At 71.1% G+C, this 54,733-nt stretch carries 58 protein-coding genes and 1 pseudogene (1 of these 59 cut by a window edge); 27 read left to right on the top strand and 32 right to left on the bottom strand.

The window, feature by feature from the left end:
* The 5 genes from AB0F81_RS14925 to AB0F81_RS14945 form a co-directional block, all read right to left on the bottom strand.
* Window positions 1-979 (bottom strand): AAA family ATPase (locus tag AB0F81_RS14925; protein ID WP_360196641.1); only part of this gene is annotated, 979 nt, incomplete at its 3' end.
* 52 nt (window positions 980-1,031) lie between these two features.
* The gene (locus AB0F81_RS14930) at window positions 1,032-2,054 is read right to left on the bottom strand and encodes a 5'-3' exonuclease H3TH domain-containing protein (RefSeq protein WP_360196644.1); all 1,023 of its coding nucleotides are present in this window, start codon (window positions 2,052-2,054) and stop codon (window positions 1,032-1,034) included.
* A gap of 48 nt (window positions 2,055-2,102) precedes the next feature.
* Complete coding sequence (locus AB0F81_RS14935; protein ID WP_360196647.1) at window positions 2,103-3,233, bottom strand: zinc-binding dehydrogenase; 1,131 nt, start codon at window positions 3,231-3,233, stop codon at window positions 2,103-2,105.
* A complete protein-coding gene (locus AB0F81_RS14940; protein ID WP_360196650.1) occupies window positions 3,230-4,642 on the bottom strand; it encodes an aldehyde dehydrogenase family protein in 1,413 nt (470 codons plus the stop codon). Before AB0F81_RS14940 ends, AB0F81_RS14935 begins: the two co-directional genes overlap by 4 nt.
* Window positions 4,639-5,271, bottom strand: a complete 633-nt coding sequence (locus tag AB0F81_RS14945) for a TetR/AcrR family transcriptional regulator (protein ID WP_360196653.1) — start codon at window positions 5,269-5,271, stop codon at window positions 4,639-4,641. The genes AB0F81_RS14940 and AB0F81_RS14945 overlap by 4 nt, the downstream gene beginning before the upstream one ends.
* A gap of 113 nt (window positions 5,272-5,384) precedes the next feature.
* Between AB0F81_RS14945 and AB0F81_RS14950 the strand changes: the two genes are divergently transcribed.
* Window positions 5,385-6,926 (top strand): long-chain fatty acid--CoA ligase, encoded by a 1,542-nt coding sequence (locus AB0F81_RS14950; RefSeq protein ID WP_360196656.1) that lies wholly within the window; start codon window positions 5,385-5,387, stop codon window positions 6,924-6,926.
* On the opposite strand, the gene AB0F81_RS14955 is transcribed toward AB0F81_RS14950, so the two are convergent.
* Window positions 6,915-7,337, bottom strand: a complete 423-nt coding sequence (locus AB0F81_RS14955; protein WP_360196659.1) for a (deoxy)nucleoside triphosphate pyrophosphohydrolase — start codon at window positions 7,335-7,337, stop codon at window positions 6,915-6,917. The two genes, AB0F81_RS14950 and AB0F81_RS14955, sit on opposite strands and share 12 nt — an antisense overlap.
* Window positions 7,338-7,522: 185 nt before the next feature.
* Here AB0F81_RS14955 and AB0F81_RS14960 point away from each other — a divergent pair, with 185 nt between their 5' ends.
* Both AB0F81_RS14960 and AB0F81_RS14965 read left to right on the top strand, forming a co-directional pair.
* Complete coding sequence (locus AB0F81_RS14960) at window positions 7,523-7,834, top strand: pterin dehydratase (protein WP_360196859.1); 312 nt, start codon at window positions 7,523-7,525, stop codon at window positions 7,832-7,834.
* A gap of 25 nt (window positions 7,835-7,859) precedes the next feature.
* A complete protein-coding gene (locus AB0F81_RS14965; protein WP_360196661.1) occupies window positions 7,860-8,222 on the top strand; it encodes a PH domain-containing protein in 363 nt (120 codons plus the stop codon).
* Here AB0F81_RS14965 and AB0F81_RS14970 read toward each other — a convergent pair.
* Window positions 8,206-9,111, bottom strand: coding sequence for a hypothetical protein (locus tag AB0F81_RS14970; protein ID WP_360196664.1), 906 nt, complete (start codon window positions 9,109-9,111; stop codon window positions 8,206-8,208). The genes AB0F81_RS14965 and AB0F81_RS14970 overlap by 17 nt on opposite strands.
* 274 nt (window positions 9,112-9,385) lie before the next feature.
* Between AB0F81_RS14970 and AB0F81_RS14975 the strand changes: the two genes are divergently transcribed.
* On the top strand, window positions 9,386-9,553 hold the full coding sequence (locus AB0F81_RS14975; protein WP_360196666.1) for a hypothetical protein: 168 nt from the start codon (window positions 9,386-9,388) through the stop codon (window positions 9,551-9,553).
* 166 nt (window positions 9,554-9,719) lie between these two features.
* Here the strand turns inward: AB0F81_RS14975 and AB0F81_RS14980 are convergent, their stop codons facing one another.
* The 3 genes from AB0F81_RS14980 to AB0F81_RS14990 form a co-directional block, all read right to left on the bottom strand.
* A complete protein-coding gene (locus AB0F81_RS14980; RefSeq protein ID WP_360196862.1) occupies window positions 9,720-10,400 on the bottom strand; it encodes a peptidase E in 681 nt (226 codons plus the stop codon).
* A 62-nt stretch (window positions 10,401-10,462) separates the two neighbouring features.
* On the bottom strand, window positions 10,463-11,296 hold the full coding sequence (locus AB0F81_RS14985) for a nucleotidyltransferase domain-containing protein (RefSeq protein WP_360196669.1): 834 nt from the start codon (window positions 11,294-11,296) through the stop codon (window positions 10,463-10,465).
* Window positions 11,297-11,345: 49 nt separating this feature from the next.
* Window positions 11,346-12,236, bottom strand: coding sequence for a G5 domain-containing protein (locus tag AB0F81_RS14990; protein ID WP_360196671.1), 891 nt, complete (start codon window positions 12,234-12,236; stop codon window positions 11,346-11,348).
* 212 nt (window positions 12,237-12,448) lie between these two features.
* Between AB0F81_RS14990 and AB0F81_RS14995 the strand changes: the two genes are divergently transcribed.
* Together AB0F81_RS14995 and AB0F81_RS15000 are read left to right on the top strand one after the other, a co-directional pair.
* Window positions 12,449-12,922 (top strand): MarR family transcriptional regulator, encoded by a 474-nt coding sequence (locus tag AB0F81_RS14995; RefSeq protein WP_360196674.1) that lies wholly within the window; start codon window positions 12,449-12,451, stop codon window positions 12,920-12,922.
* A 43-nt stretch (window positions 12,923-12,965) separates the two neighbouring features.
* Window positions 12,966-13,559 (top strand): phosphoesterase PA-phosphatase, encoded by a 594-nt coding sequence (locus tag AB0F81_RS15000; RefSeq protein ID WP_360196677.1) that lies wholly within the window; start codon window positions 12,966-12,968, stop codon window positions 13,557-13,559.
* A 65-nt stretch (window positions 13,560-13,624) separates the two neighbouring features.
* Here the strand turns inward: AB0F81_RS15000 and AB0F81_RS15005 are convergent, their stop codons facing one another.
* Window positions 13,625-14,215, bottom strand: a complete 591-nt coding sequence (locus tag AB0F81_RS15005; RefSeq protein WP_360196680.1) for a TetR/AcrR family transcriptional regulator — start codon at window positions 14,213-14,215, stop codon at window positions 13,625-13,627.
* Between the two features lie 63 nt (window positions 14,216-14,278).
* Between AB0F81_RS15005 and AB0F81_RS15010 the strand changes: the two genes are divergently transcribed.
* Window positions 14,279-14,770: a GNAT family N-acetyltransferase gene (locus AB0F81_RS15010; protein WP_360196682.1), complete on the top strand. Its 492-nt coding sequence runs from the start codon at window positions 14,279-14,281 to the stop codon at window positions 14,768-14,770.
* Here AB0F81_RS15010 and AB0F81_RS15015 read toward each other — a convergent pair.
* From AB0F81_RS15015 to AB0F81_RS15030, 4 genes are read right to left on the bottom strand one after another with little or no spacing between them, the layout of a single operon-like run.
* Entirely contained in the window at window positions 14,710-15,165 is a 456-nt protein-coding gene (locus AB0F81_RS15015) for a nucleoside 2-deoxyribosyltransferase domain-containing protein (RefSeq protein WP_360196684.1), read from the bottom strand. The genes AB0F81_RS15010 and AB0F81_RS15015 overlap by 61 nt on opposite strands.
* Window positions 15,162-15,458 carry a DUF1905 domain-containing protein gene (locus AB0F81_RS15020; RefSeq protein WP_360196687.1) on the bottom strand — a complete coding sequence of 99 codons (297 nt, stop codon included), beginning with the start codon at window positions 15,456-15,458 and terminating at the stop codon, window positions 15,162-15,164. Before AB0F81_RS15020 ends, AB0F81_RS15015 begins: the two co-directional genes overlap by 4 nt.
* 27 nt (window positions 15,459-15,485) lie before the next feature.
* A complete protein-coding gene (gene ychF, locus AB0F81_RS15025; RefSeq protein ID WP_360196697.1) occupies window positions 15,486-16,571 on the bottom strand; it encodes a redox-regulated ATPase YchF in 1,086 nt (361 codons plus the stop codon).
* 11 nt (window positions 16,572-16,582) lie between these two features.
* Window positions 16,583-17,380, bottom strand: coding sequence for an alpha/beta hydrolase (locus AB0F81_RS15030; protein WP_360196702.1), 798 nt, complete (start codon window positions 17,378-17,380; stop codon window positions 16,583-16,585).
* A 110-nt stretch (window positions 17,381-17,490) separates the two neighbouring features.
* On the opposite strand from AB0F81_RS15030, the gene AB0F81_RS15035 reads away from it, so the two are divergent.
* The 5 genes from AB0F81_RS15035 to AB0F81_RS15055 all read left to right on the top strand — a co-directional run bounded on the left by AB0F81_RS15035 (window position 17,491) and on the right by AB0F81_RS15055 (window position 23,721).
* Window positions 17,491-18,984, top strand: coding sequence for an AlkA N-terminal domain-containing protein (locus AB0F81_RS15035; protein WP_360196704.1), 1,494 nt, complete (start codon window positions 17,491-17,493; stop codon window positions 18,982-18,984).
* 122 nt (window positions 18,985-19,106) lie between these two features.
* Window positions 19,107-19,604, top strand: a complete 498-nt coding sequence (locus AB0F81_RS15040) for a methylated-DNA--[protein]-cysteine S-methyltransferase (RefSeq protein WP_360196707.1) — start codon at window positions 19,107-19,109, stop codon at window positions 19,602-19,604.
* A gap of 244 nt (window positions 19,605-19,848) precedes the next feature.
* The gene (locus tag AB0F81_RS15045; protein ID WP_360196710.1) at window positions 19,849-20,517 is read left to right on the top strand and encodes a Pr6Pr family membrane protein; all 669 of its coding nucleotides are present in this window, start codon (window positions 19,849-19,851) and stop codon (window positions 20,515-20,517) included.
* Between the two features lie 43 nt (window positions 20,518-20,560).
* Window positions 20,561-23,098: a valine--tRNA ligase gene (valS, locus tag AB0F81_RS15050; protein WP_360196713.1), complete on the top strand. Its 2,538-nt coding sequence runs from the start codon at window positions 20,561-20,563 to the stop codon at window positions 23,096-23,098.
* Window positions 23,099-23,169: 71 nt separating this feature from the next.
* On the top strand, window positions 23,170-23,721 hold the full coding sequence (locus tag AB0F81_RS15055) for a hypothetical protein (protein WP_360196715.1): 552 nt from the start codon (window positions 23,170-23,172) through the stop codon (window positions 23,719-23,721).
* 221 nt (window positions 23,722-23,942) lie between these two features.
* Here AB0F81_RS15055 and AB0F81_RS15060 read toward each other — a convergent pair whose 3' ends face one another.
* Window positions 23,943-24,638, bottom strand: coding sequence for a hypothetical protein (locus AB0F81_RS15060; protein ID WP_360196718.1), 696 nt, complete (start codon window positions 24,636-24,638; stop codon window positions 23,943-23,945).
* Window positions 24,639-24,692: 54 nt separating this feature from the next.
* On the opposite strand from AB0F81_RS15060, the gene AB0F81_RS15065 reads away from it, so the two are divergent.
* Window positions 24,693-25,826 (top strand): DNA recombination protein RmuC, encoded by a 1,134-nt coding sequence (locus AB0F81_RS15065; RefSeq protein ID WP_360196721.1) that lies wholly within the window; start codon window positions 24,693-24,695, stop codon window positions 25,824-25,826.
* On the opposite strand, the gene AB0F81_RS15070 is transcribed toward AB0F81_RS15065, so the two are convergent.
* The gene (locus AB0F81_RS15070) at window positions 25,819-26,793 is read right to left on the bottom strand and encodes a 4-hydroxy-3-methylbut-2-enyl diphosphate reductase (protein WP_360196724.1); all 975 of its coding nucleotides are present in this window, start codon (window positions 26,791-26,793) and stop codon (window positions 25,819-25,821) included. The genes AB0F81_RS15065 and AB0F81_RS15070 overlap by 8 nt on opposite strands.
* A 116-nt stretch (window positions 26,794-26,909) precedes the next feature.
* Here AB0F81_RS15070 and AB0F81_RS15075 point away from each other — a divergent pair, with 116 nt between their 5' ends.
* Genes AB0F81_RS15075 through AB0F81_RS15085 form a run of 3 tightly spaced genes read left to right on the top strand, consistent with a single transcriptional unit; the run spans window position 26,910 to window position 28,918 of the window.
* The gene (locus tag AB0F81_RS15075) at window positions 26,910-27,470 is read left to right on the top strand and encodes a hypothetical protein (protein ID WP_360196727.1); all 561 of its coding nucleotides are present in this window, start codon (window positions 26,910-26,912) and stop codon (window positions 27,468-27,470) included.
* A gap of 9 nt (window positions 27,471-27,479) precedes the next feature.
* Entirely contained in the window at window positions 27,480-28,721 is a 1,242-nt protein-coding gene (gene xseA / locus AB0F81_RS15080; RefSeq protein ID WP_360196730.1) for an exodeoxyribonuclease VII large subunit, read from the top strand.
* Window positions 28,718-28,918, top strand: a complete 201-nt coding sequence (locus AB0F81_RS15085) for an exodeoxyribonuclease VII small subunit (protein WP_360196733.1) — start codon at window positions 28,718-28,720, stop codon at window positions 28,916-28,918. The genes xseA and AB0F81_RS15085 overlap by 4 nt, the downstream gene beginning before the upstream one ends.
* Before the next feature lie 176 nt (window positions 28,919-29,094).
* Here the strand turns inward: AB0F81_RS15085 and AB0F81_RS15090 are convergent, their stop codons facing one another.
* Window positions 29,095-29,667, bottom strand: a complete 573-nt coding sequence (locus AB0F81_RS15090; RefSeq protein WP_360196736.1) for a DUF4245 domain-containing protein — start codon at window positions 29,665-29,667, stop codon at window positions 29,095-29,097.
* 100 nt (window positions 29,668-29,767) lie between these two features.
* Here AB0F81_RS15090 and glpX point away from each other — a divergent pair, with 100 nt between their 5' ends.
* Window positions 29,768-30,805 carry a class II fructose-bisphosphatase gene (gene glpX, locus AB0F81_RS15095; protein ID WP_360196739.1) on the top strand — a complete coding sequence of 346 codons (1,038 nt, stop codon included), beginning with the start codon at window positions 29,768-29,770 and terminating at the stop codon, window positions 30,803-30,805.
* Between the two features lie 42 nt (window positions 30,806-30,847).
* Here the strand turns inward: glpX and AB0F81_RS15100 are convergent, their stop codons facing one another.
* The 4 genes from AB0F81_RS15100 to AB0F81_RS15115 all read right to left on the bottom strand — a co-directional run bounded on the left by AB0F81_RS15100 (window position 30,848) and on the right by AB0F81_RS15115 (window position 34,724).
* Complete coding sequence (locus tag AB0F81_RS15100; protein WP_360196742.1) at window positions 30,848-31,465, bottom strand: rhomboid family intramembrane serine protease; 618 nt, start codon at window positions 31,463-31,465, stop codon at window positions 30,848-30,850.
* Between the two features lie 49 nt (window positions 31,466-31,514).
* Window positions 31,515-32,306 carry a serine protease gene (locus tag AB0F81_RS15105; protein WP_360196745.1) on the bottom strand — a complete coding sequence of 264 codons (792 nt, stop codon included), beginning with the start codon at window positions 32,304-32,306 and terminating at the stop codon, window positions 31,515-31,517.
* A 64-nt stretch (window positions 32,307-32,370) separates the two neighbouring features.
* Window positions 32,371-33,072, bottom strand: a complete 702-nt coding sequence (locus AB0F81_RS15110) for a transglycosylase SLT domain-containing protein (protein ID WP_360196748.1) — start codon at window positions 33,070-33,072, stop codon at window positions 32,371-32,373.
* A gap of 239 nt (window positions 33,073-33,311) precedes the next feature.
* Window positions 33,312-34,724, bottom strand: a complete 1,413-nt coding sequence (locus tag AB0F81_RS15115) for a PhoH family protein (RefSeq protein WP_360196751.1) — start codon at window positions 34,722-34,724, stop codon at window positions 33,312-33,314.
* Between the two features lie 274 nt (window positions 34,725-34,998).
* Here AB0F81_RS15115 and otsB point away from each other — a divergent pair, with 274 nt between their 5' ends.
* Window positions 34,999-35,805 carry a trehalose-phosphatase gene (otsB, locus tag AB0F81_RS15120; protein WP_360196753.1) on the top strand — a complete coding sequence of 269 codons (807 nt, stop codon included), beginning with the start codon at window positions 34,999-35,001 and terminating at the stop codon, window positions 35,803-35,805.
* Between the two features lie 172 nt (window positions 35,806-35,977).
* On the opposite strand, the gene AB0F81_RS15125 is transcribed toward otsB, so the two are convergent.
* From AB0F81_RS15125 to AB0F81_RS15135, 3 genes are read right to left on the bottom strand one after another with little or no spacing between them, the layout of a single operon-like run.
* Window positions 35,978-36,748, bottom strand: coding sequence for an isoprenyl transferase (locus tag AB0F81_RS15125; protein WP_360196756.1), 771 nt, complete (start codon window positions 36,746-36,748; stop codon window positions 35,978-35,980).
* Window positions 36,749-36,780: 32 nt separating this feature from the next.
* Complete coding sequence (locus AB0F81_RS15130; protein WP_360196759.1) at window positions 36,781-37,908, bottom strand: geranylgeranyl reductase family protein; 1,128 nt, start codon at window positions 37,906-37,908, stop codon at window positions 36,781-36,783.
* A gap of 17 nt (window positions 37,909-37,925) precedes the next feature.
* Window positions 37,926-39,731: a phosphoenolpyruvate carboxykinase (GTP) gene (locus AB0F81_RS15135; protein ID WP_360196762.1), complete on the bottom strand. Its 1,806-nt coding sequence runs from the start codon at window positions 39,729-39,731 to the stop codon at window positions 37,926-37,928.
* 311 nt (window positions 39,732-40,042) lie between these two features.
* On the opposite strand from AB0F81_RS15135, the gene AB0F81_RS15140 reads away from it, so the two are divergent.
* From AB0F81_RS15140 to AB0F81_RS15150, 3 genes are read left to right on the top strand one after another with little or no spacing between them, the layout of a single operon-like run.
* Window positions 40,043-40,786, top strand: a complete 744-nt coding sequence (locus AB0F81_RS15140; protein ID WP_360196765.1) for a sigma-70 family RNA polymerase sigma factor — start codon at window positions 40,043-40,045, stop codon at window positions 40,784-40,786.
* Between the two features lie 52 nt (window positions 40,787-40,838).
* Window positions 40,839-41,339 (top strand): GtrA family protein, encoded by a 501-nt coding sequence (locus AB0F81_RS15145; protein WP_360196768.1) that lies wholly within the window; start codon window positions 40,839-40,841, stop codon window positions 41,337-41,339.
* Window positions 41,340-41,376: 37 nt separating this feature from the next.
* Window positions 41,377-41,934 (top strand): GtrA family protein, encoded by a 558-nt coding sequence (locus AB0F81_RS15150; protein ID WP_360196771.1) that lies wholly within the window; start codon window positions 41,377-41,379, stop codon window positions 41,932-41,934.
* Here the strand turns inward: AB0F81_RS15150 and AB0F81_RS15155 are convergent.
* From AB0F81_RS15155 to AB0F81_RS15165, 3 genes are read right to left on the bottom strand one after another with little or no spacing between them, the layout of a single operon-like run.
* Entirely contained in the window at window positions 41,931-42,452 is a 522-nt protein-coding gene (locus AB0F81_RS15155; RefSeq protein ID WP_360196774.1) for a PH domain-containing protein, read from the bottom strand. The two genes, AB0F81_RS15150 and AB0F81_RS15155, sit on opposite strands and share 4 nt — an antisense overlap.
* Before the next feature lie 4 nt (window positions 42,453-42,456).
* Window positions 42,457-43,311 (bottom strand): biotin--[acetyl-CoA-carboxylase] ligase, encoded by an 855-nt coding sequence (locus AB0F81_RS15160; RefSeq protein WP_360196777.1) that lies wholly within the window; start codon window positions 43,309-43,311, stop codon window positions 42,457-42,459.
* Between the two features lie 13 nt (window positions 43,312-43,324).
* Window positions 43,325-44,092: a hypothetical protein gene (locus AB0F81_RS15165; protein ID WP_360196780.1), complete on the bottom strand. Its 768-nt coding sequence runs from the start codon at window positions 44,090-44,092 to the stop codon at window positions 43,325-43,327.
* Window positions 44,093-44,229: 137 nt separating this feature from the next.
* Between AB0F81_RS15165 and AB0F81_RS15170 the strand changes: the two genes are divergently transcribed.
* Window positions 44,230-45,801 (top strand): acyl-CoA carboxylase subunit beta, encoded by a 1,572-nt coding sequence (locus AB0F81_RS15170; protein ID WP_360196783.1) that lies wholly within the window; start codon window positions 44,230-44,232, stop codon window positions 45,799-45,801.
* 51 nt (window positions 45,802-45,852) lie between these two features.
* Here AB0F81_RS15170 and AB0F81_RS15175 read toward each other — a convergent pair whose 3' ends face one another.
* The 3 genes and pseudogenes from AB0F81_RS15175 to AB0F81_RS15185 all read right to left on the bottom strand — a co-directional run.
* Window positions 45,853-46,596 carry a M50 family metallopeptidase gene (locus tag AB0F81_RS15175; RefSeq protein ID WP_360196786.1) on the bottom strand — a complete coding sequence of 248 codons (744 nt, stop codon included), beginning with the start codon at window positions 46,594-46,596 and terminating at the stop codon, window positions 45,853-45,855.
* Window positions 46,597-46,619: 23 nt separating this feature from the next.
* The gene (locus tag AB0F81_RS15180) at window positions 46,620-46,835 is read right to left on the bottom strand and encodes a hypothetical protein (RefSeq protein ID WP_360196789.1); all 216 of its coding nucleotides are present in this window, start codon (window positions 46,833-46,835) and stop codon (window positions 46,620-46,622) included.
* Window positions 46,836-48,763: 1,928 nt separating this feature from the next.
* Window positions 48,764-50,197: pseudogene (locus AB0F81_RS15185) on the bottom strand (protein kinase); the annotation flags it as partial.
* A gap of 101 nt (window positions 50,198-50,298) precedes the next feature.
* Between AB0F81_RS15185 and AB0F81_RS15190 the strand changes: the two are divergent.
* The 5 genes from AB0F81_RS15190 (at window position 50,299) to AB0F81_RS15210 (ending at window position 54,208) form a co-directional block, all read left to right on the top strand.
* Window positions 50,299-50,496 carry an acyl-CoA carboxylase epsilon subunit gene (locus tag AB0F81_RS15190; protein ID WP_360196792.1) on the top strand — a complete coding sequence of 66 codons (198 nt, stop codon included), beginning with the start codon at window positions 50,299-50,301 and terminating at the stop codon, window positions 50,494-50,496.
* 85 nt (window positions 50,497-50,581) lie between these two features.
* Window positions 50,582-51,007 (top strand): hypothetical protein, encoded by a 426-nt coding sequence (locus AB0F81_RS15195; protein WP_360196795.1) that lies wholly within the window; start codon window positions 50,582-50,584, stop codon window positions 51,005-51,007.
* Entirely contained in the window at window positions 51,004-52,302 is a 1,299-nt protein-coding gene (locus AB0F81_RS15200; RefSeq protein ID WP_360196798.1) for a hypothetical protein, read from the top strand. Before AB0F81_RS15195 ends, AB0F81_RS15200 begins: the two co-directional genes overlap by 4 nt.
* A gap of 62 nt (window positions 52,303-52,364) precedes the next feature.
* Window positions 52,365-53,435 carry a S8 family serine peptidase gene (locus AB0F81_RS15205; protein WP_360196801.1) on the top strand — a complete coding sequence of 357 codons (1,071 nt, stop codon included), beginning with the start codon at window positions 52,365-52,367 and terminating at the stop codon, window positions 53,433-53,435.
* A 158-nt stretch (window positions 53,436-53,593) separates the two neighbouring features.
* Window positions 53,594-54,208, top strand: coding sequence for a Maf family protein (locus AB0F81_RS15210; protein WP_360196804.1), 615 nt, complete (start codon window positions 53,594-53,596; stop codon window positions 54,206-54,208).
* An 8-nt stretch (window positions 54,209-54,216) separates the two neighbouring features.
* On the opposite strand, the gene AB0F81_RS15215 is transcribed toward AB0F81_RS15210, so the two are convergent.
* Window positions 54,217-54,733, bottom strand: the 3' portion of a protein-coding gene (locus AB0F81_RS15215) for an ABC transporter permease (protein ID WP_360196807.1). The gene runs 239 nt beyond the window's last position; the window shows 517 of its 756 coding nt (coding positions 240-756); the start codon falls outside the window, past its right edge — the gene reads right to left on this strand; it ends in the stop codon at window positions 54,217-54,219.

The following is a 54,733-nucleotide window of genomic DNA, read 5'->3' on the forward strand; positions in this document are numbered from 1 at the left end:
GGCGTTCTTGGCCATGGCCGACTCCTGTTCGTGGCGCTTTACTCGGTGCAGATCGTAATGGGCGCGTCCTGTGGCGCGGGTGAGTCCCGGGCGGGTCGGCGTCACCGGGCTGTTCGAGCAGTGATCGCAGCACGGATCGGTGCAGCTGGAGCCGTCGATGCGGGGCGAGTGACTCCTCGACGGCGAGCCGGGCCAGCTCGTGCCGGAACGCCACGCCGCCGGGCACGCTCTCCAGCATTCCGGCGTGCAGCGCCTCGTCCAGGCCGCCGGGGTACGGCGGCTCGGCGTACGGCACGGCGACCGACACCGCCTCCAGTGCGGCCGTCGCCGCCGGACTCAGCCGCGCGGTACGGGACAGCACCGCGTCCCGTACGGTCAACGGCAGCTGCTCGCCGGCGCCGGCCAGCACCTCGGTGACGAAGAACGGGTTTCCCCCGGTGATCCGGTGCAGAGCGGCCCCGCCCCGCCCGGCCAGCCGGCCCACCGCCTCCCGGGACAGCGGCTCGACGCGCAGCCGGCACACCGGTTCGCCGTGCAGCTCGCCGAGGACCCGGCGCAGCGGGTGGCCGCGGTCCAGCTCGTCGTCGCGATAGCTGGCGACGACCAGGGCCGGGATGCCCTCGATCCGGCGGCCGAGCAGGCTGAGCACGTCCAGGGTGGCCTCGTCGGCCCAGTGCAGGTCTTCCAGGACCAGGATCAGTCCCGGCCGGTCCCGGGCGTCGCCGGTGATCGCCGCGGCGACCTCGTGCGGCCGCGCCCCCGGCACGATCCCCTGGAACGGCCCGAGCGGCCGTGGGGTGAACAGCGGATCGCAGGCGCCCCAGCGGAACCGCCCGCGGTCACCGCGCTCCGCCCGGAACTGCCGCAGCAGCGCGGTCTTGCCCCCGCCGGCCTCACCGGCGAGCAGGACGAGGGTTCCGCCCGGCCGGTCCGCGGCCGCGTGCAGGGCGGTCAGGTGCTCCGAGCGTTCGAGCAGCACGGCTCACCATGACAGCCCTCGCCGGCCGGGCTCCATCAGTTACCCGACAGGCTCAGAACAGGGCCAGCTGGCCGGGGGTCGGGTCGCGGCGCGCGCTCAGCCCGCTGCGGAACACCCAGGGGCGTGCCTCCGGCGCCGGGTCCTCCCCGGCCAGCGGTTCGGCCCCGCCGACCAGCGCCCACAGTGACGGCCCGAAGTTGATGCCCCGGGCGCGCAGCGCCTTGCGGATCGTCAGATAGTCCAGCGGCAGCCGGGCCCGGTCCAGCGACGGCACCGGCAGGTCGTCGCGCATCCGCATGAGCCGCCGGTTGCGCTCGAACGCCTCCCGGGCAGCCGCCCGGGCCAGCTCCTCGGCGGCCTGGGCACCGACCACCTCGCGGACCGCGTCCCGGTCACCGTCGTCGAGCGCTTTCCAGGCCGCCTCGACGGTGCCGAACGCGGCGAGCAGCCGGGCCGCCCGGGTCGTGCCGAAGCGGCGGACGCCGTGCAGGTTGTCCGACGGGTCGCCGCGCAGGGCGGCGAAGTCCCGGTACTGCCCGGGGTGGACGCCGTAGAGGGCGGACAGGCCGGCGCCGTCGACGAGCACCGCCTCGTCCATGCCGCCGTTGCGCACCCGCAGCACCGAGGTGGTCTCGTCGATCAGGGCGAACGCGTCCCGGTCGCTGGTCATCAGCACCGACCGCCAGCCCTGGTCACGGGCGTGCCGGGCGCTGCTGGCCAGCACGTCGTCGGCCTCCCAGGCCGGCGGCACGACAGTGCAGACTCCGGCGGCCCGCAGCAGGCCCGGCGCACCGGCGATCTGCTCGGTGAGGTCGGCCGGCTTGTCCGGCCGGTGCGCCTTGTAACCGGGATAGTCCTGGCGGCGCGCCGACTGCTCCGGGCAGTCGAACGCGACGATCAGCGCGTCCGGCCGCAGGTGTGCGGCGGCCCGGGCGACGAAGCCGACCAGGCCGCGCAGCGCCCACACCGGCCGGCCGTCGTCGTCGAGGAACCCCTCCGCCGCGGCGGCATGATAGGCCCGGTGCAGCAGGCTGTTGCCGTCGAGGACGAGCAGCAGGGGGGCACCGGACGACACCCGACGAGTGTGGCCCACCGAACGCCGCAGCCGCCAGCCCTCGAACCGTCAGAGAACCACCACCGAGCGGGCGCCCTCGCCGCGGGCCATCCGGTCGAAGGCGGCCGGCACGTCGGCCAGGCCGATCCGGTCGGTGATCAGGTGGTCCAGCGAGAGCTTGCCGTCGAGCACGTCGCGGGCCAGGGACGGCACCTCCAGGTCGGTGTCGGCCTGCCCGTACACCGAGGCGCGCAGGATGCGCGCCGAGCTGAAGATCTCCAGCGCGCTGAGCTGGACCATGTCGTCGGCCGCGCCCATCCCGACCACGGTGACCTGCCCGCCGGTGCGGGTGGCGCGCCAGGCGGCGCGGATGGTCGAGGCGCGGCCGACGCACTCGATCGCGTGGTCGGCGCCGAGCCTGTTCGTGCGGGACCGGATGTCCTTCGACAGGTTCTCCGAGGAGACCACGAAGTCGGTGGCGCCGGCCGCCTCGGCCAGGCCCTTCTTCGCCTCGCTGACGTCCACCGCGATCACCTGCGCGGCGCCAGCGGCGCGGGCCGCGGAGACCACCGACAGGCCGACCCCGCCGAGGCCGATCACCACCACGGACTCGCCGGGCTGCACCCGGGCGGTGTTGCGCACCGCGCCGGTGCCGGTCAGCACCGCGCAGCCGAGCAGCGCGGCAGAGTCAAAATCAAGATCCGAGGGTACGCGGATGAGCGCGTTCTCCGGCACCACGACCTGCTCGGCCAGCGCCCCCACGCCGAGCGTCACGTGCACCGGGGCGCCGTCGAGGGTGATCCCGTTCTCCAGGGCGGCCACCCCGTGCGAGGTGCTGCACAGCCACGGCTCGCCGTGCTCGCAGAACCAGCAGTTACGGCAGGCCGGCTGCCAGTTGAGCACCACCCGGTCACCGACCGCGGCCCGTCTTCCATCGGGGTTACTTCGGTTTTCCGCCGCGGGGCCGGCACTGCCGTGGTCGCCGATCTCGAGCACCTCACCGGCCGCCTCGTGCCCGAGGATCAGCGGGTGCGGCGGGCGCAGCGTGCCGTTGACCATGGAGAGGTCGGAGTGGCAGACCCCGGCCGCCCGGATCCGCACCCGCACCTGGCCGGGGCCGATCTCGGGCAGCCGCAGTTCGACGATCTCGGCCGGCACGCCCTCGGCGCGGACGACCAGGCCGTTCATGTAGTGACTCATCGCTGGATCGCCTTCACCTGCTGGAACTCCGCCAGGCCGTACGCGCCCAGCTCCCGGCCGATGCCGGACTGCTTGTAACCACCGAACGGCGCGAACGGGTTGAACGCGCCGCCGTTGACGTCGACCGCTCCGGTGCGGATCCGCCGGGCCACCGCGAGGGCCCGCTCGTCGCTGCCCCAGACCGCGCCGGCCAGGCCGTACCTGGAGTCGTTGGCGATCGCCACGGCCTCGTCGTCGTCGCCGAACGGGATGATCGACAGCACCGGGCCGAAGATCTCCTCCTGGGCCAACTCGCTGCCGGGGTCGACGTCGGCGAAGACGGTCGGCGCGACGAAGTGGCCGGTGGCCGGCACCGGCGCGTCCAGGCCACCGGCGACCAGCCGGGCCGAGGCCCGCTCGACGAAGCCGCGGACCCGCTCGCGCTGCCCGGCGGAGGCCAGCGGCCCGAGCCGGGTGGCCGGGTCGAACGGGTCACCCACGGTGTAGCCGGCCGCGGTCTTGGCGGCCAGCTCCACCGCCTCGTCGTAGTGACTGCGGTGCACCAGCATCCGGGTCCACGCGGTGCAGGTCTGCCCGGAGTTGAGGAACGCGTTGCCGACCCCGACCTTGACCGCCTTGACCAGGTCGGCGTCCTCCAGGATCACGTTGGCGGACTTGCCGCCCAGCTCCAGCGAGACGCGGGCGATCCGGTCGGCGGCGGCGTGCGAGATGGCCCGGCCGGTCGCGGTGGAGCCGGTGAACGACACCATGTCGATGTCCGGGTGCCCGGCGATGGCCGCGCCGACCTCCGGCCCGGTGCCGGTGACCAGGTTGAGCACCCCGGCCGGCAGGCCCGACTCGTGCGCCGCGTCGGCCAGCAGGTACGCCACCAGCGGGGTCAGCTCGCTCGGCTTGAGCACCACGGTGCAGCCGGCGGCCAGGGCGGCGCCGACCTTCGCCACCACCTGGTGCAGCGGGTAGTTCCACGGGGTGATCGCGCCGACCACACCGACCGGTTCGTGGACCACCAGCGAGTTGCCGATGGTCTCCTCCGTCACGGGGCGGGCGGCCAGTTCGGCGTACCCCGCCAGCACGGTGAGCGGCAGGCCCGCCTGGATCGCCTTGGCGATCTTGAGCGGGGTGCCCAGCTCGAGGCCCACGGTGTGCGCGATCTCGTCGGCGCGAGCCGCGAGGGCCTGGTGCAGGCGGCCGAGGGCGGCCCCGCGCTCGGCCGGTGGCATGACCGCCCAGCTGTCGAGCGCCTGGCGGGCGGCGGAGACGGCGAGGTTGACGTCCTCGGCGGTGCCGGCCGGCACGTGACCGAAGACCTCCTCGGTGTACGGGTTCTCCACCGGGATCCGCTCGCTCGAGTCCGGCGGCACCCACGCGCCTCCGATGTAGAGCTGGTCACGGAATACCGACGTCGTCATCGGCGTACCCCCTGGTCATAGCGGTCGGACAGGCCGGCGATCAACAGATCCAGCCCGAGTTCGAAGGCGCCCTCGTCCACGGCGTCGCGGTGGGCCGCCAGCTCGTGGGCGCGGTGCAGGTGCGGATAGCGCTCGTCGTAGAGGGCCGGGTCGGCCTCGAAGCCGAGCGCGAAGGAGCCCAGCGCGGACCCGGTGATGAGGTAGCGCATCAGCGCGCCGATGTGGGTGGCGCGGGCCCGGGACCAGCCGGCGTCGATCAGCGCGCCGTAGACGGCCTCGGCCATCGCCAGGCCGGCCGGGCGCCGGCCCGGGCCGGTGGCCAGCACCGGCACGATGTTCGGGTGGGCGGCGAGGACGGCGTGGTAGGACTTCGCCCAGAGCCGCAGCCCCTCCCGCCAGTCGCTGTCGGCGAAGCCGGAGATGTCCACCTCGGCCACCACCGCCTCGGCCACCGCGTCGACGATCTCCGCCTTGGTGGCGAAGTGGTTGTAGAGCGACGGGCCCTGCACACCCAGCTCGGTGGCGAGCCGTCGCATGGAGAGCGCGTCGAGGCCTTCCGCGTCGATCAGCGCGGCAGCCGCCTCGACGATCCGCTCACGGGTGAGCAGCGCCTGCCGGGGCCGGGCCATGGGGGACTCCTGCATTTCGAGAAATCAGCACTGGACGCGCAAAAACTTACGCCGCTAGTTTAAGCACAGCTGCGACGCACATCACTCCCCCGAGCTTACGAAGGAGGCTCAGCATGACGACGCTGTCCCTCGCGACAATCCTTGCCGAGTCCGCGCGCCGTTACCCGGACAAGGTCGCGGTGGTCGACGCCGGCGGCGCCCGGATCACCTACCCGGAGCTCTGGGAGCAGACCCGGTCGTACGCGGCCGGGCTGCGCGAACTGGGCATCAAGCGGGGTGACACGGTCGCCGTGATGATCCCGAACGTGGCCGACTTCCCCCGGGTCTACTACGCGGCCCTGGCCCTCGGCGCCCGCGTCGTGCCGGTCTCGCTGCTGCTCAACGCCGAGGAGGTGGGTTACGTGCTCACCGACAGCGGCGCCGACCTGCTGGTCACCCACTCGGCCTTCCTCGCGGCCGGGGCGGGCGCGGCCCGGGCGACCGGCACGAAGCTGGTCAACGTCGGCCCGCTGCCGGCCGACCTGCCGAACCCGCCGGCCCGGCTGGAGGAGGTGTCGAGCCGGGTCACGCCGATCCGGACCTACGCGACGACCGAGGCCGAGGACGTCGCGGTGATCCTCTACACCAGCGGGACCACCGGCAGCCCCAAGGGCGCCATGCTGACCCACCTCAACCTGGTGATGAACGCCGCGGTCAACGTCTTCGACGTGCACCCGCTCACCGGCGACGACGTGGTGCTGGGCTGCCTGCCGCTGTTCCACACGTTCGGCCAGACGGTCGGCATGAACGCGACCTTCCGGCTGGGCGGCACGCTGGTGCTGCTGCCGCGCTTCTCCGGCGAGGCGGCGATCGAGCTGATGCTCAAGGAGCAGGTGACGATCTTCCACGGCGTGCCGACGATGTACATCGGGCTGTTGGAGGCCGCGGCCAAGGCGGACCAGCTGCCGCAGCTCAAGCTCTGCGTCTCCGGCGGCGCGTCGCTGCCGGTGGCGGTGCTGGAGAAGTTCGCCGCCGCGTTCGGCTCGACCATCTGGGAGGGTTACGGCCTGTCCGAGACCTCCCCGACGGCCACCACCAACCAGCCGGCGTTCGGCGCCAGGCCGGGTACGGTCGGCCACCCCATCTGGGGCGTCGAGGTGGAGATCGCCCGGCCGGAGGTGCCGGAGGCGATCGAGTTCGTGCCCGACGGCGAGCTCGGCGAGATCGTGATCCGCGGGCACAACGTCTTCGCCGGCTATCTGAACCGGCCGGAGGCGACCGCGGAGGCCCTGGTCGACGGCTGGTTCCGCACCGGCGACCTGGGGGTGCGCGACGCCGAGGGCTTCATCAGCATCGTCGACCGCACCAAGGACCTGATCATCCGCGGCGGCTTCAACGTCTATCCCCGCGAGGTGGAGGAGGTCATCGCCCGGCACCCCGCGGTGCAGCAGGTCGCGGTGATCGGCGTGGCCGACGAGGTGCAGGGCGAGGAGGTCTGCGCGGTGGTGGTCCTGGCCGACCAGGGGCTCACCGAGGAGGAGCTCATCGAGTGGTCGCGCGAGCACCTCGGCAAGCACAAGTACCCGCGTCAGGTGCGGTTCGCCGAGTCGCTGCCGCTGGGCCCGAGCATGAAGGTCCTCAAGCGCGAGCTGCGGGCGCAGTACTCAGGCAAGTAGCGCCGGGAGTTCCGCGACGATCGGTTTGTCGGCCGGCAGCCACGGGACGCTGCCCAGCTGGTCCACGGTCAGCCAGCGCATGGAGGTGTGCTCCAGCGCGGCCGGGACGTCGCCGTCGAGCAGGGTGACGGCGTAGACCCGGAGCACGGCCCGGCCGTGGGCCAGCGGCACGTCCGGGCCGACCCGGTCGCCGACCTTCACCCGCACGCCCAGCTCCTCGACGCATTCGCGGGCCAGCGCCTCGTGCTCGGTCTCGCCCGGCTCCACCTTGCCGCCCGGGAACTCCCACTTGCCCGCCGCCTCGGGCGGGGCGCTGCGCTGACAGGCGAGCACCCGCCCCGCGGTGATGATCACAGCCGCGACGATCACCCTGGGTGATGACGTGCGCCTGACGTACTGTTCCGACGGCATGGATTCAAAGATCCCACAAAAGTTCACCGATCAGGTTGCCCGTTGCTGCCCTGATCGTCACGCAAACACGGATATGTGGGCGTGGACATGACTGTCCCAACGGACGAAACTGTGGGGCACCGACCATGACGACACGGCGACAGTTCGGCCACAAGCCGGCAACGACGCTAAGGGGGGTGCGGCAAGTGCGGGCTAGACGACGCCGGAGCACCGGCACCGATTATCTGAGCGACGCCCTCGCGCTTCTGGGTGGATGGACCCGCGACGGCGTGCAGATCCGCCGGGATCTCGCCTGCGACGACAGTCAGCACGCGGCATTGACCGAACGCATCAAAGTCGCAGCGGACACACTGCACATTCGGCCGAACATCCGGCGGATCGACGGTCACACTCAGATCTGCCTGGGTCCGCAGGACGGCACCGCGATTACCGATGGTGAGGTAACGCTCGCGGCCCGGATCGAGGATTTCTACCGCACCGTGGTCGAGCGGCCGTAAGCGGCCGGGCGCTACGCTGCGCCGCATGACTGACGTGGTGTACGACAACAAGGGTCAGCTCGAACAGGTGCGCAGCGGCCTGCTGGACGGCGAGGAGATCCTCGCGGTCTACGACGCCATCGGCGCCGGCACCGGCTTCATCGGCCTGACCACCCGCCGCATCATCATCCAGGACCGGTCCTTCGTCGGGAAGCGGTTCGCGATCACCAGCATCCCGTACTCCAAGGTCAGCAGCGTCAGCGTGGTCAGCAACAAGAGCTGGGCGGGCCAGTTCTTCTCCTCCGGCACCATCGCGATCACGGTCGGCACGCACGTCTACGAGGTCGAGTTCCGCGGCTCGGACAAGGCCCACTACGTGCACAACGTGATCCTCAGCCGCGCCAGCTGACCGCCTGGGTGAGATCCCAGACGTAACGGCGGCCGGCCGGCTTCTCGTCGCGCCACACCACCTCCCACCGGCCGCGCGGGTCCCGGGTGGGCTCGCCCATCCACCCGTACCCCTGCCGTTCCTTGACGCTCGGCGGCTGGTCGCTCTCCGGGAAGCTGAAGGTGACCTGGAACCGGGTGAAGGCCGACGGCGTGCCGCTGGCGGTGGGCAACCGGTCCTCCCAGACGAGCTGGTCCCAGCCGCGTTCGCGCAGCGGCCGCCACAGGCCCTTCGGGCGGTACTCGACCTGCCACTCGGTCGGCGTGGTCATCGCCGGGTCGAAGATCAGCCACACCCGCAGCAGGCGGGTCTGCTCCAGCGGCAGCGCGGTGATCGTGCCGGCCACCGGGCGGATCGTCTTGAACCCGATGTCCTCGACGCGGATCAGCCGGTCGTCGTCGGTGGGCACGATCGGCCGCATGGTCCGGTGGGTGACCAGCGGCTCCGGGGTGGTGACCCGCTTCTCGACGATGCGGTCGCTGTCGTCGTCCGAGCCGACCGTCACCAGCACCTCGAGGGTCTCGGAGAACAGCGGCTTCTCCCGGTCGCTTATCCGCTGGATGGCGTCCAGGTAGTGCTGGTGGCCGGCCCGCTGCAGGGTGAGCGCCTTGGTCGCGTCGAGCAGCTCGCCCCGCAGCTGCCGGATCTTGACGACGAAGGCGAGCTGCCAGAGCCGGACCACGAAGTAGAGCAGGCAGGCCAGGAATACGGCGGTGAGCACCCACTGGGCGATGCTGGTCGGGATCTCGGCGAGCTGGGCGATGCCGGAGGCCAGTCCGATGAGCACGATCGAGATGTTCAGGGTGCCCCTGAACAGGGTCTGATACTTCGACGGTGTCTCGGCCATCATCGACATAATGATGACCAATCGGGGGTTACCGACAAATCCCTATATTGAGTGACCTGACACTGGTCGGGACGCCCATTCGGCCCAGGTCAGCGGCCCATTCAGCGGACGATCAGTGCCAGACCGGCCCACCGGCGGCGGTTACCGGCCAGTAACCATTGCTCCCCGATTTGCTGCCGCCGCATGCTGGCCCAGGAGTTCCACCCCAGCGATACAGGCGCTTCGATCTTCGACCCCCCGGAGGCGATCACCGGTGCTGACCCACCTGCAGCGACCGTTGACCCGCAGATACCCTGCCGAGCTGATCGGCTACGACCCCGGCACCGGCGGCGAGGGGGGTCAACCACATCGGCTGAGCGCCGCGCTCGGGGCGAACGCCATCTTCGCCTTCGCGTTCCTGCTCTCCGCGGTGCTGGTGGGGCTTGCCACGGTGGCCCTCCACTGAGGGCAGGGCCACCGTCCGGCTTCAGCGGAAGCTTCCGCCCTCTCCGCCACGCGCGACAGACATCGTTCTCCTTTTTGGCACGGAATGACTCCGAACCTCCAACGGATGCGATCCGCTTCGGGTTACGCCTGCCCCGCCAGCCTATCGACGGCGGGCCGCGCCGGACTCAGTTCGGCGGAACCGGCAGAACCCGGGTGGGCAGCGTGGTCTCCACGACCGAGCCGTCGGGGGCGCGCCTCAACTCGTACGCCAGCGCCCCCTCCCGATCGGCCACCGCCTCGGCCAGCGTGGTCCCGCGGTAGACCAGGCCGGCGCCCTCCTCGGTGGCGTACCCGTCCGGCAGGACACCTCTGCCGATCAGCTCGTGCATCTTCGGCCGGCGCTGCTCCTCGGCGTCGTAGTGCACCCCGTTGCTGTACGGCAGCCAGCCCAGCCCGTCGGTGAACTCGCGCAACTGGAGCCCGTAGCTGTCGGTGGTCCCGCCGGTGTGCCAGCAGATCGAGCCGGCCGACACCCCGGCCATCACCACGCCGGCCTGCCATGCCTCGTACAGGATCTCGTCGAGACCGTGCACCCGCCAGACCGCGCACAGGTTGGCGACGCTGCCGCCGCCGACCCACACGATGTCCTGGGCGAGGATGTGCGCGCGGATGTCGTCGACGTTCGGCATCGGGAACAGCTGCAGGTGCGACATGGCGAACTCGGACCCGGCGAAAGCGGCGTAGGCCGCGCCGATCTGCGCCTCCGGGTCGCCGGTGGCCTGGTTCAGCACACAGATCTTCGGCGCCTCGCGCGCGTTCGCCAGCTCCGCGGCGAAGTAGTGGATCGCGCCCGGGCGCAGGCTCATCAGGCTGTATCCGTTACGGCGGAAGGAGGCGCTGGTGGCGAGGATCGTGGGTTCGTCGGCGGTCACCGCAACATCATCGCGCACGCGTCCGAGGTCTCCAGCACGAGATCGGCGGCGATGTCGATGGCCAGGCTCAGGTGCATCGGGTCGCTGTTCACGGCGCCGAATGCGGCGTCCACCCGGGCCTGGAAACGGTCCGGCGCGCCGGGCAGCGCCCCGGCCGCGGCGACCGCGCCCTTCTCGTTGATCAGCCACTGCCCGGCGGCGCCGTGCAGCGCGTGCGCGCAGACCCCGGCCAGCCGGAACAGGCAACCGGCGACATAGGCGCTGTCGCCGCGGGACACCGCCTTGCGGGCGATGCCGACCAGGAAGTCGGCCTCCCACAGGCCGGCCACCAGGGCGTCGGCCAGCGGGCGGGGAAACGTCCGGGTCCGCCGCTGCAGCGTGGTCAGCTCCCCGGTCGGGTCGGACAGGATCCGGCCCAGGGCCAGCTCCCCCGGGTACGCGAAGTCGGGCACCCCGAGCGGATGCCCGGCCTGGGTGTGGAACGTGTAGCGCCCCTTCTCGGCGTCCGTCCAGCAGCGGTGCACCCGGTCGAGGTCGCGGTAGATCCAGTCCACTGCCGAGCCGCGCACCCGCAGCCAGCCGCCGCCGTCCACCCAGGGACCCCAGTCGCCGGGCACGGTCACCTTGGCGCCGGCCCCGCCGACCGCCTCGGCCAGTTCGCCGAGGCGGCCGGTGTCGAGCGGGGGCCGGTAGTACAGCCCGAGATCGGTGTCGGACTCCGGCGTGTGCGTCCTGCGGGCCCGGCTGCCGCCCAGGACCACGCCGACCACGCCGGGCACGGACGCCAGCCGGTCGGCGAGCCCGATCAGGTCGGCATCGGTCAGTGTCATGTGTTCACCGTGGTCTCCCGGGCCCGGCGGCGCAATCGCCGGGTGGCGCTCAACACAGTGTGGCGGGTTCCAGGCGTACGTCGTCGAGGGTTTCCGGGTTGAGCAGCTCCAGGTCCTCCTCGGAGAGCAGGACCGAGCCGCCCAGCTGGACGGTGCTGCTCTCCTCCCGCGCCTCCTGGCCGGCCGGCGGCTGCGACTGCTCGCCGCGCCCGTCCGGGCAGACCGCCGAGCGCCCGAGCGGCACGCACAGGCGCAGCGCACGCCCGCATTCCTTGGCCGGCTTGCGGCGGGCGCCGAAGGCCACCACGCGCGGCTCCGGCTTCTTGGTGACGGCGGTGTCGACCAGCCGGCGGTCGGACGGCTTGCCGTCGACCAGCGTCACCAGGTAACGCAGCGTCTCCTGACCCGGCACCCCGGGCGCCTGGATGCGCTTGGTGCCGCGCGGCAGCGAGGAGTCGCGCACCAGCCGGGTGGGGAACGGGATCGGCCGGGTCTCGACGTCGGTGCGGGTGGTGACGACCGGCGCCGGCTCGGGCTGGGCCGGCGGGGCGGGCGTGTTGCGCTCCGCAGGTTCGCCGACCGTACGGGTGGGCCGCGGCCCGGTCCGGTCGGCGCGATCCTGGCCGGCCCGGGCCCGGGTGAGCTGCTCGGCCGGCGGGGCGGCGGTGCTCGCGTGCGTGGGCGTGGCGCTGTGCCGGTCGGGCAGCGGCTCGGCGGCCGCGGCCGCCCGGCTGACCACTTCCGGGTCCTCGTCCAGCTGCGGGGCGCCGAGGTCGGGCTCGGTGGCGGCCCCCTGGTGCGCGGCGAGGGTCTGCGAGTCGTCCCCGGTCAGGGTGGCCACGCCGGCCGCCCCGCCACCGATGACCAGCAGGAGCGCGCCGGCGCCAGCGGTCATCCGGATGCCGAACGGCAACCGGGCCCACCAAGACTTTCGTGGCATTTCGAGCAGATGCTGCCAAGAGTCACTAGTTGTCTGGTTTTGCACCAAAGCATTGTGACTCTCGACGGGCCCGGCGCAAGCCGCCACGGGTCCCCCGAAATGCTGACCGGCGAGCCCCGCAACCACCGCCGCGCGTTGCTCGTTTCACGTTGCCCGGGCGGGTGAGAAATCGGCGATGCCCTGGTGTGCGCGGCCGCCGTACGATCGAGGCCATGTCCGCCACCACGTCACCGGCCCCCGGTGGCCTCGTCCCGCTCTCCGCGGAGGAAGAGGCCGTGATGCGGGCGCTCGGCCGGTTCCTGCTGGTCATGCCCCGCGCGCTGGACGCCGATCTGATGCGCGAGCAGCGCATGTCCGCCAGTGAATACTCCGTGCTGCGGCACCTCTCCGAGACCCCCGGCCAGCTGATGCGGATGAGCGAGCTGGCCACCGCGTGTGACATGTCACTGAGCGGCATGACCCGGCTCGCCGCAAAACTCGAGTCGCTGGGCTATCTGCGGCGCATCCGCTGCGAGGAGGACGCGCGCGGGGCCAACGCGGTGCTCACCGAGAAAGGCCTGGCCCGGTTGCAGGAGGCCTGGCCGACGCACCTGGCCAGCGTGCGCCGGCACATCTTCGACCACCTCGGCGAGATCGACCTGCAACGGCTGGCCGCCGCTTTCTCCGCCATGGCCTCCGACACCTGACGACCTGCGGCTTCTTCCGGTCCCGGGTTGCGATGATGGGGCCGTGCTCAACACTGCTACGGGGGAACGGATCGCCCGCGTCGTCTCCGAAGTGCTCGCTCCGGCGGTGCTGGTCGCCGCGCTGCTGCTGATCGTCGGCTGGCACGCCGGCGACACGCCCGGGGTGTCCCGCTGGTGGGGTCTGCCGGGCGCGCTGTTCGCAGCGGTCATCCCGCTGGGTTACGTGCTGCACGGGGTGCGCACCGGCCGGCTCACCAACCACCACATCCCGGAACGCGCCGACCGCCGCGTCCCGCTGATCTTCGGTACGGCGTCGCTGGTCGCCGGGCTCGTGCTGCTGATCGCGCTGGGCGCCCCGCGTGAGGTGCTCGCCCTGCTCACCGCCGGCGGCGTCGGCCTCGGCGTGTTCGCGCTCGTCACGCACTGGTGGAAGATGTCCATCCACGCCGGGGTCGCGGCCGGCACGGTGGCCGCGCTGACCGCGGTCTACGGGCCGGTGGCGCTGATCGGCGCGCCGCTGGTGGTGCTCGGCGGCTGGGCCCGGGTCCGGCTCACCGCGCACACCCCGGCACAGGTGGTGGTCGGCGCGCTGGCCGGCGCCGTGATCGCCGGGACGATCTTCCCGGCGCTGCGCTGACCGCTCACTCCCCCAGGCCGTAGGTGCCGAGGGTGGCGTCGAGCGCGCGTTCCTGCTCTGACCGCTCACTCCCCCAGGCCGTAGGCGCCGAGGGTGGCGTCGAGCGCGCGTTCCTGCTCGGCGGCGGGGAACGCGTCCGGGTCGGCGGCCGCGAGGGCGGCGACGCCCTCGGCCATCGCGATCAGGGCGAGCGCGACCGTGGCGACCCGCTCGGCCGGCCAGCCGGGCGCGGCGGCCGCGGTGAGGCGCTCGACCCGGGTGCGCCAGGCCCGGTTGTTGCGCCGGTGCTCGGCGATCAGGTCCTCGTCGGAGACCGCGGCGGCCAGGAAGCCCATCCAGACCACCGCCTCCTGCCGGGTCTGCGGGTCGGTCGCCAGCCCCTGCCGCAGCACCGCGCGCAGCGCCGCGCGCGGTGACGGCGCCTCGGCCTCCAGCCGCTCGACGCGGCTGCGGGTGATCTCGTGGAGCAACTGCCGGGCGTGCAGGAGCAGCGCCTGCCGGTTCGGGAACCGGTGCATCACCAGGCCGGTGGTGCACCCCGCCGCGGCCGCGACCGCGCGGACGGTCAGCCGCTCCAGCCCCTGCTCGGCGAGCACGCTCCACACCGCCCGGGACAGCGCCTCGCCCTGCGCCGACCGGTCCGCTGTTCGTGACACGCGTCGCTCCCTTCAATCCGTAACGGATGTTACCGTAACGCTTGTTACGACTGGAGGATCGCCATGATCATTGAATCGCGCCCGTGGGACGACCCCGCCGGAACCGCGCTCCGCGAAGCCCAGCGCGCCGAGCTCGACGCGCGGTACGGCACGGCCGACCACGAGCCGGGCACCCCGCCGTCCGCCGCCGACATCGACCTCTTCCTGGTCGCCCTGGACGGCACCGGCAAGGCCGTCGGCTGCGGCGCCCTCCGCCGCCTCGACGCGACCAGCGCCGAGATCAAACGCATGTATGTGGCGCCCGGCAGCCGCGGCTGCGGTGTGTCCACCGCCATCCTGCGCGCCCTGGAGGCGGCCGCGGTGGACCGCGGCTGGACCACGATCCGGCTGGAGACCGGCCCGGCCCAGCCGGAGGCGATGCGCTTCTACGAGCGCGAGGGCTACCACGAGATCCCCCTGTTCGGCGCGTACGCCGGCTCGACCGTCTCGGTCTGCTACGAACGCTCGCTGACCAGGACGTTCGCGGCGGCGCAGGTGGACGGCAGATCGGAGTGAACGACGAGGCCGGGACGGGCCAGCGCCAGCTGCTCGACCACGTCGAAGCGGCGCGGATAGGCCGGGTCGGCGCCCACCGCCAGCGGCTTGCCGGAGTTCGCCCAGCGGCCCAGTTCGTACAGGACGATCGGCTGGACCGTCTCGACGGAGAACCAGAACAGGATCGCCGCGGCCCGCGCCAGGTGGTCGAACTCCCAGCGGATCTGCCGGGCGCCCTCGGCCGGGTCGTGCATCGGGAAATCCGGCCGGCGCGGGTTGTAGATCACCGGCCACGCGGTGCCGAGGTGGTCGATCGCCGCACTCTGCCAGTCGGCGACGCCGCTGATCCCGCCGGCCAGGAAGATCGCCGGGCCGGCCGCCGGGTCCGCCCGGTCCGGGGCGACGACGACGGTCACTCCCGGCCCGGCCGCAGCGTCACCGTGACGACGTCGCCCTCGCCGATGCCCTCGGCATCACGGACCGCGTCCTTGAGCGGCACCAGATAGCGGCCCTCCCGGGGGAACAGCGCCGTGCGGAACTCGGTCTCCCCGACGACGGCCCGCACCGGAACCTGACCCCAGTAGATCAGCGACCGCGCCGCCGCCTTGAGCTCGGCGCTGTCGGATTCCGACATGGCCACGAAGAAGAACGGTGCCGGGCCGCGCCACTCGATGATCTCGCCGTCGAACACCCATTCCACAGCGATCATTGAACCAGCCGGCCCGGCGGGCGGGAACTACACGTTGAAGCGGAACTCGACCACGTCGCCGTCCTTCATCACGTACTCCTTGCCCTCCATGCGCACCTTGCCGGCGGCCTTGGCCGCGGCCATCGAACCGGCCGCCATGAGGTCGTCGTAGCTGACGATCTCGGCCTTGATGAAGCCGCGCTGGAAGTCGGAGTGGATCACGCCGGCCGCCTCGGGGGCGGTCGCGCCGACCGGGATCACCCAGGCGCGGGCCTCCTTCGGGCCGGCGGTCAGGTAGGTCTGCAGGCCGAGCGTCTCGAAGCCGACCCGGATCAGCCGGTTCAGGCCGGGCTCGGACTGGCCGGTGGACTGCAGCAGCTCCAGCGCCTCGTCGTCGTCGAGCTCGATCAGCTCGGACTCGATCTTCGCGTCCATGAAGACGGCCTCGGCCGGCGCGACCAGGACGCGCAGCTCATCGAGGAACGCCTCGTTGCCGAGCTCGGCCTCGTCGACGTTGAAGACGTAGAGGAACGGCTTGGTGGTGAGCAGGTGCAGCTCGCCCAGCAGGCTCAGGTCCACGCCCGCCGCCGCGGCGCCCTGGTAGAGGGTCACCCCGTCGTTGAGCAGCTTGAACGCGGCCTCGGCCGCGGCCACCGTGGCGGCCTTCTCCTTCTTGAGCTTGGCCTCCTTCTGCAGGCGGGGCAGCGCCTTCTCGACCGTCTGCAGGTCGGCGAGGATCAGCTCGGTGTTGATCGTCTCGATGTCGTCGGCGGGCGACACCTTGCCGTCGACGTGCAGCACGTTCGGGTCGGAGAAGGCGCGCACCACCTGGCAGATCGCGGACGCGTCGCGGATGTTGGCGAGGAAGGCGTTGCCGCGGCCCTGACCCTTGGACGCGCCGCGGACCAGGCCGGCGATGTCGACGAAGCTCACCGGCGCCGGCAGGATCTTCTCGCTGCCGAACAGCTCGGCGAGCTTGCCGAGCCGCTCGTCCGGCAGCCCGACCACGCCGACGTTGGGCTCGATCGTCGCGAACGGGTAGTTCGCGGCGAGCACGTCATTCTTGGTCAGGGCATTGAACAGGGTGCTCTTGCCGACGTTGGGCAGGCCGACGATTCCGATGGTGAGGCTCACGGAACGCCAGTCTACGGGCCGAAGAACTTCCGCAGCTCGGCGGCGACCAGGCCGGGCCGGCCACTGTTGTCAGCGGCCAGATGACCCACGCCGCTCAAGGTCACCCGGCGCACTCGCGGCAGCACCGGCTCCAGGCCGTTCAACACCCCTTTCAGGTACGCCGGGGAGCGCTCGCCGCCGAGCAGCAGGGTCTCCGCCGTCACACCCGCGTAGAGGTTCAGCGGGCCGGCCGCATCCTGCACGACCGCCGCGTCCAGGCGCATCGTGGGCACCAGCTCGCCGATCTGCCGGCCCTCACCGGCGCGCATGACCAGGCCCATCATCGGGATGACGGCGGCGCGAGGGGCGAACCGCAGACCGCCGGTGCCCTTGACGACCGTGACGAACGCGGCCGCGCGCCGGTTGCGGGCGAGCTCTTTCTCGTACCTCGGCAGCCAGGCGACCGGGTCGTGGTCGCCGTGCTTGAGCGGCGGCTCGTAGAGCGCGAGGCGCTCGATGGGCAGCTCCATCGCCGCGCGCAGCGCGACGACCGCGCCGGAGCTGAGGCCGAACACGTTGCGCGCCCCGGTCTCGTCGAGGACCGCCGCGAGATCGTCGATCTCGCGGCGCAGGCCGTGGCCGGGCGCCGCCGGCCCGCTGTGGCCGCGGCCGCGCCGGTCGGGAACGTAGACGGTGAACGAGGTCGCCAACGCCCGGGCCAGCTTCGTGAAGCTGGCCGACGTCTGCATGCCGCCGTGCAGAAGCACGACCTTGGGGCCGCCGCCGAAGGCGCGCCACCGGATGTCAGTCCTGCTCGCCAAGGTCTCCATGTGTCAACCGTAGTTGACGAAAGCTCGTGTCGTCAACCAGAGTTGACAGCTGGCGTCGATGTCCGAATCCCGCCAGCCGAAGCCGCCCTCGCCGGAGCAGACTCGACATCATGGAGCTGGACTTCGAGCGTTGCTACCGGGCCGTCGACAGCCGCGACCAGCGGTTCGACGGGTGCTTCTACACGGCCGTGAAAACCACCGGGATCTACTGCCGGCCGTCCTGCCCGGCCGTCACCCCGAAACGCGAGAACGTGACGTTCCACCCCAGCGCGGCCGCCGCCCAGCGGGCCGGGTTCCGCGCCTGCCGCCGATGCCGGCCCGACGCCGCGCCCGGCTCCCCGGAATGGGACACCCGGGCCGACACGGTCGGCCGCGCCATGCGGCTCATCGGCGACGGCGTCGTCGACCGCGAAGGGGTGACCGGGCTGGCCGGGCGCCTCGGATACACCGAACGGCACCTCAACCGGATGCTCACCGCCGAGCTCGGCGCCGGGCCGCTCGCGCTGGCGCGGGCACAGCGGGCGCAGACGGCGCGCATCCTCGTCGAAACCACCGACCTCGGGCTGGCGGACATCGCGTTCGCGGCCGGATTCGGCAGCGTGCGGCAGTTCAACGACACGATGCTCGAGGTCTATGCCAGTTCGCCGAGCCGGCTGCGGGAGAACCGGCCGACCGGGCGGGCCGAAGCGGGAGTGATCAACCTGCGGCTGGCGTACCGGCCGCCGCTGCACGCGGGGTCGATCATGGAGTTTCTGGGCGCCCGGACCCTGCCGGGAGTGGACGAACTGGACGGTGAGACGTACCGGCGGGGCATGCTGCTGCCGCACGGGAGCGCCAGCGTGGCGCTGCGGCCGGGTGAGCGGTGGGTGCACGCGACGCTGCGCCTCAGCGACGTGCGGGACCTGGCGCCGGCGGTGGCACGATGCCGGCGGCTGTTCGATCTGGACGCGGACCCGGTGGCGGTCGACGGGATGCTGGGGGCGGATCCGGCGCTGGAGGCCGTGGTGCGCAAGGAGCCCGGGGTCCGGGTGCCGCGGGCGGTCGACGGGTTCGAGATGGCGGTGCGGGCGGTGGTGGGGCAGCAGGTGAGTGTGGCGGGGGCTCGGACCACGCTGCACCGGATCCTGCGGGCCGCCGCTGGTGCCGCCGGCGAGGGCCGCTCCGGGGGCCTCTCCGAGGGCCCCTCCCCCTCCCCCGAGTCCACCGCCACCTTGCCTGCTGAGCCGCTCACCGGTTTTCCCCGCGCCGACGTGATCGCCGCCCTTCCCGACTCCGCTTTCGGCATGCCGGCCAGCCGCCGCGCCACCATCCGCGCCCTGGCCGAAGCCGTGGCCGACGGCAAACTCGACCTGGAACCCGGCGCCGACCGCGCCGAAACCGTCGCCCGGCTGACCGAACTGCCCGGCATCGGACCCTGGACCGCCGGTTACGTCGCCATGCGCGCCACCGGCGACCCCGACGTCTTCCTCGAAACGGACCTGGCCGCCCGCCGCGGCGCCGCGGCACTCGGCCTGCCCGAAACCCCCCGATCTCTCGCGAAGCACGCCGAACGCTGGCGGCCCTGGCGCTCTTACGCCCTGATCCGCCTCTGGCGTGCGGCCTGAGCGAAACCTACCCGCGCCGAAACCCGCGCGGACCGTTGTCCACAATCCCGCGTTGTCCACAGGCCCGTGCGCAAGATCGCGCGCGGTGGGCCACGCTGGATCCCCCGTGTGAGGAGAAGAAGATGCTGCGTCACTCGACCATGGACACTCCCGTCGGCCCGTTCACCGTGATCACCACAGACACGGGTGCGGTCCGCGCCTCCGGTTTCACCACCGACGTGCCCGAGCTGATGAGACTCGTGCACCCGGCCCTGGCCGCTCCCGTGGAGGAGAACGACGACGTCGGCCCCGTCCGCGCCGCGGTGCGTGACTATCTGGCCGGCGACCTGACCGCGCTGGACGGCGTCGTCGTGGAGCAGCACAGCCGCGGCGAGTTCATGGTGCACGCCTGGGAGGTGATGCGGCAGATCAAGCCGGGCGCCCCGGTCACCTACACCCGTTATGCCGAGCTCGCCGGCCGCCCCACCGCCATCCGCGCGGCCGCTTCCGCCTGCGCCCGCAACGCGGTTGCGCTGTTCCTGCCGTGTCACCGCGTGCTGCGCACGGACGGTTCCCTCGGCGGATATCGCTGGGGCCTGCCGGTCAAGTCCTGGCTGCTGCAACACGAGGCCGCCAACTGATCCTTCGTACGGGTATCGGCTCCCCAACCGCAACTACGGGGCTCTGCCTCTCGCGCGATCCGGGCGCCTGGTCACCCCAGGCGCCGCGACCGCCGGGCCGGTCCAGGTGGTCCAGGTGGGCGCCTCCCGCCCGGTTCCCGGCCCCGTCCCGTCGCCTCCGGCGTCGGTGAAGCTCCGCCTGACCGGCGTATGGCCTGACGGGAGGGGGCGCTTACCATGATCGACCCGGTGACTTGGAGGCTCGGTGTCGATCTATCTCAGCCCACAGCTGTGGTGGCGGGCAGCCATCGTCGTCTGCGCGGTGGCCGGCTTGCTGACCGGCGAGCACCGGATCATCTTCTACACCTGTCAGAGCAATCTGATCGTCCTCGGCTACTTCGCCGGCGCCGTCTACTGGATGGTGCGGCGGCAGAGCACCGAAGCCCCCGCCCCACGGCTGCGCGGCCCGGTCACCCTGTGGATTCTGATCACCTGCCTGATCTCGCACTTCGTCCTCAACCACGGGGCGAGCCCGCTGCCCGGCCTGACCGATCCTGACCCGGCAGCCGCACTGGCGAACTGGTCGCAGTTCCTCGTGCACTACGTGGTTCCGCTGATGGTGGTGGCGGACTGGATGGCGTTCGGGCCCCGCCGCCGGGTGCCCTGGCGCGATCTTCCGCTCTGGCTGCTCTTCCCGCTGGGCTACGGGGTGGTCGCGGTCTTCCGGGCGATCGTGTTCCCGGCCGCGCCGTACCGGTACCCGTATCCGTTCCTCGATCCGGGTGTGCACGGCGGCTACGGCGGGGTGACGATGCAGATGGTCATCCTGGGCGGCTATTTCGCGGTGCTGGCCGCCCTGTTGATCGGGTGGGACCGGCTCGCCGCCCGGGTGCCGCGTCCGACCAGGGCTGACGCGTTGTCCACAGGCGGTTAAAAGGTCTCGCCGCGGGCGGGTCGCCGGTCCTACGCTGACCGGCATGACTGATACGGGAACAGGGCGCCAGGGGCTCCCCGAGCGGCCGTCGCTGGACGGGCTCGAGGAGAAGTGGGCGCCGCGCTGGCAGGAGGAGGGTGCATACGCTTTCGACCGTTCCAAGGAGCGGGCGGATGTGTATGCGATCGACACACCTCCCCCGACCGTATCGGGCTCGTTGCACATCGGCCACGTCTTCTCCTACACGCACACCGACACGGTCGCGCGGTTCCAGCGGATGCGCGGCAAGACCGTCTTCTACCCGATGGGCTGGGACGACAACGGGCTGCCCACCGAGCGGCGGGTGCAGAACCTGTTCGGGGTCCGGTGTGATCCGGCGCTGCCCTACGACCCGCACTGGCAGCCACCGGCGTCGGCGCCGAAGGAGCCGATTTCGATCTCCCGGCGCAATTTCGTCGAGTTGTGCGGCCGGCTGACCGTCGAGGACGAGAAGGCGTTCGAGGCGCTGTGGCGCCGGCTGGGTCTGTCCGTCGACTGGGACCTGACCTACACGACGATCGGCGACAAGGCCCGGGCGGTCTCGCAGCGGGCGTTCCTGGCAAACCTGGCCCGGGGTGAGGCCTACACCGCGGAGGCGCCGACGTTGTGGGACGTCGGTTTCCGCACGGCGGTCGCGCAGGCCGAGCTGGAGGACCGCAAGCGGCAGGGCGCGTTCCATCTGCTGCGTTTCCACGGGCCGGCCGGCCCCGTCGAGGTCGACACGACCCGGCCCGAGTTGCTGCCGGCGTGTGTCGCGCTGGTCCATCACCCCGGTGATCCGCGGTTCGCCGGGCTGACCTCGGTGCGGACTCCGTTCTTCGACGTCGAGGTCCCGGTTCGGGAGCATCCGCTGGCCGACCCGGACAAGGGCACCGGCATCGCGATGGTCTGCACGTTCGGCGATCTGGCCGATGTCACCTGGTGGCGCGATCTCGGCCTGGAGACGCGGGTCGTGCTCGGCCGGGACGGGCGGTTCCTGCCGGATCGGCCGGCCGGGGTTCCCGCCGCGGCCTATCAGGGGTTCGCCGGGTTGACCGTCACGGCGGCCCGCCGCGAGATGGTGCGGCTGCTGCGGGAGTCCGGTGATCTGCTCGGCGAGCCGCGGCCGGTCACGCATCCGGTCAAGTTCTACGAGAAGGGCGACTCGCCGCTGGAGATCGTCACCAGCCGGCAGTGGTTCATCCGTAACGGTGGGCGCGACGCCCAGCTTCGCGAGCGCCTGCTGGCGCGCGGCCGGGAGCTGCAGTGGGTCCCGGAGAGCATGCGCCATCGGTACGAGCATTGGGTGAACGGTTTGACCGGGGACTGGCTGATCAGCCGGCAGCGGTTCTTCGGCGTGCCGATCCCGATCTGGTACCGGCTCGACGACGCTGGCGAGCCGGATTACGACCAGCTTCTCATACCGGACGATTCGACGCTGCCGGTCGACCCGTCCTCGGAGTGCCCGCCCGGGTTCACCGAGCAGCAGCGGGGCGTCCCGGGCGGCTTCACCGCCGATCCCGACGTCATGGACACGTGGGCGACGTCGTCGCTGAGCCCGCAGATCGTCACGGGCTGGAGCACCGACGACGACCTGCACCGGCGGGTCTTCCCGATGGATCTGCGGCCGCAGGGCCAGGAGATCATCCGGACCTGGTTGTTCTCCTCGGTGCTGCGCGCCGACCAGCTGGCCGACGTGCTGCCGTGGAAACGGGCCGTGCTGTCCGGCTGGATCCTCGACCCGGACCACAAGAAGATCTCCAAGTCGCAGGGGAACGACGTGGTCACCCCGATCGCCCTGCTGGAGCAGTTCGGGTCGGACGCGGTCCGTTACTGGGCGGCGGGCGGGCGGCCCGGCGCCGACCTGGCGTTCGAGCCCGCCCAGCTCAAGGTCGGGCGGCGGCTCGCGACCAAGCTGCTCAACGCGTCGAGGTTCGCGCTCGGGCTGGGCGCGGAGCAGGCGTTGCGGCAGCCGGTCACCGAGCCGCTCGACCGGGCCATGCTCGGCCGGCTGGCGCAGGTGCTGACCGACGCGACCAGCGCGTTCGAGCAATACCAGCACACCGATGCGCTGCAGGCGGCCGAGACGTTCTTCTGGACGTTCTGCGACGACTACATCGAGCTGGTCAAGGACCGGGCGTACGGGTCGGGGCCGGGCGCCGACTCGGCCCGCGCCGCGCTGGCCGCCGGGTTGTCGGTGCAGCTGCGGCTGTTCGCGCCGTTCCTGCCCTACGTCACCGAGGAGGTCTGGTCCTGGTGGCGCTATGGATCGGTGCACCAGGCCACCTGGCCGACGACGTATGAGCTGACCAGGGTCGCGCCGGAGGGAGACCCGTCGCTGCTCGATCTGGCCGGTGAGGCGCTGCGCCAGGTGCGGCGGGCCAAGTCCGACCGCAAGCTGTCCATGAAGACGGAGGTGCCGCTCGCCGAGGCGCTCGGGCCGGCGGAGGTGCTCGACCGGCTGGAGCTGATCGACGGTGATTTCCGGGCGGCCGGCCGGATCACGAAACTCGACCTGCTGCGTGACCGCACACCCGAGCTGGTTATCGCCTGTGCCTTCTGAGCTGACGTGACCTGACGCTGACCTGGCCAAACCCCGGTAGCGGGAGGGCCGGGTGGTTCACCATAGGAGGCATGTCGATCGCACCGGAGGAGGTCGAGGCTCCGGCCAGGGACGCGGTACTGTTCCGGTCCTCGCCGGCCCGGACCTTCACCGTGGTGTTCCTGGCGCTGATGGTGGCCTATGTCGCGGTGTCGCCGGTGGTCGGCTGGATAGCCGGCGACACCGGCGACCCGTGGTGGGTCGCCAGCCTCCAGGCGGTGGTCATCGGCGCCGTGGTGGCCGGCGCCTACGCGCTGTCCGCGCGGGCGGCGCTGCCCACCTGGGTGCGGGTCTCGGCCGGCGGCCTGGAGTTGGCCGCGCAGGACAGTGACCCGATCCTGCTGGACTGGGCGGACATCACCGCTGTGGTGGTCCGCCGGGACGGGCTGCGCACCGTCCTCGAAGTCGTGCCGGCCGACCTGGACAGCGTGCACCCGGTGCAGGGCCCGGACCACGGTGAGCCGACCCTGGTCGACACCCCGCGCGGCCCGGCCTTCACCGCCGACCTGACGCAGATCTGGCCGAGCCCCGCTGCGCTACGCCGCGAGCTGGACCGGCGGATGCGCGCCGCCGGCAAACCCTAGAAGCCGCCAAAAAGCCGCAAGCTGAAGCCCCAGGCGAGGCGGGAAGCCGCCAGCAAGGCGAAAGCCCGCGGGGCGGCAAGCCGCCGGCAAGGCGGGAAGCCGCCGGCAAGGCGGGAAGCCGCCGGCAAGGCGGGAAGCCGCCGGCAAGGCGGGAAGCCGCAGGCGAGGCGAAACGCCGCGGGCGGAAGGCCGCCGGCAAGCGCGGAAGGGCGCCGGCGGGCTCAGAAGTCGAAGTCTCCGCCGAAGTCGCCGCCGGTGAAGTCGCCGCCGTCGCCGAAATCGCTGCCGGGGTCGCCGAAGTCGCCGTCGTAGCCGAAGCCGGGTGAGAACAGCGCGTCGAAGATCAGCATGCCGCCCAGGACGCCGGCGCCCGCACCGAGCGCGGTCTTCCACACCGGAGTCGAATACCAGCCGGCGGGGACCGGACGGCCCTGCACCCGGCCGCCGGGGTAGTAGTACGGCGTGTCCGGTCCCGGCCGCGGGCCCGCCTTGTAGGCGTGCCCCTGCACGGTGACCTCGCGGTCCTGGGTGAGGTGACCGGTGCCCTGCGAGCCGGCGAGCTGCGGCAGCTCAGGCCCCGGGTCGATGCCCATCGCGGTGCGGGCGGCCCGCACGTACGCCAGCCCCTCGAGGGCCGACTCCCGGGCGAGCTCGAACTGCCGGACCGTGTTGGCCTGCTGAAGCTGGCCGCCGGCCGCGTTGTAACGCTCGCTCGCGTCAGCGAGCGCCTGCCGGGCCGCCGGGTCGTCGGAGTTGAGGTTCATCACCTGGCCGCCGAGCCGCTCATACCACCGCTGCGCCTCGGCCCGGGCGTCCTCGAGCTGGGTCTGCCGGCGCGCCTGCCCGCTGCGCTGTGTCGCGGCGATGACCAGCACGACCACCGCCACAATGGCCAGGATCAGCAACACGCTCGTCATGTTTTCCACGGTACCTCCGCGAGTCGTGTCCGACCTTTCTGGCAATCTGCGGTGGTGACGTTCTCGACACTGGCCGTGATTCTGGTCTGCCTGGTGGCCGGCGCCGCCCTGGGCTGGCTGGCCGCCCGGGCCCGCGCCGCCACCGACATCGCCCGGCTGGAGGCCACCCTGGCGGCGGCCCGCGACGGCGAGCAGCGGCTGGAGCAGTCGCTGCGGGCACTGTCCTATGAGGCGACCGCGCAGTCGCAGGAGGCGGTGGCCCGCGCGGTGGCGCCGCTGCACGACACGCTGCGACGCTACGAGGAGCGGGTGGCGCAGCTCGAGCACGACCGGGTGGACGCGTACGCGGAGTTGCGTGAGCAGGTGCGGGCCATGGGTGTGGTCTCCGGTGAGCTGCGGATGGAGACCCGGCAGCTGGTGGCCGCGCTGCGCGCGCCGCAGGTGCGCGGCCGGTGGGGTGAGCATCAGCTACGGCGCATCGTGGAGGCGGCCGGGTTGCTGGAGCACTGCGACTTCGCCGAGCAGGTCACCGGGTCCACCGACCAGCAGGGGGTCCGGCCCGACCTGGTGGTGCGGCTGCACGGCGGCCGCAGTGTGGTGGTCGACGCGAAGGCGCCGCTGGAGGGCTACCTGTCCGCGATGGAGGCCCGCAACGAGCCGGAACGCGACGCCAGCCTGGACCAGCACGCCCGGCACCTGCGGGCGCACGTCGACTCGCTGTCCGGCAAGCGGTACTGGACGGCGTTCGAGTCGACACCCGACTTCGTGGTGCTGTTCGTGCCGGCCGACCCGTTCCTGGACGCGGCGCTGCAGCGGGATCCGACGCTGATGGAGTACGCGTTCCGCCGCAACGTGGTGCTGGCCACCCCGGCGACGCTGATCGCGATGCTGCGGACGGTCGCCTACTCGTGGCGGCAGGAGGCGCTGACCCGCAACGCGGCCGCCGTGCACGGCCTGGCCCGGGAGCTGTACGGGCGGCTGTCCACCCTCGGCGACCACGTGGACAAGCTCGGGTCGGCGCTGGGCGGGGCGGTCACCGCGTACAACCGGGCGGTCGGCTCGCTGGAGTCACGGGTGCTGGTGAGCGCCCGCAAACTCGCCGAGATGGGGGTGGCCGACGACGAGCTGCCCCCGCCCGTACAGGTGGAGTTGACGCCCCGGCAGCCGCAGGCGCCGGAGCTCAGCTAGCCCGTGCCGCGGCCGCGGCCTTCATGTCGCGCCGCAGCTCCTGCGGCAGGGAGAAGGTGAGGCGCTCCTCGGCGGTGGTGAACTCGGTGACCTCGCCGAAGCCGCGGTCGGCGAGGTGCGCGAGCACCTCCATGACCAGCTCGTCGGGGACGCTGGCGCCGGACGAGACACCGACCGTGGTGGCGCCCTCCAGCCACTCGTCCTGGATCTCGGAGGCGTAGTCGACCAGGTGCCCGGCCCGCGCGCCGGCGCCGAGGGCGACCTCGACCAGCCGCACCGAGTTGGACGAGTTGGTCGAGCCGACCACGATCACCACGTCGCACTCCGGCGCGATCTCCTTGATCACGTGCTGCCGGTTGGAGGTGGCGTAGCAGATGTCGTCGCTCGGCGGGGACTGCAGCAGCGGCAGCCGGGTCTTGAGCCGGGCCACGGTCTCCATCGTCTCGTCGACCGACAGGGTGGTCTGCGACAGCCAGACGACCTTGGCCGGGTCGCGGACCACGACGTTGTCCACGTCGTCGGGGCCGTCGACGAGCTGGATGTGCGCGGGGGCCTCGCCGGAGGTGCCGATGACCTCCTCGTGGCCCTCGTGGCCGATCAGCAGGATGTCGTAGTCCTCCGCGGCGAAGCGGCGGGCCTCGTGGTGCACCTTCGTCACCAGCGGGCAGGTGGCGTCGATCGCCTTCAGGTTGCGCTCGCGGGCCTGGTCGTGCACCTCGGGCGCCACGCCGTGGGCGGAGAAGACCACGGTGGCGCCCTCGGGCACCTCGTAGTTCTCCTCGACGAAGATCGCCCCACGGGCTTCCAGCGTGCTCACCACGTGCTTGTTGTGCACGATCTGCTTGCGCACGTAGACCGGGGCGCCGTAGAGCTTCAGCGCCTCCTCGACGGTCTGCACGGCGCGGTCGACACCGGCGCAGTAGCCACGCGGCTTGGCGAGCAACACCCGCTTACGAGGTTCAGTCACCCGGCCATGGTACGTGGCCGGGTGCGGGGGCTGCTCGGCTGCGATCAGCGCCACAGCCGCCGGCCGATCGGTCGGTTTCACAACGAAAAGTGCAGAACGGGCGGGATACTCGGTTCATGGTGGGCGAGGACGGGCACGGCGCCGGCCTGTGGCCCTCGATCCCGGCCGTGCTGCGGGTGATGACCGGCTGGTTCTTCCTCGGCATCGGGCTGCTGAATCTGGCCGTCGAAATGGACGGTGGGCTGACCCCGGCGTACCTGATCTTCCACGTGGTGCTGGCGCTCGGCGGGATGCTGCTGCTGACCCGGCACCGCATCGCGCCGAGCCGGGCGGGATATCTGATCGCCGGGCCGGTGGCGCCGGCCGGGCTGGTGCTCAGCGCGCTGCCGGTCACGCAGCGGTGCTGCCTGGCGGCGTACCCCGAACGGCGGGGATTTCCCTATCCGTTCCTAGGCACCGGCGACGGCCCGCACGTGGACGCGAAGTACCTGATCATCGACGTGATCTTCTGGGGCTGCGCCGGGCTGCTGCTGCTGAGCGCGGTCACGCTGGTGGAGCGGCGGCTGCCGGAGCGGCGCACTCCGGTGGATCTGAGCCACTACCGCGGGCACGCCGAGCCACGCGCGTACGCCGCCACCCCGGATCGCACCGCCGAGAATGTCGGTGGGCTGACCTAATCTGGCCGGGTGACACAGCCTGACGCGGACAAGAGCCCGGCCAAGAGCAGCGCCGACGAGCCGTGGCCGGTGCGCGTGGTCAGCCAGAAGATCGGGGCCTGGATCGCGAAGCTGGGCTGGGTGTGGGTCGACGGGCAGGTGGCGCAGATCAGCCGGCGGCCGGGCTCCGGCGTGGTGTTCCTGACCCTGCGCGACCCGTCCGCCGACCTGAGCCTGACCGTCACCGCGCACCGCGACGTGCTCGACGCGGGCGCTCCCGACCTCGCCGAGGGCGCCCGGGTCACGCTGCACGCCAAGCCGGAGTTCTATCCCAACCGGGGCACGCTGAGCCTGCGCGCCGACGAGATCCGCCAGGTTGGTCTCGGTGAGCTGCTGGCCCGGCTGGAGAAACTGAAACGCCTGCTCGCCGCGGAGGGCCTGTTCGCCCGCGAGCGCAAGCGGCGGCTGCCGTTCCTGCCCGGCCGGATCGGGCTGATCACGGGCCGGGCCAGCGCCGCCGAGCGCGATGTGCTGATGAACACGCGGCGGCGCTGGCCGGCCGTGGAGTTCCGGGTGATCAACGTGCCGGTGCAGGGTCCGACCGCGGTGCCGCAGATGATCGACGCGCTCAAGGTGCTCGACAACGACGACACGATCGACGTGATCGTCATCGCGCGCGGCGGCGGCAGCGTGGAGGATCTGCTGCCGTTCTCCGACGAGGCGCTGTGCCGGGCGGTGTTCGGCGCCCGCACCCCGGTGGTGAGCGCGATCGGCCACGAGACCGACGCGCCGCTGCTCGACTACGTGGCCGACCTGCGCGCCTCCACCCCGACCGACGCCGCCAAGCGGATCGTGCCCGACCTCGCCGACGAGCTGCGCCTGATGGAGCACGCCCGGGCCCGGCTGGACCGGGCGGTGCTCGGCATGATCGACCGGGAGCGGCAGCGGATCGAGGCCTGGCGTTCCCGGCCGGTGCTGGCCCGGCCGGAGTCGCTGATCGACCAGCGGGCCGCCGAGGTGACCGCGCTGCGTGACCGGGCCGGGCGCAGCCTGGAGCACCGCGTCCGCCGCGCCGACGACGAGCTGCGGCACACGGTGGCCCGGCTGCGCGCGCTGTCGCCGGCCGCGACCCTGCAGCGGGGATATGCAATCGTGCAGCGCGCCGACGGCCACGTCGTCCGCGCCGCCGACGAGGTGGCGGCCGGTGACCTTCTTCGGATCCGGCTCGCCGACGGCGAGCTTCAGGCAACCGCGGCAGAGGAGAGGCAATGACCGACGAGAAGCTCAGCTACGAGCAGGCCCGCACCGAGCTGGCCACCGTGGTGGAGCGGCTGGAGCAGGGCGGCGGCAGCCTGGAGGAGTCGCTGGCGCTCTGGGAGCGCGGCGAGAAACTCGCCGACATCTGCCAGCGCTGGCTGGAGGGCGCCCGCGAGCGCATCGAGGCGGCCCGGGCCGCCCGCGCCGAATAGCGCAGCGACCAGCCACGCTGCCCAGCGACCGGCACAGCGCGGCGAATACCCAGCGTGGCCGGCCAGAGCACGGCGGCCAGCGTGGCCGGCCAGAGCACGGCGGCCAGCGTGGCCGGTCAGGAGAGGGCGGCGGCCAGCGTGGCCGGTCAGGAGAGGGCGGCGGCCAGCGTGGCCGGTCAGGAGAGGGCGGCGGCCAGCGTGTCCAGGTTCTTCTGGTCGGTGTTGCCGACGATGACCACGGTCCGGTTCGGCTCACTGAGGATCAGCGCGGTCTCGCCGGGCCGGCCGGAGTAACGCAGCCAGGTCCGGTCGTCGGTGCGGTAGGCGCCGATCCGCTTGCCCTCCTTGCCGACCTCGGCCGGGACCAGGGTGGCGGCCGGCACCGTGCTCTGCACCAGCAGGATCGGGTCGTCGTCCGGGTCGACGTAACCGATGCGCAGCGTCGCCCCGTCGTCCGCGCGGCGGAAGGAGGCCGACGAGACGTGCCAGTCGTCGCCCAGGCCGGTCGGCTGCGCCACGGTGAACACCTGCGACGCCTGCTGGATCGCCGAGCTCGGGTCGACCGTGATCGGCTTGTCGCCGTCGAGGACCAGCCGGTAGAAGGTCAGCATCAGCGCGATCGGCACGAGCAGCACCGCCAGCGACAGGAACATGTCACGCGGCCGGCGGGCCTCCCGTGCGGCGAGCCGGGGAGCGGCGGGTTCGGCGGCGGGGACGGGCTGCGACTGCGGGGGCGATGCGGGTTCCACCAACCCATTGTTAACCATGTCGCTGAACCGAGACTTGGCGCGGCCTCTAATGCCAGGATCGGGTAACCAACCAGCCCCGCAACGTCGCGAGGAGGCCGCCGTGCCCGCCCGAGTCCCCCAGGACCTCGACCGCAACATCGCTCTCGACCTGGTCCGTGTGACCGAAGCCGCCGCGATGGCGGCCGGCCGTTGGGTCGGCCGCGGCGACAAGAACGGCGGTGACGGCGCCGCCGTCGACGCCATGCGAAAACTCATCAACTCGATCCAGATGCGCGGCGTCGTGGTGATCGGCGAGGGTGAGAAGGACGAGGCGCCGATGCTCTTCAACGGCGAGCAGGTCGGTGACGGCACCGGCCCGGAGGTGGACGTCGCGGTCGACCCGATCGACGGCACCACGCTGATGAGCAAGGGCATGCCCGGCTCGATCGCGGTGCTGGCGGTGGCCGAGCGCGGCGCCATGTTCGACCCGAGCGCGGTCTTCTACATGGACAAGATCGCCGTCGGGCCGGACTGCGCCGACGTCGTCGACATCAACGCCGGTGTGACCGAGAACCTGCGGCGCATCGCCAAGGCGAAGCGTTCCAGCGTCTCCGACGTCACGGTGTGCATCCTGGACCGTCCGCGTCACGCCAAGCTGGTGGAGGAGGTGCGGCAGGCCGGCGCGAACATCAAGTTCATCTCGGACGGTGACATCGCCGGCGCCATCTCCGCGGCCCGCCTGGAGTCCGACGTCGACGTGCTGATGGGCATCGGCGGCACGCCCGAGGGCATCACCGCCGCGTGCGCGCTGAAATGCCTCGGCGGCATGATCCAGGCGAAGCTGTGGCCGCGCGACGACGCGGAGCGGGAGAAGGCCATCGCCGGCGGCCACGACCTGGACCGGGTGCTGACCACCGACGACCTGGTCACCGGCGACAACTGCTTCTTCGTCGCCACCGGGGTCACCTCCGGCGACCTGCTCAAGGGGGTTCGCTACCGCTCCGGCGGCGCGCACACCCAGTCGATCGTGATGCGGTCCAAGAGCGGCACGATCCGGGTGATCGACTCGTACCACCGGCTGGAGAAGCTGGCCCTTTACTCGGCTGTCGACTTCGACGGGCACCTGCCGACGGTGCCGCTCACCGATCCGGCGCACTGAGCAGTCCGCTCGCTGAGGGGGTTGCGGTGTGCCGCAATCCCCTCAGCGGCGGCGGCGGAAGAGGATGGCGGCGAGGATGCCGCCGACCAGGCCGAGCAGGTGGCCCTGCCAGGAGACCCGCGGGTCGGTGGGCAGGATGCCGTAGAGCTGGTACCAGTACAGCAGGCCGATGAAGACGGCCACGCCGAAGTTCCACCAGCTGCGCTCGACCAGGCCGCGGGTGAGCAGCAGGCCCAGATATCCGAAGATGATGCCGCTGGCGCCGACCACGACGCTGTTCGGGTCGCCGACGAACCAGACGCCGATCCCGGTCACCATCATGATCACGAAGGTGGACCAGATGGCCCGCTTGGCGCCGCCGGCCAGCACGAACGTGCCGAGCAGGATCAGCGGGACGGCGTTGCCGTAGAGGTGGTCCCACCCGGAGTGCAGGAACGGGCTGAACAGGATGCCGTCCACGCCCTCGATGCGGTGCGGGATGATGCCGCCGGCCAGGTCGAGGGTGCCGGGGCCGAGGCCCACGTCGATCGCCTCGATCACGAACAGGACCGGGATCACCGCGCACATGGTGACGAAGGCACGCCCGATCGACGAATAGAACGCGTCTGTGCCGAATCTCGCCGCGTCGTCGGTGCGCGCGGCCGGCCACCCGTAGCCCATACGGTCGATGGTGGCAGGGCGGCGCACCACCGGCCACCCGGGAGCGGGGTCAACTGAGTTTGCGGATCGCCTCACGGATCGCCGGGCGGAACGTGGAGATCTGGGTGTAGACGCCGAAGTAGCCGTCGCGGGCGCAGCCCAGCCCCCAGCTGACGATGCCGGCCTGCACCCAGCGGCCGCGCCCGTCGCGGCGCACCATCGGCCCGCCCGAGTCGCCCTGGCAGGTGTCGACGCCGTGCCGGCCGGCGCAGATCGACTCGTCGCGCACCAGTTCCACGCCGGTCTTGCGGTACGCCGCCGCACACTTGTCGTCCGGGATCGTCGGCACACTGGCGTAGTGCAGCCGGCGCTCCTGCCGCAGCGCGCTCTCCCGGGTCTGCCCCCACCCCATCACGGTGAACGTGCCGGTGTCGCCGCTGCCGTCCTCGACCAGGTCGATGGTGGGCAGGTCGAGCGGGCGGGCCAGTTTGACGACCGCCCAGTCGTCGCCGCGGGTCTCGGTGATGAAGTCCTCGGCCCGGATCACCTCGAGCGACTTCACGGTGATCGCCCGGCGGGACTTGAGGTCGGTGACGCCCGCGGTGACCGTGATCTCCTTGTTCGGGCCGGTCTCGCCGACGCAGTGCCCGGCGGTGAGCACCACCCGCGGCGCGGTCAGCGTGCCGCCGCAGCCCATGGAGAGCCGCACCACCCAGGGGAACTTGCCGGCCTCGGCGACCTTGCCGCCGACCACCTCACGGATCGGCTGGTCCCCGTCGGCGGCCCGGGCGGGCTGATACGCGGAGCCGAGCAGCATCGCGACCGCGGCGGCCAGAACAAGCGAAGCGGCATTTCGGACCATGCAGACATTTGATCACAGCAAAACGGGGCTGTGCGGCACGCCGCACAGCCCCGTCGCGAGCTGGTCAGTACCAGCCGACGTTCTGCGAGTGGTTCCAGGCTGCGCAAGGGGTGTTGTAGCGGCCCTTGATGTAGCCGAGGCCCCACTTGATCTGGGTGGCCGGGTTGGTCTTCCAGTCGTCACCGGCCGAGGCCATCTTGGTGCCCGGCAGGGCCTGCGGGATGCCGTACGCCCCGGAGCTGCGGTTGGTGGCCTTGTAGTTCCAGCCACTCTCCTTCTTCCACAGCTTGTCCAGGCACGGGAACTGGTCGAGCTTGAAGCCCTTGTCGAGCATCAGGGCACAGCCGATCTTGCGGCTGCCGCTGTACTCGTCGCAGGACTCCGGGATGTCGCCGGTGAACGGGACCGGGCCGCCGTTCTCCTCGGCCTCCTTCTCCTCGGCCTCTTCCTTGGCCTTCTTCTCCTCGGCGATGGCCTTCTTCTCCAGCGTACGGGCCTTGCCCGCGGCCGCCTTGACCTCCGCCGCGGCCTTCGAGGCGGCAGCGTCCTCCGCCTGGCTGCGATAGGCCCGGGCGGCGGCGTGGTCGGCCTGGCGTGCCTTCAGCAGCTGGATCTCGTCCGCGTTCGCCTGGACGACGAGGGCCGTCTCCGCACTCTGCTCCTGGAAGTCCTGCGTCTGCCCGACGTAGACACCGCCGACCAGACCGGCCAGGAGAAGACTGACTGACGCCGCACGGACTCCGAGCCGGCTCCAGAGCCGCTTCACGAAGAATCCCTTCGTCGGGGGCAATGACGCGGCGCATCCCCACCGTCACTTTCGGTGAAGTGCGCCGCGAGCACCCGCGACCCTCCGGTCGCCGCCTCACACCCGCAGGGGAATGGCCAGGTGCCCGCCGAACACCATGGCGCAACGTGAAGTGGATGTGAAATGCCAGCGCGGTCTTGTGACTTTAGTCACAGCATTTTTTACTTCATTTCGGCACAAAAACTCGCGCTGGCGTCATCTCACAGGGGGATCTCCTCCAGCAGGTCGGTGACCACCTCGGCGATCGGGGACCGCTCCGAACGGGTCAGCGTGACGTGGGCGAAGATCGGATGCCCCTTCAGCGCTTCGATCACCGCGGTCACACCGTCGTGCCGGCCGACCCGCAGATTGTCACGCTGCGCCACGTCGTGGGTGAGCACCACCCGCGATCCCTGGCCGATGCGCGACAGCACGGTCAGCAGCACGTTGCGTTCCAGCGACTGCGCCTCGTCGACGATCACGAACGCGTCGTGCAGGCTGCGGCCGCGGATGTGGGTCAGCGGCAGCACCTCGAGCATCCCGCGGGCCAGCACCTCCTCCACGACGTTGGCGTGCACCACCGCGCCGAGGGTGTCGAAGACCGCCTGGGCCCAGGGCGACATCTTCTCCGACTCGCTGCCGGGCAGGTAGCCGAGCTCCTGGCCGCCGACGGCGTAGAGCGGGCGGAAGACGACGACCTTCTTGTGGCGGTTGCGCTCCATGGTCGCCTCGAGGCCGGCGCAGAGCGCCAGGGCGGACTTGCCGGTGCCGGCCCGGCCGCCCAGCGAGACGATCCCGATCGACTCGTCGAGCAGCAGGTCCAGCGCGACGCGCTGCTCGGCGGAGCGGCCACGCAGGCCGAACGCGTCCCGGTCGCCGCGGACCAGCTTGATCGACTTGTCCGGGTTGACCCGGGCCAGCGCCGAGCCGCGCGACGAGTGGATCACCAGGCCGGTGTGGCAGGGCAGCGTCTCGGCCTCCTCGACCTCCAGCTCCTCACCGGAGTAGAGACCGACCACCTGCTCCTCGGACAGCTGCAGGTCGGCCATGCCGGTCCAGGTGGGGTCGCTGGCCTGGCCGTGCCGGTACTCGTCGGCGGTCAGGCCGACCGAGGCGGCCTTGACCCGCAGCGGCATGTCCTTGCTGACCAGCGTGACGTCGCGGCCCTCCGCGGCGAGCCCGAGCGCCACCGACAGGATGCGGGTGTCGTTCGAGTCGTTGCGGAAACCGTGCGGCAGCGCGCTCTGGTCGGCGTGGTTGAGCTCGACACGCAGCGTGCCGCCCTCGTCGTTGCAGAGCACCGGCTGGTCGAGGCGGCCGTGCTTGATCCGCAACTCGTCCAGCATGCGCAGGGACTGGCGTGCGAACCAGCCGAGTTCGGGGTGGTGACGTTTGCCCTCCAGTTCGGAGATGACCACGAGGGGGATGACCACCTCGTGGTCGGTGAACCGGCGGAAAGCCGCCGGGTCGGACAGCAGGACCGAAGTGTCCAGAACAAAAACCCGCCCGGCGGGGGCGGGTTCTGCGTCAGCGTGCCGGTCTCGGGCCTTACGGCGACCCGTGCCGGGACGGCTGCTGGAGACTGCGTCGGCCGGGTTCGAGGGGGTCCCGGCATCGGTACGGCGAGATGTCACAGGCCTGCTCCAGCGGGCGTGCAACCCGGTCCGCCCGCGGTCCGCCACCTCCGGCCGCCGGCACATGCACAGGGTCGGATTGCGGGCCCTGTGGCGCAAGTTGTCGCAGGTCCGGGCCGGCCGGCTGGCTCGGGATGACCCCGTGCCATGCCTCAAACGCTAGCGGTCAACTGCGTCCTGCGGTAGAGCGCAAAATCGGGCACGCAGGGGTGACGCTCGCCGCACGCGAAATCGCACGGCATGAAAGACGACCATCCGCGGGTAATCTGACTGCGTGGCAGAGACGACGCGTCCGACACATCCGCTGACCACCGACGAGGCGTGGGCATTCACCGCCGAGCGCGCATCCGCGACGACGTTCTTCTTCGATTTCGACGGTGTTCTCTCGCCCGTCACCGACGACCCCGACGCCTCGCAGCCGGTGCCGGCCGTGCCCGGCGTGCTGGAGCAGCTGGCGTCGGTCGTGTCCCGGGTGGCGATCGTCTCGGCCCGGCCGGTGAGCTTCCTGCGGTCGCGCTTCGCGACCCTCGAGCACGTCGATCTGTACGGGTTGTACGGGCTGGAGGTGTGGCACGACGGGGAGGTGGTCACCGAGCCGGCCGCGCTGGAGTTCGTGCCCACGATGGCCGAGCTGGCCGACCGTGCCCGTGCCGAGCTGCCCGGCGAGATCCTGGTGGAGTTCAAGCGGCTGTCGGTGGCCCTGCACTACCGGGTCGCCCCGGAGCTGGCCGAGACGGTCGAGCGCTGGGCGCACGAGCAGGCCGAGAAGCTCGGGCTGCGGATCCAGCGGGGCCGCATGGTGGCCGAGCTGAAGCCGCCGGTCGACCAGGACAAGGGCATGGTCATCACCGAGGGCGTCCGCAAGGCGGGCTGCGCGTGGTATTTCGGGGATGACATGTCCGACATCAAGGCGTTCGACGCGCTGCGTGCCCGGGAGGCGGTGGACCCGGCGTTCTTCGGCATGGCCGTCGCCGTGGCCAACCCGGAGACCGGCGCCGAGGTGTCCAGCGCGGCCGACCTGACCCTGGAGTCGCCGGACGCGGTGGCCGCCTTCCTCACCGACGGCCTGCGCCGCTTCTGACCCCGCACCGGGTGAAGTCCGGGCGCGCAGCGCGCCCGGACTTCGCGCAGTGAGGCTGTGCTTGAGCCCGGCGGTCGCGCTGGGGCCGGGACGGCAGGCCTGCCTCGCGGGGTGGGCACGGCACCCCGTAACTGCTCCTGGGCGCCCGCTGACGCGTACGGAAAAGGAGAATCTAGGCGCCGTAACGGCGCTGCCTGCCGGCGTAGGAGCGCAGCGCGCGCAGGAAGTCGATGCGCCGGAAGTCCGGCCAGTTGGCATCGTGGAAGTAGAACTCCGAGTGCGCCGACTGCCAGAGCAGGAACCCGGACAGCCGCTGCTCGCCGCTGGTGCGGATGACCAGGTCGGGGTCGGGCTGCCCGCGGGTGTAGAGGTGCTCGGCGATGTGCTCGACGTCGAGGATCTCGGCGAGTTCCTCCAGGGTGCCGCCGGAGGCGGCGTGTTCGTAGAGCAGCGAGCGGACCGCGTCGGCGATCTCGCGCCGCCCGCCGTAGCCGACCGCCATGTTGACCTCGACGCCGCCGCTGCGTTCGCGGGTGCGCTCCTGGGCGGCCTTGAGCGTCGCCGCGGTGCCGGCGGGCAGCAGGTCGAGCGCGCCGACCATGCGCAGCCGCCACGGGTTGCCGTCCTCGGCCAGCTCGGTGGCGAGATCCTCAATGATCTTGACGAGCGGGTCCAGCTCGGCGGCCGGCCGGCGCAGGTTGTCGGTGGCCAGCAGGTAGAGCGTGACGTGCTCGATGCCGGCCTGATCGCACCAGGTCAGCAGCTCCTTGACGCGGGTGGCGCCGACGCGGTGGCCGTCGTTGGGGTCGACGAAGCCCATCTCGCGGGCCCAGCGCCGGTTGCCGTCGCACATCACGCCGATGTGCTGGGGCACGGGCTTGCCGGCCAGCTTGCCGGCCAGCCGCCGCTCGTAAAAGGAATAGACCAGGGAACGCAGACTCATCACCGCAAAGCGTAACCACCCCGGCCGCACGATCACGCGGGGACGGTACGCCATGGGGCCAACCTCGCCGCGATGCGCCCGATCGTGCGAGCGTCCAGCAACCCGTCCGCGAGTCCCAGCTCCACCATCCGGGCGAAGACCCCGGCGTCGGCGGCGGCCGCGGCCACGGCCGCGTCGGCGACCCGCGGCCAGGTGGTGAGCCGGGCGGCGGCCGCGGAGTGCCGCAGATGCCGGCCGAGCCGGCGGCGCAGCGCGTCACGGTACCGCCGCGCCACCTCGTGCGGACCGCGGGCGGCTTCCGCGCCGGCCAGCGCGCCGGAGAGCACGGCGTAGAAGATGCCCTCGCCGGTGCACGGGTTGATCAGGGAAAGAGCGTCGCCGGCGAGCAGCACGCGGCCTCGGCCGGGCGCCGGCCGGTGGGTGGACAACGGCAGGTGGTGCCCGCGCACGGCGGCGAGCTCGCCGCCGGGCAGCAGCTCGGCCAGCCGGCCCAGCAGGTACGAACGGGACAGCGCCGTCCCGCGCAGCAGTTCCCCGTAGCCGACGTTGGCGGTGCCGTCGCCGAGCGGGAACTCCCAGGCGTACGCGGGCCAGCGCTGCCGCGTGGTCACCACGACCTGCTCGCCGGTGTTGCCGGTCGGCCGGTAACCGCGGATGGCGATCGCCAGATGCCCGGCCGGGTTGACCGCCGCGCCGATCGAGCGCCGCACCACCGACCCGGCCCCGTCGGCGCCGATCACCACGTGCGCCCGGAACGTCCCGTCGATCACGACGGTGTCCCGCTCCTCGAGCTGCCGCACGGTGTGCCGGCGCAGCACCGCGCCGGCGGCGACCGCGGCGCGCACCAGCCGTTCGTCGAAGATCCGCCGCGGCACGGTGTAGGCGGGCCGCGGCAGCTCCCGAGCCGCAGCGGTGCCGCCGGGCGCCACCAGCCGCAGCCGGCCAATCGGCGCAAATCCGCTGGTGGCGTCGGCGACGCCGAGGCCGGTCAGGACGTCGACCGCCTCGGCCGCGATGCCGTCACCGCAGGTCTTGTCGCGCGGGAAGTCCGCGCGGTCCAGCAGCAGGACGCGGGCGCCGGCCCGGCGGGCGGCGATCGCCGCTGCCGAGCCGGCCGGTCCCGCGCCGATCACCGCCACGTCGTAGGCATCGATCCCCATCAGGGGATCGTGCCCTATCAGGCCTTCTCGAGGCGCGCGCGCAACGCGTCGAGTTCCGCCCACAGCTGTGCGGGCAGCTTGTCGCCGAACTTCTCGAACCATTCGGTGACCTGCGGGATCTCCGCGAGCCACTCCTCGGTGTCGACCTTCAGCACGGCCTGGAGGTCGGCCGGGTCGAGGTCGAGGCCGGTCAGGTCCAGCGCGTCCGCGGTGGGCACGTGACCGATCGGGGTCTCGACCGCGTCGGCCTTGCCGTCGAGCCGCTCGACGATCCACTTGAGAACCCGGCTGTTCTCGCCGAAGCCCGGCCAGAGGAACCGGCCGTCGTCGCCGCGGCGGAACCAGTTGACGTAGAAGACCTTGGGCAGCTTGTCGGCGTCGCCCGAGGCGCCCTTCGCCATGTCGATCCAGTGCTGGAAGTAGTCGCCGGCGTGGTAGCCGATGAACGGCAGCATCGCCATCGGGTCGCGGCGCACCACGCCGACCTGGCCGACCGCGGCGGCGGTGGTCTCACTGGACAGGGTGGCGCCGAGGTAGACCCCGTGCACCCAGTCGCGAGCCTCGCTGACCAGCGGGACCGTGGTCTTGCGGCGGCCGCCGAACAGGATCGCGTCGATCGGGACGCCGCGCGGGTCGTGGTACTCGGCGGCGAGGATCGGGCACTGCTCGATCGGGGTGCAGAACCGGCTGTTCGGGTGGCTCGACGGCGCCTCGGAGTCCGGGGTCCAGTCGTTGCCCTTCCAGTCGGTGAGGTGCGCGGGCGGCTCGCCCATGCCCTCCCACCAGATGTCGCCCTCGTCGGTGAGGGCCACGTTGGTGAAGACCGAGTTGCCCTTGGCCAGGGTGCGCATGGCGTTCGGGTTGGTGTGGAAGTCGGTGCCGGGCGCGACGCCGAAGAGCCCGAACTCGGGGTTGGTCGCCCAGAGCCGGCCGTCCTCACCGAAGCGCATCCAGGCGATGTCGTCGCCGACGGTCTCGACCTTCCAGCCCGGCAGGGTCGGCTCCAGCATGGCGAGGTTGGTCTTGCCGCAGGCCGACGGGAAGGCGCCGGCGATGTAGCGGACCTGGCCCTCCGGCGAGGTCAGCTTCATGATCAGCATGTGCTCGGCGAGCCAGCCCTCGTCGCGGGCGGCCACGCTGGCGATACGCAGCGCGTAGCACTTCTTGCCGAGCAGCGAGTTGCCGCCGTAACCGGAGCCGAACGACCAGATCTCGCGGGTCTCCGGGAAGTGCGAGATGTACTTCGTCTCGTTGCACGGCCACGCGACGTCCTGCTGTCCCGGCTCGAGCGGCGCGCCGATCGAGTGCAGGCACGGCACGAAGTCGGCGTCGTCCCCCATGGCCTCCAGGACCCCGGCCCCCATCCGGGTCATGATGCGCATGCTGGCCACGACGTACGGGCTGTCGGTGAGCTCGACGCCGAACATGGGTTTCGGCGCGTCGAGCGGGCCCATGACGAACGGGACGACGTACATCGTCCGGCCCTTCATGCAGCCCCGGTAGAGCCCGGTCATCAGCTGCTTCATCTCGGCCGGCGCCATCCAGTTGTTGGTGGGCCCGGCGTCGGCCTCGTCGACCGAGCAGATGAAGGTGCGTTCCTCGACGCGCGCCACGTCCGACGGGTCGGTACGCGCCCAGAACGAGTTGGGTTTCTTCTCCGGGTCGAGACGGACCAGCGCGCCGGACTCGACGAGTTCGTCGGTGAGGCGGGTCCACTCGGCCTCCGAACCGTCGCACCAGACGATCCGGTCGGGCGTTGTCAGGGCGGCGACCTCGTCGATCCACGCCAGCAGGCGGGAGTGCGAGGTAGGGGGCTGAGACAAGGTGAAGCTCCTTCGGTCGGCACTGACCTATGACGAAGCTGCCGGGGAGTCCGGCTTCGGTCATGGGAGTTACGTCAGCGTAAGCCCGAAGGTGCGTTGAGTTCATCGGTAAGACCTGTGGACAACCGCACAATCTATGGCCACTTTGCGCGCAGACGATCGATTCTTCGCCACTTGGCGCACCTGCGCGCAGTCCCGCCATAAATCGGCCGTGCCACACCAGCCACGTGACAACTTTCGCAAAAAGGACTTAAAGCCGTAGACTTTCACCTAATCGGGCTTTCCTCGCAGTTCCTGCCACAGGAGGCGGAATGGACTCGGACACCGACCTGCTGGCCGCCGTCCGGGCCGGCGACACGGCCGCGTACGGGACGCTCTACGAGCGCCACCACGCGGCCGCGCGCCAGTTCGCGTACGGATTGAGCCGCGATCCCGCCGACGTCGACGATCTGGTCGCCGAGACGTTCGCCAAGGTCTTCGCCACCCTGCGCGCCGGGCGGGGGCCGCTGGTCGCCTTCCGGGCGTACCTGCACACCACCATGCGGCACGTCTGCTACCACCGGGCCCGGCGCGACCGCCGGCTGGAGTTCACCGACGACCTGACCCGCTACGACCCGGGCGAGCCCTTCACCGACCCGGCCCTGGACCGGCTGGAGCGCAGTTTCGCCGCGGCCGCGTTTCGGCAGCTCCCGCCGCGCTGGCGCGACGTGCTCTGGCAGACCGAGGTGGAGGGCAGCACCCCGGCCGAGCTGGCCCCGCGGATGGGACTGACCCCCAACGCGGTGGCGGTCCTGGCCCACCGCGCCCGCGAAGGGCTGCGCAGTCTCTATCTCCAGCAGCACGTGACCGCGGCCGATCACCCGGAGTGCCGCTGGGCCGGTGAGCATCTGGGCGGCCAGGTGCGCGGCCGGCTCGCCGCGCGCGACGCCCACCGCATGCGCAGCCATCTGTCCTGGTGCGAGGAGTGCCGGGGACGGCTCGCGGAGATCCAGGAAATCGACGGTTTCCGCCACGGACCGTATCGGCAGCGTCACCATGCCGAGACCTCCGGTTAAGACTCGGCAGCGAAGACGGCGACACGTGACCCCCACCGGTACCCTCGGACGCGTGCCTCAGAACCCCCCGCAGCCCGCCACCGGCCTGCGTACGCGGCTCCTGGGACTGGCCCGTGAACTGGGCAAGTTCGGCACCGTCGGGAGTATCGCCTTCGCCGTCGATTTGGTGATCTTCAATATCCTGCTGAACTCCGGCAGCGAGACCCTGACCGCCAAGGTCATCTCCACGGTGATCGCGACAACCCTCGCGTTCTTCGGCAACCGCTTCTGGACCTGGCGGCACGGCGACCACACCCACATGGCCCGGCAGTACACGACGTTCTTCGTGCTCAACGCGATCGGCCTGGGCATCGCCCTGATCTGCCTGGCGATCAGCCACTACGGCCTCGGGCAGATCTGGCCCGCGCTGCAGAGCCCGGTCGCCGACAACATCTCGGGGCAGCTGGTCGGCACCGCGTTCGGCACTCTGTTCCGTTTCTGGTCGTACCGCCGGTTCGTCTTCCGGGTCGGCGCCGAGCCACGTGTGCCCTCGCCCTCATCCGCCGCTCAGTGACTCGGCGTAACCGTCACCGTTCCCGTAAGGTTGCCCAATGCCCTCAGCCAGCTCGCTGACGGATCGCCTGCGCCGTCTCGCTCCGGAAGCCCTCGCCTTCGGCATCATCGGCGCCGGCAACACCCTGCTCTACATGGCGATCACCTACGTCCTGCTGCCGATCGGCGCGGTCAAGGCGAGCGTCGTGGGCACGGTCGTCACCACCACGCTGGCCTACGTGGCGAACCGCTACTGGACCTACCGCAACCACACCCGGACCGCGCTGCGCCGTGAGTACACGCTGTTCTTCGGGTTCAACCTGGTCGGCATGGTCATCCAGTCCGGCGCGATCGCGATCGGCAAGTACGGTTTCGGCCTCACCGAGGAGCACGACGAGCTGCTGTTCATGACGGTGACCCTGTTCGGCATCGCCACCGCGACGATCTTCCGGTTCTGGGCGTACCGCACGTTCGTCTTCCTCAAGCCGCCGGTCGACGGGCACGAGGGCGCGATCACCGAGCTCGACGCCACCGCCGGCCTGGCCGAGCTGAGCGCCGTCGAGCACCCCGGCAGCGTGGCCCGGCTCGACCTGAAAGCCGAGCTGGACGCCCGCTAACGGACCTCCTCGGCGGCCTCTTCCTCCTCGTCGGCGGGGGCCTGCTCGATCAGCTCGTAGAGCAGCGTCTGCACCTGCGGCGCCTGCGGCACCCCGGTCAGCCGGGCGCTCTGGTCACCGATCGAGTCGATGGTCAGCGTCCCGCTGCGCAGCACCCGGTCCAGCAGCGACTGGGTCAGCGCGTGGTCGTTGACCCGGTTCAGCGGCAGGTCGCGCCGCTCGCGGGCCAGGATGCCGTGCTGCATCAGGATCCGCTCGTCGGTCAGCACGTAGTGGGTGCAGCGCCAGGACAGCAGCGGGTAGGCGCCGTAGCGCACGCCGTGCCAGAGCATGATGGCGGCGACCAGGCCCAGGCCGATCCGGCCGCCCTCGGTGTCCGGCAGCAGCACCCAGGCCGTCACGAAGCCGGTCAGCGTCAGCAGCAGCACCAGGACCGGTGCCACCGCCGCCTTCCAGTGCGGACGGAGGTGGAGGACCACTTCCTCCTCGTCCGAGAGCACATCGTCCGGGAACGCCACGCGGTCAGCGTACGTGCAGCACGTCCCCGGCCGAGACCCGATGTTCGCCGGCATCCACCGTACGGATCACCAGTTGTCCGTCGCGGTCCACGCTGAGCGCCTCCCCGGTCAGCTCGCCGCCGCCGGGCAGCAGCACCCGCACGGTGCGCCCGACGGTCGCGCAGCCCCGCTGGTACTCGCCGAGCAGCCCGCACATCTCGGCGTCGCCACCGGCCTCGCGCCAGCCCTGATACCAGCGGGCCAGGCCGCGCAGCAGCGCCCGCAGCAGCGGATCCCGGTCGAGATGCTCGGCCCCGGCGACTCGCAGTGACGTGGCCGCGACCCCGGTGGTGGCCGGCAGCTCCTCGGCGCGCGTGCTCACGTTGAGACCGATCCCGATCACCACGGCGTCGCCGGCCACCTCGGCCAGGATCCCGGCGCACTTGCGGTCGCCGACGAGCAGGTCGTTCGGCCACTTCAGGGCGGCCTCGACCCCGGCCACCTCGGTGACCGCGGTGCGCAGCGTCACCCCGGCGAGCAGCGGCAGCCAGCCGAACGCGGCGGCCGGCACCGGCGCCCAGTCACGCTGCGGGCCGGCGGCGCCCGGCCGCAGCAGCACGCTCAGGGTGAGCCCGGCCCGCGGCGGCGAGACCCACTGCCGGTCCCGCCGACCCCGCCCGGCGACCTGGCTCTCGGCCACCACGACCAGGCCTTCCGGCTCTCCCTGCCGGGCCGCCTCGGCGGCGTCGGCGTTGGTCGAGCCGGTCTCGTCGCGCAGGTCCAGCCGGGACCAGAAACCGCCGGGTACGACCAGCGCCCGGGTCAGCGCCCGTGCGGACAGCGGCGGGCGGTCGAGGTCGGCGTACGACGAGGAAGCCACCCCGGCAGCCTAGTCAGCCGTGCGGACCGGCCGAGTGGCGGCTGACGTAGGGCTCCGCCCGGCGATCCGGCCGGGGGCGGGGCCGGGGCCGGTCCTTCTCGTCGCGGGTCGCCCAGGACCGTGGCAGCCGGATCCGGCGTTCCTGGTCGTCCGGTGGCCAGGTCGGCACGAGCGTGGTCGGTTCGGCCGCCTGCACCGGGGTCAGGTCGAACCCGGTGGCCGGCTCGTAGGACGGGACCGGGGGCAGCCGCTCCACCGGGACCGGCCAGCCGTAACCGCGTGCCGACGGCTCCGGGTCGGCGTAGAGGTCGTCCGGGACCGGGGTCCAGTAGTCGCCGGCCGGCGGGCGGTCGTCCAGGTCGCGGTAGCTCGGCCGCACCCAGCCCTCGATGCGGTCGACCACCGGCTCCGGGGCTTCCTCGTACTCCTCGTGCTCTTCGTAGTGCTCGTGCTCCTCGTGCTCCTCGGCGACCTCCCGCTCCTCGGCGGGCTCCGGGTCCTCGTCGGCCAGGCCGATCGAGGCGAGCCCGCTGGTCCCGGGATCGGTGTCGGTCGGCTGCCCGCTGAAGGCGGCGGCCAGCCGGCGGCGCCGTCCCACCCGGCTCTCCGCGGGCTGCACGGGTTCGGCGACCGCGGTTCTCGAACGCCGGCGACGGGCCGGGGCGCCGGCCCGGGTCGCGCGACGAGCGCCGCCGCCGAAGAGCATGGCGCGGAAGCTGATCAGCGTGGCGAGGCCGCCTGCGATGAAGGCGAGCCCTGCCGCGGTCATCCAGTTCGTCACGAGAGTAGTAACGAATGGGGCATTGGGTATGAAACGCACCCGTAGCGACGCCCGCCCGGCGCGCCGCCCGTCCCGCTACGATCAAGCCCAGGTTGAAAGGTTCAGCGCACCGCCGCCTTCCGAGCGTGGAGATCACCGTGACATCGCAGCCCGACATCCACACCACCGCCGGTAAGCTCGCCGACCTCAACCGCCGCACCGACGAAGCGGTGCACGCGGGTTCCGCCCGGGCCATCGAGAAGCAGCACGCCCGCGGCAAGAAGACGGCACGGGAGCGGATCGAGCTGCTGCTCGACAAGGACTCCTTCGTCGAGCTCGACGAGCTGGCCCGGCACCGGTCCACCGCCTTCGGCCTGGACAAGAACCGGCCCTACGGCGATGGCGTGGTCACCGGTTACGGCACCGTCGACGGCCGCCAGGTGTGCGTGTTCTCCCAGGACTTCACGGTCTTCGGCGGATCGCTCGGCGAGGTCTTCGGCGAGAAGATCGTCAAGGTGCTCGACCTGGCCATGAAGATCGGCTGCCCGATCATCGGGATCAACGACTCCGGCGGAGCACGGATCCAGGAAGGCGTGGTCGCTCTCGGTCTCTACGCCGACATCTTCTTCCGCAACGTACGGGCCAGCGGCGTCATCCCGCAGATTTCGCTGATCATGGGTCCCTGTGCCGGCGGGGCGGTCTACTCCCCCGCGATCACCGACTTCACCGTCATGGTCGACCAGACCTCCCACATGTTCATCACCGGGCCGGACGTGATCAAGACGGTCACCGGTGAAGAGGTCGGCATGGAGGAACTGGGCGGCGCGCGCACCCACAACACCCGCAGCGGCAACGCGCACTACCTCGCCAGCGACGAGGAGGACGCGATCGACTACGTGCGGGCGCTGCTGTCCTACCTGCCGTCGAACAACCTGGACGAGCCGCAGGTCTACGACGAGCCCGCCGACCTGTCGGACAGCGAGGCGGACCTGGCGCTGGACACCCTGATCCCGGACTCGCCGAACCAGCCCTACGACATCAAGAAGGTCGTCGAGACGGTCGTCGACGAGTTCCTCGAGGTGCAGCCGCTCTACGCGCAGAACATCGTGGTCGGTTTCGGCCGCGTCGAGGGCCGCCCGGTCGGTGTCGTCGCCAACCAGCCGATGAGCCTCGCCGGCACCCTGGACATCGCCGCCTCGGAGAAGGCCGCCCGCTTCGTGCGCACCTGCGACGCCTTCAACATCCCGGTGCTCACCTTCGTCGACGTGCCCGGCTTCCTGCCAGGCACCGGGCAGGAGTGGGACGGCATCATCCGGCGCGGCGCCAAGCTCATCTACGCGTACGCCGAGGCCACCGTCCCCAAGGTCACCGTCATCACGCGCAAGGCCTACGGCGGGGCGTACGACGTGATGGGCTCCAAGCACATCGGCGCGGACGTCAACTTCGCCTGGCCGACTGCGCAGATCGCGGTGATGGGCGCACAGGGCGCGGTCAACATCCTCTACCGCGGGGACCTCGCGGAGGCGTCCGATCCGGTCCAGCGCCGGGCCGAGCTGATCCAGGAGTACGAGGACACGCTGGCCAACCCGTACATCGCGGCCGAGCGGGGATATGTGGACGCGGTCATCCGGCCAGCGCAGACCCGCTCGCAGGTGACCCGGGCCCTGCGGATGCTGCGGACCAAGCGCGAGACCCTGCCGCCGAAGAAGCACGGCAACATCCCGCTCTGAGCACGCACGGCGGGGTGCCGCAGCAGGCGCCGGATCGCTGACCGCGAATGGTCACAAAGTCGTGGACAGCTCCGGAAGCCACTGACCGGCCAGCAGGAACGCGCCGACAGCCAGCGCGGCCAGGTTCACCACCAGGAAGATCCCCACCCAGAACAGGGCGGGAACATGCGTGATCCGGGCGAGCTGATCCGCGTCCGAGTCGCGCATCCGGCCGCGGTTGCGCAGCGTCTGCAGCTCGAACACCGGCCGCACCCCGCCGATCAGCAGGAACCACACCCCGGCGTACGCGAAGGCGGCCTGCACCTCCGCAGACGCGTACCAGGACACCACGAAGACGATCGCGCCGGTCGCGACCAGCGAGATCACCCCGAACAGGTTCCTGATGTTGATCAGCATGAGCAGCAGCAGCACCACGGCCAGCCAGAGCAGCAGCGTGATGCGGTTGCCGCCGAGCAGCCAGGCGCCGAGCACACCGACCAGCGACGGCGCGATGTAGCCGCCGAGCAGGGTCAGCATCATGCCGGGCCCGGTCGGGCGGCCCGCCGACAGGGTCAGACCGGACGTGTCGAACTCCAGCCGGATCCCGCGCAGCTTGCGGCCCGTCAACAGGGCGAACAGGGCGTGGCCACCCTCATGCGCGATGGTGACGGCGTTACGGGCAATCCGCCAGATCGGGCGGATCGCCACAGCGAGGAAGCCGGCCACCGCGGTCAGCAGCACGAGCAGGCCGGGTGGATCGGGCTGGGCACCGAACAGTTGGTCCCAGAGGTCAGTCACACCGTCGATCGACAACACGCCGGGGACTGTAGCCGATCACGCTATGCGCGACGGCGTACCACCGCCTTCGCGGGCTCCGGCTCGCGCCGGCTGAAGTTACGCGCAGCGAGCACGCCACCGGCCACCACCGTGGCGCCGGCGACGACGAGCAGAACCGTGAGCAGACCGGCGGCCGCGACGATCAGCGCGACGTCAGCCACCGCTACCAGCATCCACAGGGCGATCGTGGGCTTACTGCCGTGTCGTCGGCAGTTCATGATGGCACCTCCATCCGTGATCCTGGATAACTACCCAGCCGTCCCGATCTCACGCATGGTGGTGCCCGCTACCCGGCTTGGAACTCCTGAGCGATGACCTGCCAGTCCTTCTTCGCCGCTTCCCAATCCTTCGTCTGGGTGTACCAGCTGAGCAACCACGTCTTGCCGTCGAGCTCGAAAGCCCGCCGCACGACGCGCTGCTCGGAACCGCTGCCGGTGGTGTAGTAGAACTCCCAGTCGGCGGCCGGGCCGTGGTAGTCGAGCTTGGTGATCCCGATCTCGCGGTAGTTGTTGTAGCGGCCGGTGTCCTGCTCACGCAGGAACTCGACCGGGTCCTTCAGCGAGCCGTCCATGATGTCGACGCGGACCAGGCGGTTCTTCCACTGCAGCATGATGCCGCTGCCGCCGCCGGAGGAGCGGACGCTGTCCGGCACCGGGAAGCTGAACCCGTCACCCCGGTAGGTGTGCCAGCCGTCCGGGACCGAGACCCCGGTCGGCGAGGCCGGCGCGGAACCGGCCGGCGACGGCGCGCCGGCACTCGGCTTGCCGCTGCCCGGCTTGCCGGTCGCCGCGGCCGCGGGCTTCGCGGCGTTCGGGTCCGTCGCGGGCGAGTCCTTGCCGAACGCCTGCACCAGGATGATGCCGACGAGCAGGACGAACGTCAGCACGATGCCGAGACCGATGGCGGCCTGCCGCCGGGTGAGCGTCGTCCCGAGCACGGTGATTCCGGTACGGCGCGCGGCCGGGCGCTGTGGCATGGGGTTCCACGCGGGGCGGCTGGGCCGGGTGAACTGGTCCAGGCTGCCGACCACGCGGGTCTGCTCGTCGGCGGCGGGCGGCGGCGGTGGGACGACCGCGGTGAAGTCGACGAAGGAGGTCTTGTCGACGTCGACGAACGAGGTCTTGTCGGGGTCGGCGGCGGGGTCGGGCTTCGCGGGGGTGGCTTTCTTATCCCCAGCCAAGCTCTTCTTCTCGGCCGCGGCGTCGACTGTGGTGTCCTCGGACGCCGCGTTCTCGGCCAGCGCGTTCCCAGCTGCCGCGTTACCGGTCGCTGCGTTTCCGGCCGCCGCGTTACCGGCCAGCGCCTTTTCGGACGCCGCGTTCTCGGCCAGCGCCTTATCGGCTGCTGCGTTCTCGGCCGGCGTCCCGGAGTTGTCCTGCTTGGTCTTTGCTTCGGACTCCCCAGCCGGATTCGCCTTGCCCGAATCCGCGTGGGCGGGCTCGGACTTGGCAGACGTCTCGACCGGCTGCGACTTCGCCTTGGCCGCTTCATCGGAGAACGTCACGTCCCCAGCCTGCGAGGGCGCCTCCTCGGCCGAGTCCTTGCCTGCAGCCGCCGAAGCGGCCGAACCCTCAGCAGAGGTAGCCGCGCCCTTGCCGGCCGCGGCCGAGCCATCGGCCGATGCAGCCGAGCTGTCGGCCGATGCGGAGGAACCCTCAGCGGACGTGACCGCACCCTTGCCGGCCATCGCCGGACTCTGAGCCGACGCGGTCGAACCCTCAGCAGACGTGACCGCACCCTTGCCGGCCGCCGCCGCACCCTGGGCCGACGCGGTCGAACCCTTGCCGGCCACCGCCGAACCCTCAGCTGACGTGGCCACACCCTCGGCGGCCGCCGAACCGTCAGCAGACGTGGCCGCGCCCCTGCCGGCCGCCGCCGAACCCTCGGCCGTCACTGCCGAACCCTCGGCGGGCTTGCCGGAATCCTTGACCGCGGCGCCCGAGCCCTCGGCCGACACGGCCGAGTCACCGGCGGCCACGGCGGACTGCTTGGCGGACGCACTCAAGCCCTTGTCAGCCCCGGGCGTGTCGCTGTCGGCCGAGTCCCTGGCGGACGCCGTGGACGGCTTGTCAACCGCGGCCGAGTCCTTGACGGACGCCTGGTCGGCCCCAGCCGCCGCACCCTTCGCAGCTGTATCCGATGTCACACCAGCAGTACCGGCCTTCGCGGGCGCCTGACCGGCCGGCATCACCGTCGTCGCCTGCGCGGCGTCATCCGGGCTCTGAATGATCGGGAAAGCCCCGGTGGCGGCGGCCAGCGACCGCTCATGCTCCGGCGCCGCCTTCTTCCGCCGGTTGGCGGCGACATCCGCGGCGGTGAACCCCACCCGGGCCGGGCTGACCGGGGCCGTCGGCGGCGGAGAAGCCGAAGCCGGCCGGACCGGCGCGGTGCCCGGGCGGATCTGGGGACCGCGCGGCGCGTTCGGCGTACCGGAAAGGTTGGTGGTCTCGCCGGGGACCGGCGGCGTGTCCAGCCGCGTCGCGTCGAGGGGTTTGCTCCCCGGGCGCGAAGCGCGCGGCGGAGCGTCCGGCGGGGTCGGCGCGTTGACCGACGCCTTGCCGGAGGCGAACGGCGTCCGGGTGCCGGGCGGCGGCGCGGCGACCGGCGGACGCGGATTGGGCACCACCGGCGCCGAACCGGTGGCGAAGCCGGAACCGGGCAGAACCGGCGGCCCACCCGGGCCACTCGGCAACGACGGCCGCTCCCGGCCGACACCCGGCCGGCGCATGGTCGGGCTCATCGGGAACGTGATCTTCGCGCGCCGCCCGGCGGCGCGCGACAGCAGCCGCTCGGCCTCCTCCGCATTGATGCGGTGCGCGGGATCCTTGCGCAACAACCCGTTCAGTACGGGCTTGAGCGGCCCCGCGTTCCGGGACGGGGGCACGTTTTCCGTGGCCAGCGCGGCCAGCGTGGCGATCGCCGACGGGCGGGCGAACGGGGACTGCCCCTCCACCGCGGCGAACAGGGTGGCGCCGAGCGACCACAGGTCAGCCGCCGGACCGGCCGTGCCGTCGCGGGCCCGCTCGGGCGCGATGTAGGCCGGGGAACCCAGCACCAGGCCGGTGCGAGTCACATTCGGGTCGCCGGGGACGGTGGCCAGACCGAAATCGGTCAGCACGACGCGGCCGTCGGCGCCGAGCAGCACGTTGCCCGGCTTGACGTCACGGTGCACGACGCCGGCCCGGTGCGCGGCCCGTAGCGCGTTCAGCACGCCGAGGCCGATCTCCGCGGCGCGGACCGGATTGAACGGGCCGTCGGCCGCCAGGGTGTCCTGCAGCGAGCGGGAGGCCACGTACTCCATCACGATCCACGGGTCCGCGTCGGTGCGCAGCACGTCGAAGACGCGAACCACGTTGATGTTGTTGAGGCGGGCGATCGCGCGCGCCTCGCGCAGCGAACGCTCCCGCATCTCCTGCCGCTCGCCGGGCGTCAGCCCTGGTGGCGGCACGAGTTCCTTGATGGCCACGTCGCGGTGAAGGACGACGTCCGTCGCCCGCCAGACACGCCCCATCCCGCCCTGACCGAGCGGCGCAACGAGCCGGTACCGATCAGCGACAACGAGTGGGGGAGAAGAAGACATCACGCAGAAAATACCTGGTTCTGTCGAGCGGCCGCGAATTGATCAGCCGAGTGTGGGACACGTGTCACCGGAACTCCCGGACCCCGTCGTACGCTCGGTTGATGAATGAGGAACCGCTGGTCAGCGTCGTACGAGGAAGCCTAGACGATCATGAGCTGGCCGCGCTGGCCGCCATCCTGGCATCTCGATCCACTTCGGTCAATTCCGGAACGACGGCCATTCCGGCCTCGGACTGGATCCGATCAGCCCGCCCGACCAGCAAACCACGGACTTGGCGGTCCTCCGCGCTGCCCCGCTGAGCGTTGTCCACAGGGGGCGGAAATACGGGCTGTGAACGGTTAACCTCGCAGGGGTAATTCGTTCGGCGTCGATGGAGGTCGCCCGATGATCCCTGAAGAGGACCGCGGTCCGGCGTGGCTGCGCGACTACGGTCACACCGACTTCGGCGACATCGAGGCTGACATCCTCGCCATGGAGGACTTCGCGGCGAAACTCAAAGCGGACGTCGAGCAGAATTACGCACCACGGGCGCAGGACGTCAGCCATTCGATGCTCACGACACTGCCACCCGCCCATGTGGGCTTCGCCGAGCTGGGCCTGTTCCTGGCCGCCCACGAGCGGGCGCAGGACGCGGCCCTGCAGAACGTCTACAACTACGCCAACGGGACCTACGGTTTCGCCACCGCGGCCCACGAGGTGAGCGAGAAATACCGCGGCGCCGACGCCTTCGCCCGCGCCAAGGTCACCGACGTGCACGCCGGGCTCCGCACCGCCGGCCTCCTCCCCGCCACCGAGGAGGACCCTTCATGATCGACAGCGGCGGCACGAACTGGTGGGCGCTGCGCGTCCCCGAGATGTGGTCGATGATCGAACCCCACGACGGGGCCGCACACCAACACCTGGTCGGCGCCTGGAAACGGTCGTACGAGTTGGTCCTGCAGCACATCGCCGGCGTCGAGCGTTACCGCGAAAGCCTCGCCGCCGCCTGGCCGCCGGAGCGCAGCGCGGCGGCGCAGGCCTACATGCAGCGGCTGGACGCCTTGATAGCCAGCCTCCGGGAGACATATGACGCCGCGGTGGAGAACCATCGCGCGCTGGCCGGCGCCGCCGGCGCGCTGGATTCCGCCCGCAAGACGATGGAGACCTTGCAGCGCGAGCATGCGGCCAACGAGGTGATGCTCGCGGAACATCAGGAGGAGATGAAGGCCTACCACCTGGTCGGCGGCAAGGCGAAAGGCGTGCCGCCCCAGTCCCCGGTGGCCCCCAACCGCCAGTCCCAGCTAGAAGACGAGGCCAGGCGGGTTATGTCGTCGCTCAGCTCCGAGCTGGCCCTGGCCCAGATCTCAATCATCGAGCCGAAGCTCTATAAGAGCCCGCGTGCAGTCGAGCCTGGAGGCGAACCTTTCCCGCTCGAAGGGATCGGCCTGCCATTGCCTTCTGCTACGCCCACCCTCACGCGTCGACGCGATAACGCTCTGACCAGCACGAGGCTGACCAACCACGAAGAACTGCGAAGTCGCCCAGTGCCCCCACGGCCTCCGATGCTGGACCCCCGCGAGATGCCTTCCGGTGATGGCGGGCAAAGCCCTCGGCCTAGCCCTCAAGCCCCAGGACCTGTTCTCGGGGAATCGCAGACCACGCCAAAAGCAGTCCAGCCTGACTTCGATTCGCCAACACCGCCTAAGAGCCCTGTAGCCACAACACCTCACCTCGGCGTGATGCCAACACCAACGCGGCCGTCCGAACCGATAGGCAGCAGGCAGTCAGGAAAAATCGGGCCCGTCAACCCGCCATCAACAAGTGGACCATTTAGCCGAACAACCCCGCACGGCGGTATTATTGGCGGCCTTCCCAGTTCCGGCGCAGGACAGCCAGGTCCGGGACGCGTCAGTACTCAAAGAGTTAATCCTGTTGGCGGCCTAATTGGCCAAGGAACTGCTCCCAATAACCGACCCTTGGGAAGCGGGCAGATCCGAGGTATTCAGTCTCGCCGAAAGGATCCGGACAATCCTTGGAAAACAAATCAAGGGATTCCCCCGGTGCTCCGACCGGATCCTCCTGAGGATTTCGACCCCGGCCCCGCAATCGGGCTCCCCAAAAAGTGAACCTGCGGAGATCAGCCTCCTCCCTCGGGGCCGCCCTCATCATTTACTCACAACTCTCAGGGATGTCTGCCCATTCGGACGCAGTTCAGGAATCGCAGTGGCATCTCGCGTACCTTGATCTGCCCCAAGCGCATCACATTACTAGCGGCGCCGGAGTGACTGTCGGACTTCCGGATAGCGGCGTATCGCCTCACCTCGACCTGAAAGACAATCTGGCTCAGGGAACGGACACGGTGCCCGGCGGCGACGGCACCGGCCGAACAGACGCGTCCGGCCATGGGACACACATGGCGGGGATAATCGCTGGACACAGCCATGGACACGCTGGGGACGATGGCGTATTAGGGATAGCCCCTGCGGCAAAAATACTTCCGGTTAGAACTTCTAGCGCCGAGGACGGAGGTCCCGACTTGGCCACCGGGATTAAATGGGCAGCTGAAAATGGCGCTCGTGTAATCAATGTTTCCGCAGTAACGGCACGATCAAAAATACTAGACGATGCAGTTCATGCCGCAAATCGGGCTGACTCAGTTCTTGTCGCTGCGGCCGGAAACAACACTAGCAGCATCCTATTCGGCTACCCCGCGGCAATTCCTGGCGTGCTAGCAGTAGGTGCCATAAACAGATCCGGCGAACACGCAAGCTTCTCGACCACAGGACCTAAGGTGGAGATTTGCGCACCAGGTTCCAATATCGTCACCACGGCACTAAATAATGGCTACCGCATAGTAAGTGGGACTTCGGCGGCGACGGCGATTGTTTCGGGAGCGGCCGCTCTGGTGCGGTCTGAGTTTCCTGAGCTGACGGCACCGGAGGTCATTCATCGGCTTACCTCCACCGCTACGGATATCGGGCCGCCGGGGAGGGATGAGGAGTGTGGGTTTGGGGTGCTGAACGTGGTCAAGGCGTTGACTGCTGACGTGCCGCCCCTCGGATCGAGCGCCGGCCCGGGGACCGGGGCGCCGGGATCTGCGACGGCCTCGGCGTCGGCGGGAGGGACGGCTGGGGCTCGGCCTGAGCCGGAATCCTCCGGTGCCGTCTGGCCGGCGGTCATTGGCGGGGGTGCGGCAATCATCGTGACCGGCACAATCGTCGCGCTTCTCGTCTCGCAGAGACGACGGCAGCCCCAATGACGAGCCGCGACCGGCTGATCACGGGCTCTGAGCACTCCAGGGAGTGCATAGACGCCCAGGAACCAGCGCAGCCCTGCGCGCGATTTGTGTGGTTGTCCGGCTGAAACACGGCGCTTGCGCGCACTTTTGCCTGCTTGAGGCTTGTAGTCTCCTTTCTCGTGCAGACCGACATCGTGTACCGCCTGATCCTCGCCTCGGCCAGCCCTGCCCGGCGGGCGCTGCTCACCGGGGCCGGGATCGACGCCGAGGTCATCGTCAGCGGGGTCGACGAGAGTGTGGTGGACGCCGACGACGCGTACACGATGAGCCTCGCCCTGGCGCGGATGAAGGCGCGGACGGTGGCCGCCCAACTGCCGGCCGATCCGGGGGCGCTGGTGCTCGGCTGCGATTCGGTGCTGGCGTTCGAGGGTGAGGTGTTCGGGAAGCCCGCCAACGCCGAGGAAGCCGTCAAGCGCTGGACGGCGATGCGCGGCAAGTCGGGGGTGCTGCACACCGGGCATCACCTGACGGGGCTGGTCAGCGGCCTGCAGGCGGAGGCTGTCGGGACCACCACGGTGCATTTCGCGGACGTCAGCGACGCGGAGATCGAGGCTTATGTCGCTTCTGGCGAGCCCTTGCAGGTGGCTGGGGCGTTCACGCTGGACGGGCGGGGCGGCGCCTTCGTGGACCGGATCGAGGGCGACCCGGGCAACGTGATCGGCCTGTCCCTGCCGTTGCTGCGCAAGCTCCTCGCCGACATGGGTGTCCCCATCACCTCCCTGTGGCGCCGCTGAATCGGGGCTCAGCGGACGCTGCGCGCGAACTCCCGCGCCGCCCACCCCACCGCCGCCGCAGCGAGCACCGCGGTGATTGCCAGGCCCTGCCACACCTCCGGCGCTCCCAGGTCTCCGCGGAACAGCGCGCGCGTCCCATCGACCGCCCAGGAGAACGGGTTCCAGTCGGCGACGCTCTGCAGCCACCCCGGCGCGTACGTCAACGGCAGCAGGATCCCGGAGAGCAGCAACACCGGCTGCGCCACCGTGTTCATCAACGGCGCCAGGGCATCCTCGCTGCGCACCCGCAACGCCACCCCGTAACTGATCGCCGAGGTCATCAACGCGATCAGCGCCAGCATCAGATAGGCCAGCAGCAGGTTCCCCAGGAACACCCGCAGGTCGAACAGAATGGCCAGCAGCGTGATGATCACTGCCTGCGTGACCAGTGAGACCACGTCGCGAAGGGTCCGCCCGAGCAGCAGCGCCAGCCGGCTGACCGGCGTCACCCGGGAGCGCTCGATCACCCCGGCGCGCAGTTCGGCG

This window comes from Actinoplanes sp. NPDC024001, assembly GCF_040638955.1.
GTDB lineage: Bacteria > Actinomycetota > Actinomycetes > Mycobacteriales > Micromonosporaceae > Actinoplanes.

Excerpts from the sequence above, each read along its gene's own strand:
- AB0F81_RS15125 (WP_360196756.1), bottom strand. The coding sequence starts at position 36,748 with ATGAGTCTGCGTTCCCTGGTCTATTCCTTTTACGAGCGGCGGCTGGCC.
- AB0F81_RS14990 (WP_360196671.1), bottom strand. The coding sequence starts at position 12,236 with ATGCCACGAAAGTCTTGGTGGGCCCGGTTGCCGTTCGGCATCCGGATG.
- AB0F81_RS14950 (WP_360196656.1), top strand. The coding sequence starts at position 5,385 with ATGACGACGCTGTCCCTCGCGACAATCCTTGCCGAGTCCGCGCGCCGT.
- AB0F81_RS15010 (WP_360196682.1), top strand. The coding sequence starts at position 14,279 with ATGATCATTGAATCGCGCCCGTGGGACGACCCCGCCGGAACCGCGCTC.
- valS (WP_360196713.1), top strand. The coding sequence starts at position 20,561 with ATGACTGATACGGGAACAGGGCGCCAGGGGCTCCCCGAGCGGCCGTCG.
- AB0F81_RS15030 (WP_360196702.1), bottom strand. The coding sequence starts at position 17,380 with ATGGAGACCTTGGCGAGCAGGACTGACATCCGGTGGCGCGCCTTCGGC.
- AB0F81_RS14970 (WP_360196664.1), bottom strand. The coding sequence starts at position 9,111 with ATGATGGCCGAGACACCGTCGAAGTATCAGACCCTGTTCAGGGGCACC.
- AB0F81_RS15085 (WP_360196733.1), top strand. The coding sequence starts at position 28,718 with ATGACCGACGAGAAGCTCAGCTACGAGCAGGCCCGCACCGAGCTGGCC.
- AB0F81_RS15055 (WP_360196715.1), top strand. The coding sequence starts at position 23,170 with ATGTCGATCGCACCGGAGGAGGTCGAGGCTCCGGCCAGGGACGCGGTA.
- AB0F81_RS15200 (WP_360196798.1), top strand. The coding sequence starts at position 51,004 with ATGATCGACAGCGGCGGCACGAACTGGTGGGCGCTGCGCGTCCCCGAG.
- AB0F81_RS14955 (WP_360196659.1), bottom strand. The coding sequence starts at position 7,337 with ATGCCGTCGGAACAGTACGTCAGGCGCACGTCATCACCCAGGGTGATC.
- AB0F81_RS15190 (WP_360196792.1), top strand. The coding sequence starts at position 50,299 with ATGAATGAGGAACCGCTGGTCAGCGTCGTACGAGGAAGCCTAGACGAT.
- AB0F81_RS15100 (WP_360196742.1), bottom strand. The coding sequence starts at position 31,465 with ATGGGCTACGGGTGGCCGGCCGCGCGCACCGACGACGCGGCGAGATTC.
- AB0F81_RS15075 (WP_360196727.1), top strand. The coding sequence starts at position 26,910 with ATGGTGGGCGAGGACGGGCACGGCGCCGGCCTGTGGCCCTCGATCCCG.
- AB0F81_RS14985 (WP_360196669.1), bottom strand. The coding sequence starts at position 11,296 with ATGACACTGACCGATGCCGACCTGATCGGGCTCGCCGACCGGCTGGCG.
- AB0F81_RS15205 (WP_360196801.1), top strand. The coding sequence starts at position 52,365 with ATGTCTGCCCATTCGGACGCAGTTCAGGAATCGCAGTGGCATCTCGCG.
- AB0F81_RS15040 (WP_360196707.1), top strand. The coding sequence starts at position 19,107 with ATGCTGCGTCACTCGACCATGGACACTCCCGTCGGCCCGTTCACCGTG.
- AB0F81_RS15060 (WP_360196718.1), bottom strand. The coding sequence starts at position 24,638 with ATGACGAGCGTGTTGCTGATCCTGGCCATTGTGGCGGTGGTCGTGCTG.
- AB0F81_RS15035 (WP_360196704.1), top strand. The coding sequence starts at position 17,491 with ATGGAGCTGGACTTCGAGCGTTGCTACCGGGCCGTCGACAGCCGCGAC.
- AB0F81_RS15130 (WP_360196759.1), bottom strand. The coding sequence starts at position 37,908 with ATGGGGATCGATGCCTACGACGTGGCGGTGATCGGCGCGGGACCGGCC.
- AB0F81_RS15150 (WP_360196771.1), top strand. The coding sequence starts at position 41,377 with ATGCCCTCAGCCAGCTCGCTGACGGATCGCCTGCGCCGTCTCGCTCCG.
- AB0F81_RS14995 (WP_360196674.1), top strand. The coding sequence starts at position 12,449 with ATGTCCGCCACCACGTCACCGGCCCCCGGTGGCCTCGTCCCGCTCTCC.
- AB0F81_RS14945 (WP_360196653.1), bottom strand. The coding sequence starts at position 5,271 with ATGGCCCGGCCCCGGCAGGCGCTGCTCACCCGTGAGCGGATCGTCGAG.
- AB0F81_RS15140 (WP_360196765.1), top strand. The coding sequence starts at position 40,043 with ATGGACTCGGACACCGACCTGCTGGCCGCCGTCCGGGCCGGCGACACG.
- AB0F81_RS14980 (WP_360196862.1), bottom strand. The coding sequence starts at position 10,400 with ATGAGCCTGCGCCCGGGCGCGATCCACTACTTCGCCGCGGAGCTGGCG.
- AB0F81_RS15020 (WP_360196687.1), bottom strand. The coding sequence starts at position 15,458 with ATGATCGCTGTGGAATGGGTGTTCGACGGCGAGATCATCGAGTGGCGC.
- AB0F81_RS14965 (WP_360196661.1), top strand. The coding sequence starts at position 7,860 with ATGACTGACGTGGTGTACGACAACAAGGGTCAGCTCGAACAGGTGCGC.
- AB0F81_RS15105 (WP_360196745.1), bottom strand. The coding sequence starts at position 32,306 with ATGGTCCGAAATGCCGCTTCGCTTGTTCTGGCCGCCGCGGTCGCGATG.
- AB0F81_RS15180 (WP_360196789.1), bottom strand. The coding sequence starts at position 46,835 with ATGAACTGCCGACGACACGGCAGTAAGCCCACGATCGCCCTGTGGATG.
- AB0F81_RS15195 (WP_360196795.1), top strand. The coding sequence starts at position 50,582 with ATGATCCCTGAAGAGGACCGCGGTCCGGCGTGGCTGCGCGACTACGGT.
- AB0F81_RS14935 (WP_360196647.1), bottom strand. The coding sequence starts at position 3,233 with ATGAGTCACTACATGAACGGCCTGGTCGTCCGCGCCGAGGGCGTGCCG.
- AB0F81_RS14940 (WP_360196650.1), bottom strand. The coding sequence starts at position 4,642 with ATGACGACGTCGGTATTCCGTGACCAGCTCTACATCGGAGGCGCGTGG.